Source organism: Nostoc sp. WHI, from assembly GCF_015714725.1.
In the GTDB taxonomy this organism is placed as follows: Bacteria; Cyanobacteriota; Cyanobacteriia; order Cyanobacteriales; family Nostocaceae; genus Nostoc.
On the sequence record NZ_WBKM01000005.1, the window covers coordinates 1 to 57,671 of the forward strand.

The window sequence follows — 57,671 nt, forward strand, 5'->3', positions numbered from 1 at the left end:
CAGGGGAGCAGGGGGGAAACAGAAGACCAATCCTCTAATTCTGAACGGCTTTATAAAACTGGGGATTTAGCCCGTTATTTACCTGATGGCAAAATTGAATACTTGGGACGCATCGATAATCAGGTGAAAATACGCGGTTTCCGCATTGAGTTGGGAGAAATTGAAGCAGTACTAAGCCAAAATGTTGATGTACGGGCATGTTGTGTTATTGCCCGCGAAGATATTCCAGGAGAGAAGCGCTTAGTTGCCTACGTGGTGCCGCAAACAGAAGTGATACCTACAGTAAGCGTTCTGCGTCAATTTCTGAAAGCCAAACTCCCAGACTACATCGTACCCAATGCTTTCGTCATCTTAGAAGCTCTACCGATAACACCAAATGGCAAAGTAGACCGCCGCGCCCTACCTGCACCCGATTTATACAGCGAACAGGAAGACAAATTTGTTGCACCCCGCAACCCCACCGAGGAAACCCTAGCACTCATTTGGAGCCAAGTACTGAGGTTAGAGCAAGTCGGCATTCACGATGATTTCTTTGAACTTGGGGGACATTCCCTGCTCGCTACTCAGGTAATTTCTCGCTTACAAGCAGCCTTTGGGACTTCGTTGCCGTTGCGCTATATCTTTGAATCACCGACAGTTGCCCAGTTAAGTGAAGTGATCTTAGCTCAACTTGAAACTGGTTTGAGCTTGGCGGTGCCGGCGATCGCACCCGTTTCGAGAGACACAGACATACCGCTATCTTGGGCACAGGAACGCTTATGGTTTGTGAATCAGTTGGAAGGCGAAAGTAGTGCCTACACAATAGATTTCACCTTGCGTTTGCTGGGGAATCTCAATGTCAAAGCTTTGGAACAAGCCTTTGGGGAGATAGTGCAGCGCCATGAAGTTCTGCGGACTCGTTTTGAGATCAAAGATAACAAGCCCGTACAAGCGATCGCCCCCCACCTAACCATAACGTTACCAGTAGTGGATCTACAGAATGTGCCAGATCCCTGGAAACAAGTAGAGCAACTGGCGACAGCAGAAGCCTGTAAACCATTCGATTTAGCTAATGGCCCTGTGCTGCGAGTCAAGCTTTGGCAAGTTGCTCAAGACGAGTATGTATTGCTATTAGCAATTCACCATATTGCTGCTGATGGTTGGTCGATGGGCGTTTTGATCGGTGAACTGTCAGCCTATTACCAAAGCTCTTTAACGGGTAGTTCTGCCGTGTTACCAGAGTTACCTGTACAGTATGCCGACTTTGCTGTATGGCAGCGTCAGTGGCTAACAAATCAGGTACTAGAGCGTCAGTTAAGCTACTGGAAGCAACAGTTAACGGGAGCGCCTCCTCTATTAGAACTACCCACAGATCGCCCCCGCCCAGCCATACAGACTTTTCGAGGCGGTACAGAGCGACTTCAATTAGATGGCTTGGTGACACAGCAACTTAAAAAACTCAGCCAAGAGTCTGGAAGCACGCTGTTTATGACGCTGCTGGCAGGTTTTGTGGTGTTACTCTCTCGCTACAGTGGACAAACAGATTTGGTAGTTGGCTCACCGATCGCAAATCGCAACCGCACAGAAATCGAAGGGTTAATTGGATTTTTTGTCAATAGTCTGGCACTGAGATTCGATTTATCTCAAGAACCGACCTTTGAAGCTTTACTAGCGCAGGTGCGAAAAGTTACCCAAAACGCCTACGACCATCAGGATTTACCCTTTGAGATGTTAGTCGAAGAGTTGCAACTTGAGCGGAACCTGGATCGTAACCCACTGGTGCAGGTGATGTTTGCCCTCCAGAATGCTCCCACCTCTCCTTGGGATCTACCTGGTTTAAAGGTCGAGAATATGTCTTCGGGACTTGACTCAGTTCGGCTTGACCTAGAAGTTTACTTGTGGGATGCACCAGAAGGGCTTGGGGGCTTTTGCTCTTACAACAGTGATTTATTTGATGCGGCAACGATCGCCCGGATGATGCAACATTTCCAGACTTTGTTAGGGGCGATCGCAGCAAATCCCCAGCAGTCAGTGGCATTACTCCCCTTACTCACACAGCGCGATCGCCATCAACTGTTGGTGGAGTGGAACGATACTCAGGCGGATTATCCGCAGAATAAGTGTATTCATCAGTTGTTTGAAGAACAAGTAGAGCGAACCCCTGATGCAGTGGCGGTGGTGTTTGAAAACGAACAACTCACCTACCACCAATTAAATTGTCGTGCTAACCAGTTGGCGCACTACTTGCGGTCTTTGGGTGTGGGTGCAGACGTACTGGTTGGGTTGTGTGTGGAGCGATCGCTTTTAACAGTGATCGGACTTTTGGGGATTCTTAAGGCAGGTGGTGCTTACGTGCCCCTTGACCCAGAGTATCCTAGCGATCGTCTCAGCTTTATGCTCGAAGATGCTCAAGTTTGGGTACTGCTAACTCAACAGCGACTCCTTGATAAATTACCCAAGCATCAAGCAAACCTGGTCTTTTTAGATGAGGTCTGGTCAGAAATTGCCCAAAATAACCAGAATAACCTGACTGGGGTCGTGACGGCTTTTGATCTAGCTAATGTGATTTACACTTCCGGCTCCACAGGTAAACCAAAAGGGGTGATGGTTGAGCATAGCGGATTGTGCAACCTAGCTCAAGCTCAGATTCAGGCTTTTGGCTTAGATTCCTCAAATCGAGTTCTCCAGTTTGCCTCCTTCAGTTTTGATGCTTGTATATCAGAAATCTTGATGACTTTGGGATCAGGGGCAACACTTTACCTGGGAACAAAAGACTCTCTAATGCCGGGTACGCCGTTAATTGAGCGATTACGCGATTATGGCATTACCCATATCACCCTACCACCATCGGCACTGGCAGTTTTGCCTGTTGAAGAACTTCCAGCATTGCAAACATTGATTGTTGCCGGAGAAGCTTGTTCTGTTCAACTTATGAGGCAATGGTCTGCTGGGAGAAACTTCTTCAACGCTTATGGGCCAACAGAAGCTAGCGTCTGTGCCACGATCGCAAAATGCACTCCTGATGACGAGAAAATTTCCATTGGTCGTCCAATTAACAACACCCAAATCTACATTTTAGACTCGCGCTTACAGCCAGTACCGATTGGTGTACCAGGAGAGTTGCACATTAGTGGTGTGGGATTGGCAAGAGGCTATCTCAACCGACCTGAGTTAACACAAGAAAAATTCATTCCTAATCCGTTTGAGGAGGCAGGAGGGAGTAGATTATATAAAACTGGCGATAAGGCGCGTTACTTAAGTGACGGCAACATCGAATACTTAGGACGGATAGATAATCAAGTTAAAATTCGCGGTTTTCGGATAGAACTGGGGGAAATTGAAGCAGTTTTGAGCCAACATCCCTTGGTACAGGAGAGTGTTGTTGTCACCAGAGTTGATACCTCTGGAGATCAAAGTACTTCGGCTCCGCTCAGTACAAGTCTGGTGGCTTACTTAGTCCCCGGTTTCAAAAATCAAGTATTACCTGAGCAGCTTGCTAAATGGCAAAGCGAGTACGTTAGTGACTGGCAAAGGCTCTATGAACAAGCTTATGGTCAACCTCAAACATCCACAGATGATCTAACATTTAATATCACTGGTTGGAACAGTAGTTACACCAGGCAACCCATCCCAGATCAGGAAATGCGGGAGTGGGTTGAGAGTACGGTGAGCCGAATTCTGGCCGTTGAACCGCAGCGAGTATTAGAAATTGGTTGTGGAACGGGGTTGCTGCTATCTCGCATTGCCAAGAACTGCCAACAGTATTGGGGAGCCGATTATTCCATAGCAGCCATAAAGCACGTTGAGCAGGTATGTAGCACAGTTGAGGGTCTAGAACATGTGCGGCTGCTGCACCAAATGGCAGATAACTTTGCAGGTATCCCCCAAGGAGAATTCGACACTGTAATTTTGAACTCAGTAGTGCAGTATTTCCCCAGTGTTGAGTATCTTTTGCAGGTTCTAGAAGGAGCGATCGCTACAATCGGCCAAGAGGGCACGATTTTCGTGGGCGATGTCCGCAGCTTGCCGTTATTGGAGCCATACCACGCAGCCGTGCAGTTATTCCAAGCCTCCGAGGAAAGAAGTATTGAGCAATGGCAGCAGCAGGTACACCAGAGTGTAGGCGGGGAAGAAGAATTGGTCATCGACCCCAATTTTTTCATCGCCCTAACACAACGCTTTCCACAGATTGCGTGGGTAGAGATTCAGCCCAAACGCGGGCACTCTCAAAATGAATTAACTCAATTCCGTTATGATGTCACCCTGCATTTGGGTAGTGATGTCCAAACACTTGTACTGAGCGATCGCGCAGCGTCCCATAGCGAAGCCGAAGTAACGGTAATTCCTTGGTTAAACTGGCAACTAGACCAACTTTCGTTCACACAAATTCAAAATCAGTTGCTTTCGGAACAGCCACAACTATTGGGAATCAGGGGCGTGCCTAATCAACGGGTGCAGCAAGCATTACAGATTTGGGAATGGTTGGAACATCCCCCTGGTGTCGAGACAGTCAAACAACTGCGGCAACTGTTAGTACAACAGCCAACAGTTGGGATCAATCCAGAGCAGTTTTGGGAACTGGGGCAGCATCTAGGCTACACAATCCATCTCAGTTGGTGGGGGGGTAGTCAGGATGGTTCCTATGATGTGATATTGTGCCGCAACAGTTTAAATGCTCAGTACAAGTTTTGGGATACGGAGGCAGTCATTGTCAAACCCTGGACTGACTACACTAACAATCCCTTACACGGTAAGCTAGTCCAGAAGCTAGTGCCGCAAGTGCGGGAATTTATTCAACAAAAGCTACCAAATTACATGGTGCCCCAAGCTTTTGTCCTCCTTAATGCGTTGCCCTTGACACCTAATGGCAAGGTGGATCGTCGCTCCCTTCCAACATCAGATACAGCCACCAGAAATCTTTCAACTGGCTTTGTTTTACCTCGAACGCCGATTGAAGCTCAACTAATTCAAATCTGGAGTGAAGTTCTGGGATTGGAACGCATTGGGGTCAAGGACAATTTCTTTGAGCTTGGTGGTCATTCCCTGCTAGCTACTCAAGTGGTGTCGCGGATCAACTCAGCTTTTGGACTTGACTTATCTGTACAAATGATGTTTGAGTCTCCTACAACAGCTGCGATCGCATCCTACATCCAAGCCGTGGATTGGGTAGCACAAGATTTATCAGTTACACAAGTGAGTGCCGAGGTAGTGGAGTTTTAAGCATGACTAACAGCATCGTCGAATTCGTTTGTCAGTTGAGCAACCTAAGTATTAACCTCGAAATCGATGGCGATCGCTTGCGCTGTCATGCACCTGAAGGGGTTTTAACTCCAACGCTGCGTCAGGAAATAGCCGGGCGTAAAACAGAAATTATGTTGTTTTTGCAGCAGGCAAAGCAGGTTAAAGCTGCTCATCAGTTACCCATTCAAAGAGTGCCACGGGACGGTAAGCTACCACTGTCTTTTGCCCAACAACGGCTCTGGTTTGTACACCAGATATCACCCGATAGTACTGCTTACAATATGCTGGAGGCTCTGCGGCTAGATGGCTCGCCCAATATAGTTGCACTGGAGCAGAGCCTCAGTGAACTTATTCGCCGTCACGAGGTCTTAAGAACCACTTTTCCCACAGTAGACGGAAAACCTATCCAGCTAATTGCCCCTCCCACTGCCTTAACTTTGCCAATCCATAACTTGCAGGGGTTGTCTACCGAGGAGCAAACTGAGCAAATTCGAGAAATAGCTAAGTCCGTTGCATCCAAACCCTTCGATCTGGCTGTTGGGCCATTAGTACAATTCACCCTCCTCCAAGTGTGTAACCAGGAGTATGTACTGCTGTTGAAGATGCATCACATTATCTACGATGGCTGGTCTTTGAACATCTTCTTCCGTGAATTATCTCAGTTATATACAGCTTTCACTCAAGGATTGCCCTACCCGTTAGCTGAATTACCCATCCAATACGCCGACTTTGCAGTTGGGCAACGCCAGTGGCTAACTGGTGAAGTCCTCGATCGCCAACTCAATTACTGGCAAAAACAGTTAGCGGGTGCCCCTGGCGTACTAGAACTACCTACTGATCGCCCCCGTCCGCCAGTTCAGACCTTCCAAGGTGGAGTTGAGTGTTTTCAACTGGATCGCGACCTCACGCAACGCCTCAAACAGCTGAGTCAGGAGTCAGACACAACCTTATTTATGACCCTACTGGCAGCTTTTTTGGTCTTGCTCTCTCGTTATAGTGGTCAGTTAGATATTGTTGTTGGCTCCCCGATCGCTAACCGCAACAGCAAGAGCGTCGAGCAGCTAATGGGGTTTTTTGCTAATACCCTAGCATTAAGGGGCGATCTCTCTGGAAACCCCAGCTTTCGAGACTTCCACGCGCAAGTGCGGCAAACAACGTTATCAGCTTATGCTCACCAAGACTTGCCCTTTGAGATGTTGGTTGAAAAGTTACAGCTAGACCGAGATTTGAGCCGTAATCCCCTGGTACAGGTGATGTTTTCCCTCCAGAATACCCCACAGTCGGAGGGCAATTTGTCAGGTTTAACTATCCAGAATATCCCCTTGCCAATTGATGTAAAAGTCAGATTTGACCTGGAAGTGAACTACTGGGAAGTTCCAGGAGGTCTGGAGGGCGTTTGGTGCTACAATATAGATTTATTTGATGCGTCCACAATTGCTCAAATAGCCCAACATTTTCAAACTTTACTAAAAGCAATTGTGGTTAATCAAGAAGTGCGAATTTCGGAATTACCACTATTGAGTCAAGCAGAGCGTCATCAATTGTTGGTGGAGTGGAACGATACTCAAGCGGACTATCCCCAAGATAAGTGTATCCATCAGTTGTTTGAGGAGCAGGTTAGGCGGACTCCCGATGCAGTGGCAGTGGTATTTGAAAATGAACAACTCACCTACCACGAGTTGAATTGTCGTGCTAATCAGTTAGCGCATTACTTACGGTTTTTGGGTGTGGGAGCAGATGTGCTGGTGGGCATTTGTGTGGAGCGATCGCCCTTAATGATTGTGGGACTGTTAGGAATTCTCAAAGCGGGTGGGGCTTATGTGCCCCTTGACCCAGAGTATCCGACTGAGCGCTTGAGCTTTATGTTAGAAGATGCTCAAGTCTCAGTGTTACTGACCCAGCAGCGACTCGTTAACACACTGCCACAGCATCAAGCACAGCTTGTTTGTTTGGATACTGACTGGCACTTGATTGCTCAATCAAGTCAGGATAATGCGTTAGCGCAGCTTACCCTAGATATCGCTGATGTGCAAGCAACTAATTTGGCCTATGTGATTTATACATCAGGATCTACAGGTCAGCCAAAAGGAGTTGAAATTGTTCACCGTGGTGTTAATCGTCTTTTGTTTGGAGTAAATTATGTTCATCTAGATGCAACACAAAGATTTCTTCAGCTAGCCCCAATTTCTTTTGATGCTTCCACATTCGAGATTTGGGGAGCTTTGTTGCATGGTGCTAGATGCGTTCTTTTCCCAGAAACTATTCCGACATCTAAAAATCTGGGCGATGAAATCCATAAACATGGCATTACTATTTTATGGCTGACGGCTGCTTTGTTTAACTCGATAATTGATGATGACTCACAAGCCTTGTCAGGAATTGAACAGCTACTAATTGGTGGAGAAGCGCTCTCGGTTGCTCACGTTAAAAGAGCTTCTGAAACCCTGCCATCTACACAAATCATTAATGGGTATGGGCCGACAGAAAGCACGACTTTTACTTGTTGTCACCCTATCCCTAGACAACTTGAGACAACTATAGAGTCAATCTCCATTGGCCGAGCGATCGCCAATACGAAAATCTACATCTTAGACGAGTATCTGCAACCAGTGCCCGTGAATGTGCCAGGAGAATTGCATATTGGTGGTGCGGGATTGGCACGAGGCTATCTCAACCGCCCAGAATTGACCAATGAGAAATTCATCCCCAATCCCTTTGACAATTCAAAATTCAAAATTCAAAATTCAAAATTATATAAAACTGGGGATTTAGCTCGCTATTTACCTGACGGCAACATTGAATATTTAGGACGCATTGATAATCAGGTTAAAATTCGGGGTTTCCGCATTGAGTTGGGAGAAATCGAAGCTGTATTGAGTCAACATGACGATGTGCAAGTATCTTGCGTCATTGCCCGCGAAGATACCCCAGGTGAAAAGCAGTTAGTCGCCTACATAGTGCCGCAAAAAGAGGTGACACCCACAGTAAGCGTTCTGCGCCAGTTCCTTTCCAGTAAACTCCCTAGATATATGGTGCCAAATGCTTTTGTGATGTTGGAGTCCCTGCCACTCACTCCTAACGGTAAAGTAGACCGCCGCGCCTTGAAAGCACCTTCTGACACCAGTGACTTGGACAAATTTGTTGAACCCCGTAACCAATTAGAACTGCAACTAGTGCAAATCTGGTCAAAGATTCTGAAGGTTGACAAGGTGGGAGTACAAGATAACTTTTTTGATCTTGGTGGTCATTCTCTTTTAGCTCCCTACTTAATGGCTCAAATTAAGCAGCAGTTTGGTAAAGATATCTCCTTAACAACCCTGTTCCAAAATCCCACTATTGAACAGTTGGCAACAATTGTGCAAAAAGACTCGGATTACTCAAATTCGTCCTCTTTGGTAGCAATTCAGCCCAACGGTTCAAACTTACCTTTCTTCTGCGTTCCCGGAGCCGGTGGCAAGCCTTTCTACTTTTATCACTTAGGGCGTTATTTAGGAGCAGACCAACCGTTATACAGTTTTCAAAATGAACTATATCTATATGGAGAATTAGAGCCAGTAACCCGAATTGAGGATATAGCTAGTAATTATATTCAAGCAATGCAAGCTGTTCAACCGCAAGGGCCATACTTTTTAGGAGGGCATTCTTATGGAGGTAACGTAGCTTTTGAAATGGCCCAACAGTTGGTTCATCAGGGACATTTGGTGGCTTTACTTGTGGTGATTGATGCTTCAGCACCGACTTATAAAGATAAACAAATGCTGATTGATTATATTAATTGGGATGATACTAGGTGGCTAGCTGAGGTAATCAAAGGAGTAGAAGTTTTTCTAGAAAAGAATGTGGATCTTTCTTACGATACCCTCCAATCTTTGGCTGTGGAGGAACAACTAAAATACGTTTTACAGCATTTAAAAATGGTTAATATGCTGCCTCCTAATGCTGAAACTACACAGCTTAAAAATATGGTACAAGCTTATAAAGCTAGCTGTTTATGTCTAGTTGATTATGCACCACAACAAATTTATCCAGATCAAATTACGCTTTTACGCGCCAATGAAGACCTTCTAGAAAATCCTGATAGTGAGTTATATTCTGCAAGTTTACAGGATTCAGCGTTGGGCTGGAACGAGTTTTCTACCGAACCAGTGGATATCCATTTTATACTAGGCAACCATGTGACGATTATGGCTGAACCCCATGTCCAGGTTTTAGCTGAACAGTTGAAAGCTTGCATCCAGCAAGCACAAGCAAACATCTAAATGATCCGAATGAAAACCAATATAAAAACGTGAAAGTAAAAATGGATAAAAACGAATACATCAACAAATTTGACAGTTTAATTCTAAATCCTTCGACTAGAGAGTACTACGGACAAAGTGAGTTTTTCAATGTAGGCTATTGGCGCTCAGATACTCAGAATCAGCAGTCAGCCTGTTTTAACTTGATGGAAAAGCTTTTAGAATTTATTCCAGAAAAGCAGGGAACTATCCTTGATGTTGGTTGCGGTTTGGGAGCAACTACCAGTTATCTCCTCAAGTATTACTCGCCTGCTGATGTTGTGGGGATTAATATTTCCACCACACAAATCGAAAGAAGTATAGTTAACGCGCCGGGGTGCAACTTCATTTGTATGGATGCTGTGCAGATGGAATTTGAGGATAATTTCTTTGATAACATCATTTGTGTTGAAGCAGCTTTCTACTTTGATACAAGGGAAAAGTTTTTGAAAGAGGCAACGCGAGTGTTAAAGCCAGGAGGTAATCTGATTCTTGCTGATATCATCTTTGAAACTACACAGTATTTCGGTGATTGGATTGTTCCTCAAAATAATAATGTCAAAGATATTGAGGAGTATAAAAATCTTTACCAACAGGCAGGATTTCAGGATATAGAATTTGTGGATGCCACAGATGAGTGCTGGAAAACACACTTTAGAGATTTGAAATCTTGGATTGAAGAGGAGTTTAAAACAGGAAAAATAGATGAACAAACCTATAATACAAATGTGGTTGCTATAGATGCCTTGCTAGATTCTTCATCTATAGATTATTTGTTGGTTTCAGCAAAGAAGCCAGTAAAGGAAGTGTGATAGATAAGAGTTTAAATAGTCGGCGCTCTGTGATGGATTAAATAGCTTTTACTTTATCAGGAAAAACAATGTTTCAGTCGCTATCAGGCAAGAAAGTGGTGATTATTGGGACAAGCTCAGGGCTTGATCTAGCGATCGCTAAGAAAATGGTAGAAGTAGGGGCAAAAGTTGTCCTTTCCCACTCATCTCAAGAGAAATTGAATCAGGCGATAGAGTTGATTTCTCTGGAGATTGAGGCCAAAACCGTTGATGTGTCGAAGGAGGATTCAGTCAATGCTTTTTTTGAGCAGATTGGAAATTTTGATCATTTAGTTGTAACGGCTATGGGAGACAGAAATATGCCGCGATCGCTTTTAGCAGAGATGACAACAGAAACGGCTCAAGCTGGGATGGAGAAATTCTGGGGAACGTTCTTTGCTGTGCGTGCATCGCTGAAAAATATTGCGACTGACGGCTCCATTACCCTAACATCCAGTGTCACTATCTTTAAATCTTCAAAAATGGGGGGGATTTCGGCGATCGCAGCTGCAAATGGTGCCGTTGCCGTGTTTGGGCGATCGCTGGCGTTAGAACTCGCACCGATTCGAGTCAATGTGATTGCTCCTGGATTGATAGAAGATACAAGTATCTGGAGCCATCAAAGCGAGTCTGAACGCTCAGACTTGACAAAGTGGGCGATGGCAGCCTTGCCTGTCGAGCATCTTGGGCAACCAGAAGAACTAGCGCAAGCAGTCTTAAGTTTGATCACAAATCCCTATCTCACAGGGGTTATTTTGCCTGTGGATGGCGGTGTAACCTTGCTGTAATCACAATCCTAATTAATTTAGCCGGAAGGTTGAAAGCTAGCATCCAGGAACCACAAGCAAACATCTGAATTATTCAGGACTAAAAAGTACTAAATCTGATTATAAAAGATTTCATTTTATTTCTAAAATATGCAAACTCAAGTTGTTCAATCTCAACCCACAACAAATGCTTTTTCAGGTTTTACTCAATTTTGGGAAGGTGTAAGAGCGATCGCAGGGCCTTACTGGTATCCAACAAAGCCAGGGGGAAGAGCCTTTTCAGATGTGATTCGTGCATGGGGAATGCTTATTCTCCTGATATTACTAATAATCGCCCTTGTAAGTGTAACTGCTTTTAATAGTTTCATTAGTCGCTATTTGGTCGATGCGATTATTCAAGACAAAGATTATTCCAAGTTCATTAACAGATTATCGCTTTTGGCTGTTGGGCTTGTCTTGGTAACGCTTTTAGTAGGATTTTCTACATTTATCAGAAAAAAAATCGCTCTTGATTGGTACAAATGGCTAAATAATCAAATTTTAGATAAATATTTGAGCAATCGTGCTTATTATAGAATTAACTTTAGATCCGATGTTGCTAACCCAGATCAACGTTTAGCTCAAGAAATTGAACCTATTACCAGTAATGCTCTGAGTTTTTCAGCTACTTTCCTAGAAAAAGTACTGGAAATGATAACTTTTTTAATAGTTGTCTGGTCAATTTCCCAACAGATCGCTATTGCTATGGTTATTTATACGTTCATAGGCAATTTGATTGCTGTTTACTTAAATCAAGAATTAAATAAGATTAATCAAGAGGAACTTGAAGCTAAAGCCGACTACAATTACTCCTTGACTCATGTTCGGAATCACGCTGAATCGATAGCTTTTTTTATGGGAGAAAAACAGGAATTAAATATAATTGTCCGCCGATTTACTAATTTTCTTAAAAATACTGAACGCAAGATTAATTGGGAGAGAAATAAGGAAATTTTTAACAGAGGATATCAAGCTGTTATCCAATTATTTCCCTTTTTCGTACTCGGCCCTTTATATATTGGAGATGAAATTGATTTTGGACAACTTGGACAAACAGTTTTAGCTTGTAATCTGTTTGCTGGTGCCCTGGGAGAATTAATAAGTGAATTTGGGACTTCTGGAGGATTTTCTAGTTACGTGGAGCGTTTAACTGAGTTTTCAGATGCTTTAGAAGAAGTGACTAAACAACCTGAAAATGTCAGTATTATTAAAACAATAGAAGAAAACCATATCGCTTTTGAGCATGTCACTTTACAAACGCCCAACTATGAGCAGGTGATCGTCGAAGACTTATCACTATCTGTTCAACCTGGGGAAGGTTTATTAATTATTGGGCCAAGTGGTCGGGGTAAAAGTTCTTTATTGAGAGCGATCGCTGGCTTGTGGAATGCCGGATCTGGCCGTCTAGTACGACCTCCTTTAGAAGAAGTTTTATTTTTGCCCCAACGTCCTTATATAATTTTGGGAACTCTGCGCGAACAGTTAATATATCCTAATATAAATCGTCAAATGACCGACGCAGAACTTGAAGACGTTTTACAACAAGTAAACTTGCAAAACTTGCTAAGTCGAGTCGATAGTTTTGATACAGAAGTTGCTTGGGAGAATATACTCTCGTTGGGAGAGCAACAACGTCTTGCATTCGCACGACTATTAGTTACTCATCCTAGCTTTACTATATTAGATGAAGCAACAAGTGCTTTAGATTTGAATAATGAAGGAAATTTATACCAACAGTTACAAGAGACAAAAACAACATTTATCAGTGTTGGACATAGAGAAAGTTTATTTAATTATCATCAATGGGTTTTGGAACTCTCACAAGATTCCAGTTGGCAACTATTGACCGTGCAAGATTATCGGCTTCAAAAAGCAAGAGGAATTACCATTAATCCCTCTAACAATTCTCAAATCACAATAGATAATTTTCCTAATAACGAATCCCAAAATCAACCAGAAATAGGGGTAGTAACAAACACAATTAAAAGGTTTTCTCATAAAGAAATGCAGATATTAACAGACTATTCAATTGCCAGCATTAGAAGCAGAGCAAGCCTTGGTAAGTCTACTACTGGCAAGGACGGTTTTACCTATCGGTACAACAAAGACCCCAAGGTGTTGAAATGGGTGAGAGTTTAGCGGTTGTTCATGTTTTTTAGGTAAAACTTCTGCTGCTTTAGCCTAACAGTAAACTCTTGATCTGTGCTTTTACCCAAACAATGAGCAAGATTTTGGATCATAAACAGGGCAAGAGATAACGCAATTTCGGACTTTCAGTTAATTTCGATATTAGGTATAAAAAAATGATCGCGATCGTTGTAGACGAACAAGAATTAGTCAAACAAATAGTCGAATATATTGAGCAAAATGAAATTGCCATTGCTGTCAAAAAACTGCGTCAACAGGCAGCAAACTCTTGTGAACTTCCTCCAGATTGGCTACTCAATACAGCAGATGCTTTAGAGAATAACGACTGGAGTATCTTGTCTAAAGGCTTTATCAATATGGATTTTATTGGTAAAAATGGCTATTTCTTGATAATCGCACCTTACCAAATAAATCGACAATACCAAAGCCAGGTGACTTTAAGCGCAATTTACGGTAAGATGCACGATAACTCTCAGCCATCTATTGAACAATTAGAAAATCTGAGTCGGGAAAAATTTGGCGTACTGAGCCAACCAATTCCCAGAAACCTTTCCTTTACCGAGATTGCTAGTTGCGGTAATGTCAGTGGTGAAAGTAGTGAAGCTTTCATCGTCCCGAATGGATGGTCTTTTCCTAACAGTGTTTGTGGCCCAGCATTAAACAATACAAGCGAGCAGCAAAGACGTTTTTTAGGTTCCAGCCGTGAATGTATTCAAAAAGTATTTGAATATGAAACAGCTAATTTATTATTAGCTCCCTTAGAAGACGAAATCAATAGTCAACGCTATCGCCATATAGACACTCAAGTTCATGAAGCAGGCCATGCGAGTGGTTTGGGATTTGACTTTAAGGTAAAGCAGAACCTTCTCCAAAACTATGCCTATGGTGGTGTAGAGGAATGGCGATCTGATAGTTTAGGGTTTGAGTTTGCAGCTTGCATTTTACCTGCCGAAGAAGCTGGGAAGTTGGTAGCTGTCAATTTCTGCATTCGCTTTGGCTTAGATGCTCACCGTTTAGGAGGCATAGAAAAAGATGTAGATGTATATGCTAGCCTCATAAGCTTAGAACATCTTTTTCAAAATGATGCCATATATGTTACTAAAAATGGTCAATTAGCTCTACGTAATTTGAGTTATCCAGGTTTACTCCAAGCTGTAGAACTCCATCGAGCGCAAGCATTATGTCTTACCCGAAGAGAGTTAAACCTTAAAAGTCCTACAGGGATTTTCTATCTGTATAAAATAGATATTCACCCATCAACTCAATCAATTTTTCAGGGGCTAATTATGGAACGCTGTCAAGGAATTTGGTCACAGTTGCAATAATAAGTTTCCCTCTCTTTTTGGCGTTGCCAAATCAAGGGATGAAATCTTATGTGTTTAAATCTAAAACTCCTTATACTCTCTGCGCCTGGGCGTCTCTGCGTGATCCCATTTCAATTAATGATTGAAACACATCCTTGGGTAAAGACGCGATGAATCGCGTCTCTACAAAGGGTCAATTTTTTGCCTCAACCAATCACGAAAACTAGCATGATAAAAACTATAATAGATTTCTGCTGCTATTGATTCTAAATGCAAAAACTCTCGCCACTTATCTAAAATTACCTTAATTTCATATTCATCTTCATCTAATCTTTCTGCGATCGCTTCTATTGATATGGATTGCTCTTGAACTAAGATATTTAACACCTGTAAAGCCATTGTTTGCTGTTTACTGGTTGCTAAATTCATTTTTTCTAAGTGATTTTGGTAATAGAGTTGTAAATTTGGGGGGTAAATATCCTCATTAATAGCTGCTAAGATTTCTTTAACATACATAAAATTGGTTTCATCATCATCAAAATCTGGCTCTGTGATGTTGAACGAAACATCTCCGGGATTCTTCTCTTCGCTAACGCTACCCTTTGAATGAGATGATTCATTTAAATAACTTTTAATATATTCTTGGATATCAGCGCGATTTTGCTCCGAGTAGGCTGATAAGTCGAAAGATTGAGCTGGATTTTCAATTAATAAACCTGATTTATCTGTCAAAAAAGGACGACGAGTGAGGATAAAATAAACTTTTTCTGGGAGATAACGGGGTAAATAGAATATATTTGAGCCGCGTGGTTGATTGTTGATATCAATGCGATCGCAGCCATCAATTGTAATAATTAAACGTTGCTCAGGATGTAATCTATCGCTGATTTCTTGCAGTAACAACGATAAAAAACCACTGCCTTCTGTGGTAAAATCAGGAAAGTTAGCGGTGAGATTGTTTCGACTCCGCTCAACATAAGTTTTACTACCTTGATGTTGGGCAATTTCTATTAATTGAGTGCAAATCGTCGTTAGAAATTCCTCAACGCGATTTTTACCTGTAATTTCGATATTGTAATAGACAACTCCGGGATTTTGGCTGACATAATGGGCAAGAATGGCACTTTTACCAATCCCCGGATCACCGATAATAGTAAAGTAGCCCCGGTCAGATTGATTGAGAAAGTCGTTGATAGCAGAAAAGACAAATTCACGACCGACAAAGTTTTGATTTTTGGCGGTAATGATTTGCTCAAATTCTAAGGGATATCTGGGAATATTGATTGGATTTTCAGTGATTATTTTCATTTTCTTAACTCCCTTCCAACCGCAGGAAATGAACACGCCCTGATGTGTCTCCTGCTACAACTGTGAATCCATCTGGGGAAATAGCACAACAATTTATAGGACTGTCACCAGTAAAAGTAGAAATTGCCTTTCCTGTCTGCAAATCCCACAGTTTTAGCGTGTTGTCAGATGAACCAGAAATAACTTTTTGACCATCTAGGGCGTTGGTTCCGCTCACCGCAGGCATTGCTACTGCTTCTACTCGGCTGTTATGACCTGTTAGGGTAGAGATTTCCCTTTCTGTCTGCAAATCCCACAGTTTTAGGGTGTTGTCAGATGAACCAGAAACGGCTTTTTGACCACCTGCGTAGATCGCTACTGCATTTACCGATTCGTTATGACCTGTCAGGGTAGAGATTTCTGCTCCTATCTGCAAATCCCACAGCTTCAGAGTCTTGTCATTTGAAGCAGAAACAGCTGTTTTGCCATCTGAGGATATTGCTACTGCATTTACCGAGTCGTTATGACGTGTCAGGGTAGAGATTTCCCTTTCTATCTGCAAATCCCACACTTTCAGGGTGTTATCATTTGAACCAGAAATCGCTTTTTGACCATCTGGGGCGATTGCTACTGCCATTACCGAGGAGTTATGACCTGTCAGGGTAGAGATTTCCTTTACTGTCTCCAAATCCCATAGTTTCAGGGTCTTGTCATAAGAACCAGAAACCGCTTTTTGACCATCTGGTGTGATCGTTACTGCCATTACCGAGTCGTTATGACCTGTCAGGGTAGAGATTTCCGTTCCTGTCTCCAAATCCCAGAGTTTCAGGGTGTTGTCATAGGAAGAAGAAACGGCTTTTTTGCCATCTGGGGCGATCGCTACTGCTGTTATGGCTTTGTTATGACCTGTCAGGGTAGAGATTTCCTTTCCTGTCTGCAAATCCCACAGTTTCAGGGTGTTGTCATTTGAACCAGAAACGGCTCTTTGACCATCTGGGGCGATCGCTACTGCATATACCGAGGAGTTATGACCTCTCAGGGTCGATATTTCCGTTCCTGTCTCTAAATCCCACAGTTTCAGGGTGTTGTCCCAAGAGCCAGAAACGGCTTTTTTGCCATCTAGGGCGATCGCTACTGCTGTTACCGAGTCGTTATGACCTATTAGGGTAAAGATTTCCGTTCCTGTCTCCAAATCCCACAGTTTCAGCGTGTTGTCACGAGAAGCAGAAACGGCTTTTTTGCCATCTGAGGCGATCGCTACTGCCATTATCAAGCCGTTATGACCTGTTAGGGTAGAGATTTCCTTTCCTGTCTCTAAATCCCACAACTTCAGCGTTTTATCCCAAGAACCAGAAACGGCTTTTTTGCCATCTGGGGCGATCGCTACTGCTCTTACCCAGCTGCTATGACCTGTCAGGGTAAGCAGTAGGTTTCCGCCTGGAGTGGTTAAGCTGGCTGTAATGGGGCGAAATCGAGGAATTTCACTTTTACTTTCTACTGCATCTGCCAATATTTTCTGAATTTCTAACTGTGGAAAACTCTGTAATCTTCCCCATAATTGTCCGACTAATTGATTGGGGTCTTGATTCAAAACATGGGCTGATAACTGTAGCGCACGTTGAATTAATTGGAGTGTTTTTATTTCTTCGGGGTCTAGTTTCTCTTCTGACTCTAAGCTATTTAATATCTCTGGGTCATCAATCAAATAAAAATCCCTAATCAGGGTTTCTATTCCAAATTGAGGATATTGAATTTTTAGAGAAATAAAATCAAAATCTGTGAGAGTTTGATAATACTTTTCCGAGTTACCTGCTTTTAATTGTTGTTCAGGAAATTGACCTAGAAACAAATTTTGAAATTCTACTGACTTTGAAACTAATTTAGTGGCAATTCCACCCATTTTATTCCATCTCCTGGAGAAAAGATGACGGCGATTAGAAATCGCTACTATACAAACGTAGACAGCAAAGCAGCTTCCCGTAGGGTAGTCCATCTGGGTGGACTAATGGAAAATTAAAGTAAATTCTGGTGATATTGATGAGATTTTCAATGATTGTTTAACCACCTTCTAAACGGAGAAAATGTACACGCCCTGATTGCTCTCCTGCTACAATTGTCAACCCATCTGGGGAAACTGCACAACAATTTATAGAACTTTCACCAGTAAAAGTAGAGATTTCCTTTCCTGTCTGCAAATCCCACAGTTTCAGGGTGTTATCACGAGAACCAGAAACGGCTTTTTGACCATCTGGAGTGATCGCTACTGCATTTACCGAGTCTTTATGACCTGTTAGGGTAGAGATTTCCTTTCCTGTCTCCAAATCCCACAGTTTCAGGGTGTTGTCACTAGAAGCAGAAACGGCTGTTTTTCCATCTGGGGCGATCGCTACTGCATTTACCGAGTCTTTATGACCTGTTAGGGTAGAGATTTCCTTTCCTGTCTGCAAATCCCACAGTTTCAGGGTGTTATCACAAGAACCAGAAACGGCTTTTTGATCATCTGAGGCGATCGCTACTGCATTTACTGAGTCGTTATGACCACTCAGGATAGAGATTTGCCATCCCGTCTTCAAATCCCACAGTTTCAGGGTGTTGTCACTAGAAGCAGAAACAGCTGTTTCACCATCTGGCGTAATGGCTACCGCATTTACCGAGTCGTTATGACCAGTGAGGGTAGAGATTTCCTTTCCTGTCTCCAAATCCCACAGTTTCAGGGTGTTGTCACTAGAAGCAGAAACGGCTGTTTTTCCATCTGGGGCGTTGGCTCCGCCCGCCGCAGGCATCGCTACTGCATTTACCGAGTTGTTATGACCTATCAGGGTAGAAATTTGCCATCCCGTCTTCAAATTCCACAGTTTCAGGCTATTAGAAGCAGAAATGGCTTTTTTTCCATCTGGGGTGATGGCTACCGTATTTACTGAACCTCTATGATCTCTGCGGGTAAAGATTTCCCTTCTCGTCTCCACATTCCACAGTTTCAGAGTCCACAGTTTCAGAGTCCACAGTTTCAGAGTGTTGTCACTAGAAGCAGAAACGGCTGTTTTTCCATCTGGGGCGATCGCTACTGCATTTACCGAGTCGTTATGACCTATCAGGGTAGAGATTTCCCCTCCCGTCTCCAAATCCCACAGTTTCAGATTATTAGAAACAGAAACGACTGTTTGACCATCTGGGGTGATGGCTACTGCTGTTACCGAGTTGCTATGACCTCTGAGGGTAGAGATTTCTTTTCCCGTCTTCAAATCCCACAGTTTCAGGGTGTTGTCACTAGAAGCAGAAACAGCTATTTGACCATCTGGGGCGATCGCTACTGCTGTTACCGAGTTGCTATGACCTCTGAGGGTAGAGATTTCTTTTCCCGTCTTCAAATCCCACAGTTTCAGGGTGTTATCAGATGAAGCAGAAACGGCTGTTTGACCATCTGGGGTAATGGCTACTGCATTTACCGAGTTGCTATGACCACTTAGGGTAAAGATTTCCCTCTTCGTCTCCAAATCCCACAATTTTAACAGTTTTGCATGGCCTCTCAGGGAAGAGAAATCTCTTGCAGTCTCCAAATTCCACAGTTTCAGGGTGTTGTCACTAGAAGCAGAAACAGCTGTTTGACCATTTGGGGCGATCGTTACTGCATTTACCGAGTCTTTATGACCTCTGAGGGTAGAGATTTCCTTTCCTGTCTCCAAATCCCACAGTTTCAGAATCCACAGTTCTAGGCTATTAGAAACCGAAACTGCTGTTTGACCATCTGGGGTGATGGCTACTGCATTTACTGAGTTGCTGTGACCTCTGAGGGTAGAGATTTCCTTTCCTGTTTGCAAATTCCACAGTTTGAGAGTGTTGTCACTAGAAGCAGAAACGGCTGTTTGACCATTTGGGGCGATCGCTACTGCATTTACTGAGTCCTTATGACCTCTAAGGGTAGAGATTTCCTTTCCTGTTTGTAAATCCCACAGTTTGAGGGTGTTGTCACTAGAAGCAGAAACGGCTGTTTGACCATTTGGGATAATGGCTACTGCTGTTACTCGGCTGTTATGACCAGTCAGAGTCCGCAGTAGGTTTCCCCCCGGAGTATTTAAGCTGGCTGTGATGGGGTGAAATCGAGGAATTTCACTTTTACTTTGTACTGCATCTGCCAATATTTTCTGAATTTCTGGTTCGGGAAAACTTTGCAACCTTCCCCATAATTGTCCTACTAATTGATTGGGGTCTTGATTCAAAACATGGGCTGATAACTGTAGGGTACGTTGAATTAATTTAAGGGGTTTGACTTGTTCAAGGTCTAGTTTCTCTTCTTTCTCTAAGCTATCTAATATCTCTGGGTCATCAATCAAATAATAATCTCTAATCAGGGTTTCTACTCCAAATCGAGGATCTTGAATTTTCAGAGAAATAAAATCAAAATCTGTGAGAGTTTGATAATACTCTTCCGAGTTACCCACTTTTAATTGTTGTTCTGCAAATTGACCCAGAAACAAGTTCTGGAATTCTACTGATTTTGAGGCTAATTTAATGGCAATTTTCCCCATTTCATGCCATCTCCTTCAGCATGAAATTAGCCATACTCTTATTAACTTCTTTAAACAGTTTTCGACCTTTACCTAGTTTGTCTTGACCTTTAAGAAATTCCAGAAAACTCCGATGATAAATACTATAGTAAGTTTTTTGTTCATCTTCATTTACTTTCGATGTTACATACTCAACCCAATCATTTAAAACTAACTTTACCTCATATTCATCCTCATCAAGAATTTCCGCAATCATGTTTATGGATATTGGCTCACCTCTTTCTACCAATATATACAGTATTTTTACCTTCTTTTCATTGGATTCTTTATCCATCCCCATCCGATTCCAATGAGTCGTATAATAATCATGAAGACCTTGTGGTAATCCCTTTAAATTTAAATCATTGTATTTACCTTCGGAGATGTCGGGTAATAGATAGCGCAAATATATGAAATTATTTTCACTCTTGACAGCTATTTCCTGAGTAAAATTATCCTCAGAAATATTGCGAGTATTAATCCAACTTCTCAGTTTGTGATCATTATTCAAAAATAAGGTGATATACTCTTTTACATCTTCCTGGCTCAAAGCTGTGTAATCACCCTTTGTTAAATCTAATTCATCTACAGGAGTATCTGGAGATAAAGTTAAACGTTTTGTTTCTGGATTATAAAGTCTTCTAGTCAGTAAAAAATAGACTCCATCGGGAAGATTTTGTGGTAAATCTAAAAGATTACTATTTCCTTCTTGTTCTACTTCATCTAGTGCATCAATAACAATTACAAGTTTTTGTCCTTTTAGTTCTTCACTGGCTTTTTGCAGGAAAGTTCTTAAATCAGCGTTGTCTGCATTTTGGAGGGAATGACGCTTAATTAATTGTTGACGAATACTAGCTAAAAACTTTTCTGGTTTGTTGCGTCCTTCTGCAAAAACATTAAAATAACAAGGAAATTTAGTAGCTAAAATGTATTTAGCAGCAATGGAACTTTTACCCATCCCTGCATCCCCGATCACACTAAAATAACCCTTGGGTTGAGTGGTGAAGAATTTTTGAATCGCCTTAAAAACAAAATCACGACCGCAAAATAAGCGAGTTTTTTCAAAAATTAAGGCTTTAAATTCTTTGGGATAAACATCTAAATTCCAATCTGGATAAGGCTGGTATTTTGAGGCTTTCGTTTGTTTAGCAACTGCAATAAAAGCTTCGCCAAATTCTTCTAATTCAGCCAAAAAATTGATTTTAGAATTAATTATCTGCGTTTTTAGTTCGCTATTTTGAGTTAGAAACTTTTTTGTATTCTCTACGAATTTAAAGGGAGCATTAGAACTGTAAGCATCCCAAAAATAATCTTTAATCACTTTCTCTCTAAACAGATTTAAAATTGCTTCCGGCTTAAATACACCATATCTTACCAGACTGTAAGCATAAACCCCATCAACATCATCAGGAATTTGGGTAGGATTGAGTTCTAATTCCTGTAGAATTTTGGTAACAGCTTCGTTTTTTTGAGCTTGTTTGATAAATATTTGAATAGCTTGAGGAGCATATTTACTAATCACTGAAGTAATGGCGGCAAATTCTATCATGGCTTATTAAGAAAATTTACTATCTTATTTAAGAGTTTTATTATACCAATTTATATAGTAAGTACTGTTGAGTAATACTATAGTTGCATAACGTTGTTGTATTTAAACATCTGCCAAAACTTGCTGGTACTGCTAAAGCAATACCTGTGGCTGGCAAAGTCTACGCATGAGATTGCAAATGCGATATTGGCTGTGCCAAGTGCTTAATTCAACATAGTTGCCCTGATGGTAACACTGTTTTATTGAAGAAAATGGGATTAGTGTTATTAGATGCGACACGAACATCATCGTAGACATTGCCACTTGCCTTTTACGCAGTAGCGAAGAGTACCACACCACAGGGTAACTTTGTTTTATGCCGATTCATCGGAAGCGCGATCGCCAATTATACAGATATCTAGATGCAAAAAAGTTACAGTTGGTAATTATTCTTTATTAACTGTTTTAAATATTTTAATTATTTTGCTTAACTGTCTTAACTGTCTTAACTGTCCCCTTGTATTGTCTTATCTGCTATTGCATTTTCTTGATAAAGCTGAGATTATTTGAAGGTCGTCCAACATATTTACCAACAAGCTATAGTTCCTAGTATTTAAAAATAACTTAATATATTTAGTGCGTTTATTAATTACAAATTATCTCATTTGGAGATTAAAATCTCGTGACAAACCAGGTATATAGCCAATCAGTTCTGACATTTGATGGTCAAAATGATTACATAGATTTTGGCAAAAATGATTTTGGTGGTGTTTTCGCTCAGGGAAGTTCAGCCTTTACGATTTCAGGATGGGTAAATCCTCATCAGCTAACAGATAAAGTCACTACCTACGGGACGCACAATGTTTTTTTTGCCCATTCTTCAGATCGATATAGTGATAATTTTGAGTTTGGCATCAATGAATCAGGGAACCTAGATGTATTCATTGATGAAACTGTTGAGAAGAGAATTAAAACTTTTGGTAATGGAGAATTAACTCTCGGACAATGGCACTTCTTTGCCATTGTTTTTAGTAAAGGTCAACTGAGCATATATCTTGATGAGCATGAGTATTTTGGCCATTTTACAGGTGACTCTTTAAACAAAGCAACTAGTCCTGTGACCTTGGGCGCGACTTTACACAACAACATATATTTTACAGGTCAATTAGCTAACATTAGCGTTTGGAATTACCCCTGTCCCCCAGTAGAAATCCAGAGACATCGCTATCAGCCTTTAGTTGGGAATGAACAAGGATTAGTAGCTTACTGGACATTAAACGAAGGACAAGGAACAACTATAAAAGACCAGACTGGAAATGGCCATGATGGAAACTTACGTGGCAGTCCTAATTGGAATTTAGCAGAACTTCCATTTGGAACTACACAATTATCAAACGAGAGTGAGATACAAGATTCCGAGGAGGGAAACCCTGCGGAAACTGTGGTGCTGGAGAAAGAGAGCCAGTTGGTTGCAGAAGTTCTCTCTATCGAAGTAATTGCTGTTAGTGCAACCGAGTTGCAGCAAGTGTCAGTTGAGGTTCCCCCAATTGTAGAAACTGACATCCCGATCCAAGGGACAGATGGGAATCTAAAGGGAAAAAAAGGGATAAAAAGACAGAGCGAAAAATCTGAGAATATTCAAATTCCTCAGACAAAGGGGGAGAAATCCGAAACAGCCCAAACTAGGGAAATTCAAGTTCCAGCCAATATCCAACAACAAACATTAACTCAGGAGCGATCGCAAAAAACTATGAATACACAAGCAAATGCCAAATATAAAATACTCGCTATTGATGGCGGCGGTATTCGGGGCATTATCCCAGCACTAATATTAGCAGAAATTGAAAAGCGGACACAAAAGCAGATTTTTAGTTTGTTCGATTTAATTTCTGGTACTTCCAGTGGAGGAATTCTGGCACTCGGATTAACTAAACCCCGATTAGATTTAGAAGCAATTGATAGTTCGCCCGTCGCCCAATATAGTGCTGAGGATCTTTTGCAAATATATCTGGAGTATGGGGCTGAGATATTTTACGAGCCTTTCTGGGAACAAGTACTCGGTCAGTTAGAGGATATATTCGGACAGCCAAAATATTCTTCTGAAGGCAGAGAGGAAATTATCAGGCAATATTTTGGTGACGCACCTCTAGAAAATAATCTCAAAGAAGTTTTCGTAACTAGCTACGATATAGAGCAGCGAATTCCGATATTCTTTACTAACAAACTGGAAAAACAACAGACAGAATCGAAAAGATTTCGCAAGTTATGTTCAGGTTTTACACTCACAGATGCAGCATTAGCAACTAGTGCAACTCCGACTTATTTTGCTCCCTATCGCGTTGGGAGTTCCCATAATAGTAACGGCTTCTATACTTTAGTCGATGGCGGAGTAGTCGCTAATAATCCAGCTAATTTGGCTATTTTAGAAGCGCAAATTAGTAGACAAGAAAACCAACAATTCCTGAATACAGAGGATGTTTTGGTAGTATCTTTGGGTGCCGGTTCATTGACGAGTATCTACCCTTATGACGAAGTTAAAAAATGGGGACTATTGCAATGGGCAAAACCCCTGTTAAATATTGTGCTTGATGGTGGAAGTGAAGTAGTAGCTGGAGAATTAGAACGGTTGTTTGAGTCCAAAAATAAAGACAATCAAGCTTCTTATTATCGATTTCAAACATTCTTAAAAAGCGAACTCGAAGCAATCGATAATGCCAAGCCAGAAAATCTGCGGCAGTTACAAACTTTAGCTAATACACTGATTCAAGAAAAAAGCAAAGAAATCGATGAGTTGTGTGGTGTTTTATTAACCTAAATCTGAGCTTTGTTAATGAGAATAGAATGGAGCTAGTATTAGCCTCACCAAGAACAGTGGCTATCTCTACTGTAAATGGGAAAATTAGCGATCGCTTTGATTAAAGACTGAACTACTTAGATTGGGGTAAATTAGAGATAAAACTCAAAAAATATTAACCCAATCTGAGCGCGAATGACTCTTCTTTAGCTTAATCTAGGTTTTGAGATAGGTTTCTTTATTTACAAAGACTCCATTCTCGTACCCTTAGTAATGTCTTAACCAAGAAAACAAGGATTTTAGGTAATTACAATGGACGAAATCGTTAAAAAGCTTGCTGGTTTAGGTCTTCCTGGCGTAATTCTCGTGATTCTAACAGTCGCATCAGGCGGTAGTTCCGCCGCCGTTGCAGCTGCTCTCACAGCCTTGGGAGGTCCCTTTGGTATCGTTGGAGGTATAGCAATACTTGGTCTAATAACGGTTGTAGGGGATACTGTCGCAGGATATGGAATTGAAGCTGTTCTCAAAGCCGTCTATAAAGAACGTAGCAAAACCGAATCTGTGAGATTTCTCCTGAAAGAAATTAAAGATTTACCCATCTCAGAGGAGCTAAAACTCAAACTGAAAAATGAACTTAACCCAGAAGTCATTATTGAGACTGATGAGGTTCAGCCCACAAGAATAATTGAAATTGTCGAGGAATAATTTCACTGTTAGAGGTTGTTTGAAAAGTTGCTGGTTGTGATTTTAGGCACTTATTGATCCACCCGAACAAGCTTTAAAAAGCTACGGTGTATACACAAGTCTTCTAGAGTTGCCCCATAGACTTTTTATCCCCCCAACCCCCCTTAAAAAAGGGGGCAGAAAGCTCTCAAAGTCCCCCAATCTATCGGGGGATTTAGGGGGATATAGCAACGTTTTGCTACCGATAAGAGGACTTTTCAAACATCCTCTTACGTTCAGTGAAATTTCAAATCGAATGGCACTAATACGATTTTAGATTTTAGATTTTAGATTTTAGATTGGGGATTGGGGATTATGAAGAGCTGACTGTATTTTGCTTTGAGATATCCATCCTCATTCTATTTTCAGATCAGTTAAGCGATCGCGAGGGTTTAAGATTGCTTCACTCCCCTATCGCTGCGATCGCAATGACAACTATTTAAGCAGACATGATATCACCGAATTAAACCCTCAAAGGTCTATTATTTACCGATATTCGTGCAAGAGGTCTGTTAGCTAGCTAGCACTAGCCGAAAAATCGGTTTAAAGCTTTGTCAAAAGAATAACTATAGAGCCTGCTCAAGGCTATATCAAGACTTATAACTTTAACTGAAATTTTCAATCTTTGTACTAAATTTACTATGGAAGAAATTTTAATTAGCTCTACTCAGTCTGTTGATAATTTTTTGGCTTTAACTGAGCAGGAGCAACATAAAATATTGGTGGAATGGAATGATACAACGGTCGATTATCCCAAGCATCTATGTATACATCAGTTATTTGAAGCACAAGTAGAAAAAAATCCAGACAGTATCGCTGTTGTCTTTAAGGAAGAACAACTAACTTACCAAGAGTTGAACCACCGAGCCAATCAACTAGCACATTATCTGCGTTCGCTTGGTGTAGAGACAGAGGTACTGGTAGGCATTTGCGTTGAGCGCTCCTGGGAAATGGTAGTAGGATTTCTGGGCATTCTCAAGGCGGGTGGAGCTTATGTGCCGCTAGATCCAATGTATCCCAAAGAGCGTTTAAACTTCATGCTCTCAGATTCACAAGTGCAGGTGTTGTTGACACAGCAAAAGTTCGTTGAAGGGTTTACTGGTAGCGGGGCGAAAGTGGTTTGTCTGGATACTGGCTGGGAATCGATTAACCAACACAGCCAAGAGAATGCTACTAGCAACGTCACGGCTGATAACCTGGCTTACGTTATCTACACCTCTGGTTCTACAGGAACACCAAAGGGAGTAGCGGTACCACATCGGGCTGTGAATCGGCTAGTATGCAACACCAACTACGTGAAGTTTGTTTATAGCGATTGCGTTGCTCAAGCCTCAAATACTTCATTTGACGCAGCTACATTTGAAATCTGGGGTTCTTTCCTGCACGGGGCTAGGCTGGTGATAATTCCTCAAGATGTTGTGCTTTCGCCGCAGAAGTTTGCAGCATACATCTGTGAACAAGGGATTAGCGTATTATTTTTGACTACAGCCTTATTTAATCAGTTAGCGAGCATTGTCCCTGAAGCATTTAAAGACTTGCGTCACTTACTAATTGGAGGCGATACTCTTGATCCCAAATCTGTTAAAGCAGTTCTTAAGAATGGGGCACCACAGCGATTACTGAATGCTTATGGGCCAACTGAGAGTACAACATTTGCTTGTTGGTATCTAGTGCAAGATATTCCCGAAGGGGCAACAAATGTGCCGATTGGTCGCCCAATCTCCAATACACAAATCTACATACTGAACTCCAAACTTCAACCAGTTCCGATTGGTACTCCTGGTGAATTGTATATTGGTGGCGACGGATTGGCCAGAGGCTATCTGAACCGCCCAGAGTTAACTATTGAAAAATTTATACCTAATCCCTTTGCTAGCGGGACGAAGTTTTACAAGACTGGTGATTTAGCCCGGTTCTTACCAGATGGCAATATTGAGTTTATTGGGCGAATCGATAATCAGGTGAAGATTCGCGGCTTTCGCATTGAACTAGGAGAAATTGAGGCGCTTTTGAGTCAACATGCGGATGTACAGCAGGCTGTGGTTATCGCTCGTGAAGACATCCCTGGCGATCAGCGTCTTGTTGCATATCTTGTTCCTAAGCAAAAAGTTGATCTGAGCGTCACTACTATAAAACGCTTTCTTCAAGAAAAACTGCCCCACTACATGATGCCAGCAGTTTTTGTGATTCTCGACTCCTTGCCCCTTACTCCCAATGGTAAAGTTGATCGGCGGAATCTTCCAGCCTGCGATCGCACCCGCCCCGATCTTGAAGAAAGCTTTGTTGCACCTCGTAACCCAATTGAGAAAAAGTTAGCTGCGATTTGGACTGAATTACTAGGGCTTGATCTGATTGGAATCAATGATAATTTTTTCTATCTGGGTGGACATTCGCTAATTGCAACTCAGATGCTTTCTCGCGTGCGCGAAGTTTTCCCAGTCGAGTTATCCTTTGGGCAAATCTTTGAAAACCCCACGATCGCAAGTTTAGCTCAACTGCTCACCCAAGGTAATCAAGAACGACAGGGGCAACGTCTGGCCATAAAAAGAATTCCCCATGAAGGACTATTGCCAGTTTCCTTTGCTCAAGAGCGAGTGTACTTCATCCAGCAATTAGCGCCGGAAAATAGTGCTTATCAATTCCAGGCAAAGATGCAATTTCGAGGTCGGCTTGATGTCACAGTCTTAGAACAGTGTCTTGATGAGATTGTGCAGCGTCATGAAATCTTCCGCACGACTTATCCGGCGGTAAATGGTAAGTTATTTCAGGTCATTAACCCGCACCAACCAATCAGTTTTAAAGTAATTGACCTCCAGGCATTCCCGGAATCTGAACAAGAAGCCGAGGCTCAAAAGCTATGTGAGGCAGAAGTGCAGCAGCCCTTCGATATGAATCAGCTACCCCTGGTGAGGTGGGTTTTATTAAAGTTGAGTGAACAAGAACATCAATTGATTCACATTGAGCATCACATGGCTCATGATGGTTGGTCATTCAATGTGTTTTTGGGTGAGTTGCTGGAACTTTATCCAGCCTTCTGTGCGGGTAAACCCTCCCCACTAACTGAACCAAGGTTGCAGTTTGCAGACTTTGCCCATTGGCAGCGTGAATGGGTGAACACCGCAGAAGCTCAAGCCCAATTAACCTATTGGCAGCAAAAGTTATCAGGTAGTTCGCCGTTGTTAGAATTACCCTACGATCGCCCGCGACCGACAGAGCAAACTTATAATGGCGATCAAATTAGGGTGGAACTTCCCATCGACTTGTGTGAATCTCTCAGACTTCTCAGCCGTCGAGAAGGTGTCACCTTATTTATGACGATGCTGGGAGCAATTCTGGTAATATTGCACCGATACACTGGACAGGACGACCTAAGCGTCGGGGCTGCTGTTGCCAATCGGCGGATGCAGGAGGTAGAAAAGTTAATTGGCATGATCGTCAATAACCTGGTTTTACGCACCGATTTGTCTGGCAATCCCACGTTTCGGGAATTACTCGGTCGAGTGCGTCAAGTGACTCTGGAAGCATATAGCAACGAAGACTTACCCTTTGATAAGGTGGTGGAGGTTCTCAAGCCAATACGGAATTTGAGTCACAATCCTCTGTTTCAAGTAATGTTCAGCTTCCACGATTCCCCCATGCCAGACTTGAGTCTCCCAGGCTTGGACATCAGCTTGCATGAACCCATCAGCAATAAATCAGCAAAGTTTGATCTGGATCTCCTGGTTATACCGCGTTCTGAGCAACGTGTGCAGAACGGTTCTAAAACGGGAGCGAAGGGAATCACGCTAGTTTTAGAATACAACAGCGACCTCTTTGATGCTGCCACAATCCAACGAATGCTAGAGCAGTATCAAACTTTACTAGAAGGGATTGTTACTAACCCAGAGCAGCGAGTTTTTGAATTACCACTGTTAACGCAGACTCAGCAGCAATTATTGGTAGAGTGGAATCAGACTCACAAAGAGTATCCGGCTAAAGAGTGTATCCATAAGTTATTTGCGGCTCAAGTAAAGTTAACTCCCGATGCTGTAGCTATTCAGCAAGAAGGTCAACAGCTAACTTACCGCGAATTGAGCGATCGCGCCAATCAAATAGCACATTATTTGCAAAGTTTGGGAGTCAAACCAGAAACCCTGGTTGGTATCTGCGTTGACCGTTCTCTAGAGATGATTGTCGGCTTACTCGGCATTCTCAAAGCGGGGGGTGCATACATTCCCCTTGACCCTGCTTATCCAAAAGAGCGACTGGCCGACATTCTTGCAGATACGCAACTGAGCATTCTGCTGACTCAAGAAAGATTCCAGTCAAAACTACCAGATTATGCTGGAAAAACGATCTGTTTAGATAGAGATTGGTTACAAATTGCTCAACACAGCAGAGCTAACCCGACTACCGAAGTTCAGCCCTATAACCTCGCCTACATTATTTATACCTCTGGTTCCACAGGCAAACCCAAAGGAGTGATGATTGAACATCAGTCATTGACGAATTTTGTCATGAGCGCCACCCATGAATATGGAATTAGTGCAAGCGATCGCATTCTACAATTTGCGTCTATCTGTTTTGATGCATCGATTGAAGAGATATTACCTTGTCTTTCAGTCGGTGCAACATTAGTACTGCGAACCGAACAGATGTTGCACTCCAGCAACGAATTTTGGCGGTATTGCCGAGAATGGCAGTTAACTGTGTTGGATCTTCCCACAGCGTACTGGCATCAGTTAGTAGCGGAACTTACCTCTGAAGACACCCGAATTCCCGAAAGTCTCAGAATAGTGATTATAGGGGGAGAAGAAGCGCAACTGTCAAAAGTGAAGCACTGGCACAATAGTATTGCTCATTTGCCCAATCCACCTGAATTACTTAATAGTTACGGGCCAACAGAAGCAACGATTATAACCACCTTAGATCGCTTAACCCCAGCAGCTACCTCTGTTGCAATTGGACGACCGATCAGCAATGCTCAAGTTTATATTCTGGATCAATATCTGCAACCAGTGCCTATAGGAGTTCCCGGAGAACTGCACATTGGCGGAGCCGGATTAGCCAGAGGGTATTGGCTACGTTCTGAACTCACAGATCAGAAATTTATCCAAACTCTAAAATTTGATCGCCTTTATAAAACAGGGGACATAGCACGATTTCGTGCAGATGGCAAGCTGGAATACCTCGGTCGGGTTGACGAGCAGGTGAAGATTCGGGGCTTCCGCATTGAGTTGGGAGAAATCGAAACGGTTCTGAGACAACACCCACAGGTGTTTCAAGCTGTCGTCATGGCTCGTGAAGACATTGCCGGACAAAAGCGGCTTGTGGCTTATGTTGTTCCGCACCAGCCACAACCAAACGCCAATGAACTGCGACATTTCCTAAAGCAGAAGTTGCCTAATTATATGGTACCTTCAGCGATCGCACTGTTGAAAATGCTGCCGATGACTCCGAATCAGAAGGTAGATTACCGCACCCTACCAGCCCCCGATTTCTCTCAAAGTGCAGAAGATAATTTTGCTGCACCCCAGACCCCTACAGAAGAGAGATTAGCGGCGATCTGGTCGGAAATATTAAGATTAAAACAAGTCGGCATTCATGATAACTTCTTTGAATTGGGCGGCGACTCCATCCTCAGCATTCAGGTAATTTCCCGTGCAAATCAGGCGGGTATTCAAATTGCCCCTAAACAGCTATTTCAGTACCAAACCATTGCTGAGTTAGCTGCCGTGGCAGGAATTATTCGTCAAGTTATAGCCGAACAAGGGTTAGTAACTGGCTCAGTGGCGCTGATACCCATCCAACAGTGGTTTTTCGAGCAGAAATTGCCCAAACCTGATTACTTTAACCAGTCAGCCTTGCTGGAAGTGCCGGCAGATTTGCAACCAGAGCTATTACAGCAAGTCGTGCAACAATTATTAGTGCATCATGATGCTCTGCGATCGCAATTTGTTCAACAAGGAGAAAACTGGCAGCAGATTAATTACGAATTACGAATTACGAATTACGAATTATTTAGCGTCATTAATTTGTCGCACCTGTCGCCAGAAAAACAACAAACAGCAATGAAAGCGGCGGATGCTGAACTCCAAGCTAGTTTGAATTTATCTACTGGGGCGATCGCACGAGTTGCACTGTTTCAATTAGGCAATAATCAATTTGGTCGGTTACTGTTCATCATCCATCACTTAGCAGTAGATGCCATTTCGTGGCGGATTTTGCTCGAAGATTTAGCTACTGGTTATCAGCAAATCAGCCGTGGCCAAGCTATTAAATTACCACCTAAGACAACCTCCTTTCAATATTGGAGCGATCGCCTGAGAGAATACGCGCAATCAAAGGCGATATCAGATGAGTTGAATTACTGGCTAAATGAGTCTATTTTAAAAGTTACCTCGTTGCCAGTAGACAAGCCTTCAGGTAAAGAAAATAACACCATAGCTTCAGCCGCTTCTGTGTCACTTTCTTTAAATGCAGAACATACCCGCGCCCTCTTGCAGGATGTACCCTCTGCCTACAACACTCAAATTAATGATGTGCTGTTGACTGCCCTAGTGCAAAGCTTTGCCCAATGGACGGGAGAACGTTCTTTGCTTGTTGATTTAGAGGGACATGGACGAGAAGACTTGTTTGAAGATGTGGATTTGTCACGAACTGTAGGCTGGTTTACTACCTTATTCCCCGTTCATTTGCAGCTAGAAGAAGTTGAGCATCTAGGAGAGGTTTTAAAGTTAGTTAAAGAACAACTGCGGCGCATCCCCAACCGAGGCATTGGCTATGGTGTATTGCGATATTTGCAGCAGGATGACAGTACACGCAAAAAGCTACAAAGTTTCCCTCAAGCGGAAGTAAGTTTTAACTACCTTGGTCAGTTCGATCAGGTGCTTAGGGCATCTGCTGCGTTGGGTTTGGCTCAAGAATTCAAAGCTGAACAGAGTTTACTTAATCAGCGCAGCCACCTGTTAGGAGTAAGCGGATTTATTCGTGCAGGAAGGCTGGAAATGACTTGGGCTTATAGCGAGAAAGTTCATCAACGAGACACCATTCAGGGTTTAGCCTTTGGGTTTATGGAGGCATTGCGATCGCTTATTGCCCACTGTCAATCAAAAGAGTCTCAAGATTATACACCTTCTGACTTTTCGGCTGCCAAACTCAATCAAAAACAGCTTGACAAATTCATTACCAAAATCAACAAAGACAAGAAGAAGTAGTTTGATGAACAATATCGAAGACCTTTATGAACTTTCGCCCATGCAGCAGGGGATGCTGTTTCATACCCTTTATGCGCCAGAATCGGAAGTTTATTTTGAGCAGTTGCTTTGCATCCTCCAAGGAGAATTAAATTTTCCTGTGTTTGTCCAAGCTTGGCAGCAGGTTGTGTCGCGACACCCAGTTTTACGCAGTTCCTTTTATTGGGAAGAGATAGAAAAGCCCTTGCAAATGGTGAGCAAGCAAGTGGATCTCCCGTGGGAAAAACTGGACTGGCGGCATTTAACAGCCGATGAACAACAACAGTATATAGGGGATTTTTTGTCAGGCGATCGCCAAAAAAAATTTGAACTAGATTTTGCTCCTCTAATGCGCTTCACCGTCATCCAGCTAGAGGAGCAGACTTATCAATTTATTTGGAGTCATCATCATATCCTCTTTGATGGCTGGTCGATGCAGATTATCCTCAAAGAAGTTTTAGCTTTTTATGAAGCACATCAACGAGGCGAACATTTACGCCTGATACCCTCTTGCCCCTATCGAGAATATATTAATTGGTTACAGCAACAGGATATTACTCAAGCAGAGAAATTCTGGCAACAAACCCTCCACGGTTTCGGGCTTCCTACCCCTTTAATAGGCAACAGGGAACAAGAACAAGAAATATATAATGAGCAAACTTTTCAATTATCTCAAACAATAACTGACAAACTGCAATATGCGGCGCGACAACACCATTTAACTTTGAATAATTTGGTGCAAGGAGCATGGGCACTGCTACTTTCTCGCTACAGTGGAGAAAGCGATGTGGTTTTTGGTGCAACTGTATCTGGTCGTCCAGCAACGCTTGTGGGAGTAGATTCGATGGTGGGGTTACTAATCAACACTCTCCCCATTCGGGTACAAATTACAGCAAACACGGAATTATTATCCTGGCTTAAGCAATTACAAACGCAAGCATTTGAACAGGAACAGTATAGTTATTATTCCCTGGCGGAAATTCAGCGTTTGAGTAATGTTCCCCCAGGAATGCCCTTGTTTGAGAGCCTTTTAGTGTTTGAGAATTATCCGCTAGATTCTGCTGAACAGAAAACCAAAAAAACTTTAGAAATTAGTCATCTTCGTTGTTTTGAACGCACGAATTATCCGCTAACGGTTGTACTTAATCCTAAATCACAATTGTCTGGCAGGATTGTCTATGATGCCAGTCGTTTTGAGCAAGAGACAATTGTCCGCATGATTGGACATTTCCAAACATTGCTAACAGGAATGGCAACCAATCTACAACAAAACATTTCCCAATTATCCCTGCTAACTACAGCCGAAGAAGAAGAATTAATTTTACAAGAAAATAATCAAAATATAGATTCTATTTATTACAAATGTATTCATAGTTTATTTGAAGAACAGGTAGAAAAAACCCCTGATGCAGTAGCAGTTGTATATAAAAAACAACACCTAACTTATCGTGAGTTGAATAACCGCGCCAATCAATTAGCTCATTATTTACAAGCGCTGGGAGTTAAACCCGAAGTCCGGGTGGGAATTTGTGTAGAGCGTTCGTCGGAGACGTTGCCGGAGGCATCGCTTTTAATGGTAATAGGAATACTCGCTATTCTTAAAGCGGGCGGGGCTTATGTTCCGCTAGATCCAGCTTATCCTTCAGAAAGACTGGCGTTCATGGTGGAAGATGTACAAACATCGATCTTACTAACACAAAATCATTTCCAAGATAGACTCCCACTCAATAATCAAACCGTGGTAAATCTTGATTCAGATTGGGAAATAATTGCCCAATATAAAGAAGACAATTTACTCAGTGAAGTTAATCCAGAAAACTTAGCTTATATCATTTATACCTCTGGCACGACGGGAACACCAAAGGGAACAGAAGTTCCTCATCGTAGCATTATTGGTTTTATGTTTGGGGTTGATTATATTCACCTTGATGCAGAGCAGATTTGGCTACAACATTCATCGATTTCTTGGGATGCACTAACCCTAGAACTTTGGCCACCCTTGCTTTACGGTGGGCGTTGTGTGCTTTACCCAGGCAAAATTCCCACACCTGGAGACTTAAGTCGCATCATCCAAGAACAAGGGGTTAACATCCTGTTTTTGACTACAGCCCTATTTAATCTCATGATTGACACCATGCCACAAGGATTGTTAGGGGTAAAACAACTGTTATTTGGGGGAGAGTCCGTTTCTGTAGATCATGTTCGTCGCGCCTTAGAACTATTGCCTGGAACGCAATTAATTCATGCTTATGGCCCTTCAGAATGTACAGTTTTTACCTGTTGTTATCCAATTCCTCAACAAATTGATCACAATATCCATTCAATTCCCATTGGAAAACCCATCGGTGACAGAAAAGTTTATCTACTAGATAAAGATTTACACAGAGTTCCGATTGGTGTTCCTGGTGAACTTTATGTGGGTGGGGCGAGTGTTGCTAGAGGTTACTTAAATCAACCAACATTAACCAGTGAAAAATTTCTTCCTAATCCTTTTTTTGAGGGCGATACACTTTACAAAACTGGAGATTTAGTCCGCCGCCTTTCTGATGGGAACCTGGAATTTCTAGGGCGAATTGATACACAAGTGAAAATTCGCGGTTTCCGCATTGAATTAGGAGAAGTTGAGGCAGTTTTAAATCAACACTCTGACATAAAGCAAGTTGTAGTTATTGTGCGGGAAGATGAGCCTGGGAACAAGTATTTAGTTGCCTATCTCATTGCTAAAGATAATCCACTAACTCCTAGCAGTCTGCGAAACTTCCTCAAGACAAAGCTGCCTGACTACATGATTCCCGCCGCTTTCGTATTTCTAGAAGCATTTATCCTAACGCCTAATGGTAAAATCAATCGCCGTGTTTTGCCTGCTCCAGATGCTGACCAAAGAAATCTAGAGGTTGATTTTGTTGCTCCCCGCACGCCTACCGAACAAGAATTAGCCACAATTTGGGCTGAAGTTCTCAAATTAAAACAGGTGGGAATTCACGATAATTTTTTCGAGTTGGGGGGTCATTCTTTACTGGCTACTCAAGTTATTTCTCGGTTAAGAGAAGCCTTTTCTCTAGATTTTTCTCTACGTTATTTGTTTGAAAATCCGACCATTGCCGAACTCGCCCAAAAAGCGATCGCTCAACAGATTGAACAAGCTGAAAATGATGCCATATCACAGATTTTAAGGGAAGTTGATCAGTTATCAGAAGAAGAAGTGGCGCAGCAATTGCTTTTTTAAAGAATTTTATCACGCAGAGGCGCAGAGGCGCAGAGAGTCAGGAGAAGTGTTATTATGAGCGATATATTAAAACGTCTAGAAGCTCTTTCACCAGACAAGCGAGAATTAGTTTTACAAAAACTGAAAAAGCAGCAATCTGCACAAAATAATAACAGGCTAATTCCACCCATAACACTCGTATCAAGAAAGCAACCCCTTCCTCTGTCTTTTGCTCAACAAAGACTCTGGTTTCTCGATCAATTAGAGGGGGGAAATTGCGTTTACAACGTGCCGTTTTTCTGGGAAATTAGCGGATTTCTGAATATAGCTGCTTTAGAACAAGCTATTAAAGAAATTGTTCAACGTCATGAAGTTTTACGCACTAGCTTTTGTGTTGTAGATGAGTCGCCGATACAGGTGATTCACGCTCATCCTCAACTGACAATGCAAGTGCTAGATTGGCAACAATTGACTGAAGAAAACCAGTTAAGCAAAGCTACGCAATTAGCGACAGAAGAATTGCAACAGCCCTTTAATTTATTAAACTCACCTTTGCTGCGAGTAAAGTTGTTGCAACTGAATAACCAATCGCATCTGTTATTGCTCGTCATTCATCATATTGTTTGTGATGGCTGGTCAATGGACATATTCCGCCGTGAATTGTTCAGCCTTTATACCGCCTTCTGCGCTGGAGAACCTTCTCCCTTACCCGAATTATCACTACAATATGCCGATTTCGCCCACTGGCAAAGACAATGGCTACAGGGAAAGGTACTCCAAACCCAACTCAATTACTGGCAAAAACAATTAGCTGAAATCTCGCCTCTGTTAGAATTACCCACAGATAGACCCCGCCCATCAACTCAAACCTATCGGGGACGTAGCGAGTTTTTAGAACTCAATCACGATTTAACAAAGAAGTTGAAACGTTTAAGTCAAGAGTCAGGAACAACTTTGTTTATGACTTTACTTGCAGCATTTACCCTGTTACTTTCGCGCTACAGTGGACAAGAGGATATTGTAGTTGGTTCTGCGATCGCTAATCGTAATCGTCGTGAAATAGAACCCCTAATTGGCTTTTTTGTCAACACCCTAGCATTGCGTACTAATCTGCAAGGAAATCCAACTTTTTTAGAATTACTTGAACGAGTAAAGCAAGTAACCCTAGATGCTTATGACCATCAAGATTTACCCTTTGAGAAATTAGTCGATGAACTGGGTTTAGAGCGATCGCTTTCTCATCATCCCCTATTTCAAGTGGCTTTTAGCTTACAAAATGAAACCCAGCAGCAACTAGAAACCAATGGATTAACCGTTACTCGTTTCACCTGGGAAAACACCACAACTCTGTTTGATTTGTCGCTGATTTTCCGCGAAACTCCTCAAGGCTTGACAGGAGAATGGGAATATGCAAGCGATTTGTTTGAGGCTAAAACTATCCAAAGGATGACGGGACATTTTGCAGTTTTACTTCTCTCAATTGTCGATAATCCTCAGCAACCGATTAATATCCTACCGTTGATTACAGAAGTTGAACGTCAGCAACTCCAAGTCTGGAATCAAACAGAAGTGGTTTATCCTCTCAATCAAACTTTGGTTGAACTGTTTGAAGCTCAAGTTGCCAAAAACCCTAATAATCTCGCTTTGGTGTTTGAATCCGAAAGCCTAACTTACCAACAACTTAATCAAAAAGCGAATCAACTAGCTGATTATTTAATTCAAAACTACCAAATTCAGCCAGAAAGCTTAATTGGTATTTGTGTTGAACGGTCTTTAGAAATGATTATTGGTGTACTCGGTATCTTGAAAGCGGGTGCGGCATACCTGCCAATTGACCCCAATTATCCTAAAGAACGGATTGGGTTTATGTTAGAAGATTCTGGAACATCGGTATTACTAACCCAAAGTTTCCTCCAAGACCAATTACCCCTAGCTGAACTAGAAAACTCTCCTCAAGTAATTTGTTTGGATGACGAAACTTTTGCCGAAGAGTTCACAAAAAATCCCAGTCCAAAAACTACACCTAATAATTTAGCTTATGTAATTTATACTTCTGGTTCGACGGGACGACCCAAAGGAGTGATGATTGAACATCGAGGGTTGACCAATTTGACTTTAGCACTGGTTAACAGTTTTCAAATTCAACCCCAAAGCCGTTTTCTTCAGTTTGCTTCTTTTAGTTTTGATAGTTCTGTTGCTGAAATTGCTCCCACTCTAGCCACGGGTGCTTGTTTACATTTGGCTAAAAAAGAGACTTTGTTACCCGGTCAAGGCTTGGTCAATTTCTTGAACGATCGCAAAATTTCCCATATCATTGTACCCCCTTCGGCATTATCGGTGTTACCTCCAGCGACTTTACCAGATTTGCAAACCATAGTTGTTGGTGGTGAAGTTTGCCCAGCCGAATTAGTTACAAAATGGGCAACAGGACGACATTTCTTTAATGGCTATGGGCCTACAGAATCTACAGTTGGTGCAGCGATCGCAATTTGTCAACCCAATGGCAAAAAACCACCAATTGGTCAACCATTAGCCAATATACATATCTATATTTTAGATGCTCATAATCAACCATTACCTCCAGGAATACCTGGAGAATTGTGCATCGCTGGCGTTAGTTTGGCACGAGGCTATTTGAATCGTCCCAATTTAACCGCCGAAAAATTTATTGAAGTTGAGTTATTCGGCAAAACTGAGCGAATTTACAAAACTGGCGACTTAGCCAGATGGACAGATAATGGCAACCTTGAGTATTTGGGTCGGATTGACGATCAAGTTAAATTACGCGGCTTCCGCATTGAATTAGGTGAAATTGAATCGCTATTATTGCAACACTCTTTAGTTAAAGAAGGAGTTGTTATTTTATATGAAACTGATAATAATCCCAGGTTAGTAGCTTATATCACGGCAAAAGAAAAATCATTCAATTTAGGGGGACAACTTAAAGACTACCTGAAAGTTCGCTTGCCAAATTATATGGTTCCTAGCCAAATTATCGTATTGAATCAGTTGCCCTTTACCCCCAACGGTAAGCTAGATCGGAGAGGATTACCAGCACCAGATATAGCTACTTCCCCAGACTTTGCAATGCCAGTAACCCCAACTGAAGAACTGCTGGCTACCTTATGGCAAACTCTTCTGAAAGCTCAGTCTGTTGGTCGCCGAGATAACTTCTTTGAACTGGGGGGACATTCGCTCTTAGCAACTCAATTGGTTGCCCGGATTCGTGACATTTTTGGGGTAGAAGTGCCTGTCCGCAAGATATTTGAGCAGAGCATTTTGTCTGAGTTGGCAATAGAAATTGACAAAGCAGCTTCGGGTGTTACTTTACCTCTAATCACACCACAGCCTGAAAATGCTCCTAAAACTCTGTCCTTTGCTCAATCAAGACTTTGGTTTTTAGCCCAACTTGAAGGAATAGGAACGTCGGCCACCTATAATATGTCAACGGCGTTAGAACTTGACGGCAAGTTGAATATAGAGGCGTTGCGTACAAGTTTTGATTATCTCCTCGATCGCCATACCATTTTACGCACCTATTTTCCTGCACGGTCGGGAGAGGCGCAAGTGATCGTCCAAAATCCAAAGGATATAGAAGTGCTGGCGATTGCAGACTTACGGTTACTCGATCCCCAGACTCAAGCAGAAACCGGACAACGGTTAGCCAATAATCATGCCCAAGAACCCTTTGACTTAAATACCGGCCCTTTGTTCAAAGCAAAACTGCTGCAACTTAGCGAACAAAAAAATGTGCTGCTCATTAATATGCACCACATTATTAGTGATGGCTGGTCAATGGGAGTATTTAAACGCGAATGGCAACAAGCTTATTCTGCTTTTGCTGCGGGGTATGCTCCGAATTTGTCACCGTTGCCAATTCAGTATAGTGATTATGCAGCTTGGCAGCGCAGTTGGTTACAAGGGGAGATTTTAGAAAGTCAGGAAAATTACTGGAAACAACAATTAGGCGATGCTCCCCGATTGCTGGATTTGCCTACTGATCATCCCCGTCCAGCACAACAAAGTTATCAAGGTGGGCGTGAGGAATATCTTTTAAGCAATGAACTGACTCAGAGACTTAAAGCTATTAGTCAACAACATGGGGTTAGTTTATTTATGACCCTGTTAGCGGCTTTTAGTATTTTACTTTCTCGTTACAGTCGTCAAGAAGACTTATGTATTGGTTCTGCGATCGCTAACCGCACCCATAGCCACACAGAAGGGTTGATCGGCTTTTTTGTCAATACCTTAGTATTACGTAGCAAAGTCAAGCCAGAGCAAAGTTTTAGCGAGTTACTTCAACAAACCCGCCAAATTTGCTTAGATGCATACTCTCATCAAGATATTCCCTTTGAGTATTTAGTAGAACAGTTACAACCAGAACGTAGTCTGAGCCATAACCCCTTATTCCAGGTGATGCTCGTGTTGCAAAACACCGAAGGGGCGGGGACGAATGTTAGTTTACCAGAGCTTGAGATTAAATTGTTGGATCAAAATTATCCTTTTGCCAAGTTTGACTTAACACTCGATCTTTGCGAAAGAGATGGTCAACTACGCTGTATGTGGGAATATGCCACCGATCTATTTGAGTCAAAGACAATTAGGCGGATGGCAGGACAGTTTGAAGTCTTGCTCAAAGCGATATGCTTACAGCAGGCTGGCGCGAACGCCCAAAATGCCCAACAGCCGATCAGTAAGCTGCCTTTAATCACAACAGCAGAAATCCAACAACTGCAACTTTGGAATAAAACTAACACCGATTACCCTAAAAACCAGACTCTAGTTACTCTGTTTGAACAACAAGCAGCACAAACCCCTGATAACATTGCGGTGGTGTTTGAAGACCACAGCCTGAGTTATCAAGAACTAAACCAGAAAGCTAATCAGTTGGCGTATTCTCTATTAGAACTCAAAACAGAGCAACAATTGCCTGATAATCCATTGATTGCGATTTGCGTGGAGCGATCGCCAGAAATGGTTATTGGCTTGTTTGGCATTCTGAAAGCGGGTGGGGCGTATGTGCCAATTGACCCCAATTATCCATTAGAACGCATTCGTTTCATGCTCGAAGACTGTGAGGCAAAAGTTCTGCTCACTCATAGTCAACTCAAAGATAAATTAGCGATCGCAAATAAAGAAACTCTTCCTCACTCCCAGAAAATACTATGTTTGGATGAGGATAACTTTGCCAAGCAATCTACAGATAATCCAAGTTCCCAAAGTAAACCCGATGATTTAGCTTATGTCATTTACACATCAGGCTCTACTGGGCGACCCAAAGGCGTACAACTACTACACCGTGCTTTAAGTAACTATTTGCAGTGGGCAAAGGACTTTTATGCAGTAGTGCAAGGGCAAGGTACACCTGTGCAGTCTTCCCTTAGCTTTGATGCAACAATTACCTCGCTCTATCTACCTCTAGTTTGTGGGCTTACCACTACCTTGGTAAGAGAAAAACAAGAGATTGAAGCATTAGCAAACATCATTAAGAATTGCAGACATCTCTCCCTGGTCAAAATCACACCTTCGCATCTAGAAATACTCAATCACCAACTTGATCTTGATTCCATGCCGAATCGAGTTAATGCTTTTGTTTTAGGTGGTGAGACATTACACGCTAACCAGATAATTCCGTGGCTGACTCATGCCCCCGATACCCGCCTGATTAATGAATATGGGCCGACAGAAGCGGTTGTGGGGTGTTGTGTCTACGAAGCGACTGGGAAAATGGATTTAGTTGGCGATTTATTAATCGGACAGCCAATTGCTAATGCACGTATCTACATCTTAGACAACCAAAACCAACCCCTACCTCCTGGCATTCCTGGGGAACTTTGTATTGCGGGTGCTGGTTTAGCGCGTGGCTATCTCAACCATCCCGAACTCACAGCAGAAAAATTTATCGAACTCGACTTATTTGGCCAACAAGAGCGAGTTTATAAAACCGGAGATTTAGCAAAATGGTTGCAAGATGGTAACTTAAAATACCTGGGACGGATTGACAACCAAGTAAAACTGCGTGGATTTCGGATTGAATTGGGTGAAATTGAAGCCTTGTTAGTTCAACATTCTAAAATTCAGCAAGCAGTTGTAATTTTGCAAGGCGAAGATGCAATTGATCAGCGCTTGCTGGCTTATATTGTACCCACGCCAATAGATAACAACCTCGAAGATAAAAATCTTCAGGCTGAACAAATAGATTTGTGGCAGCAAGTTTTCAATGATAGCTACTCTCAGCAACAAGCCCTAACCGATGATCCAACTCTGAATCTAGCAGGTTGGAATGATAGCTACACAGGAGAACCCATTCCCAAAGCGGCGATGCAGGAATGGCGAGATACAACAGTTGCCCAAATTCTGGAACTTGAACCCAAACGGATCTGGGAAATTGGTTGTGGGACAGGGATGTTATTGTTTAAAATTGCGCCCCATTGCCAGCATTATCTGGGTACAGATTTTTCACCTGAAGCGTTGCAGTATATTGAACAACATCTAAAAGAGCAGTCTCTCAAAGAGATAGTTACTTTAAAAACCAGTGCAGCTAACCAGTTTGATGGTGTTGAAACAAATGCTTATGATTTGGTAATCATAAATTCTGTTATCCAATATTTTCCTTCCCTAGATTACTTTTTGTCAGTATTGGAGGAAGTTGTTAAAGCTGTGACGACTCAGGGATCAATCTTTATAGGAGATGTGCGAAATCTCCATCTACTAGAAGCTTTCCACACCGCAATCGAATTTTATCGCGCTCCCGATGATTTGTCAATTAAGGACTTGGGTCAACATATTAAAAAAAGCATTGATACTGAAGGCGAATTACTAATTGATCCTGATTTATTTATCGCTTTAAAACAAAGATTTCCTCGGATTAGTCATGTGCAAATCCAATTGAAACAGGGTTATGCTCAGACGGAAATGAGCCGTTTTCGTTATGACGTTGTTTTACATTTGGATCAGATAAATACTCCAGTCGTCGAACCACAATGCTTAGATTGGCAAACTGAGCAACTGAATCTGGAAACAATAGAGAGAATTTTAACAACTCAGCAACCGGATTTATTACGCATTAACAATATTCCGAATTCTCGTCTAACTTCAGAGATGCTGCTGTTAGAAGAAATTGCTAAATTAGATGGTACTGTTACAAACTTAAAAGCGGCAATTGCCCAAGCTAAACCAGGTATAGAACCCGAAGCGTTCCGAACTTTAGTGCGAGATTTACCCTATACACCTTTTATCCAATGTAGCCCCACAGGATTTTCTAATTACGATGTTGTTTTTCAAAGGAATATCCCTGGACAGGCGATATTGCCAAGATTTACTGAGGGTAAAAATTTGCAGGTGAAACCTTGGCAAAATTATGCAAACCAGCCGTTACAATATCACACTAATCAAATTGAACCCGCAATATTCGCCGAATGGCGGAATTTTCTGGGACAAAATTTGCCTGATTATATGATTCCTAGCCATTTCACTATCTTAGAAAAACTGCCACTGACACCAAATGGAAAAGTAGACCATAAAGCTTTGCTTGCACCAAATGTAACTGTTTTATCAACAGACATTGAATTGCCTGTAACCCCGACAGAAAAATTGCTTGCCGAATTGTGGGCGAAACTGCTTAAATATGAAGCGATCGCCCGCCATGATAACTTCTTTAACTTGGGGGGTCATTCTTTATTAGCAACTCAACTAATTGCCCGCATCCGTGATAAATTCAAAGTGGAATTACCCCTGCGGAAAGTATTTGAATTCCCCACCGTCACTGAATTAGCAAATTATCTCGATACCTGTATTTGGGTTAATTCCACCGCCGAAAGTATGCGATCGCTCAACTCAGACGAAGAGGAAATCGAACTTTAAACTACTACGGCTGAAAACACATTCTCAAGCAAAATTTATCTTTTAATGAGAAACTTAATCTATGATTGCCCTATCTGATTCCATTTTTATCACTCCCGAAGCATACCTTCAACTAGAAGAAAAAAGCAACATCAAACACGAATATATTGATGGTCAAGTTTACGCAATGGCAGGAACAACTGACACCCACAACACTATTGTTGGAAACCTATTTATTCTGATTCGTAACCACTTCCGAGGGTCAGACTGTCGAGTTTACTTTGCCGATATTAAAGCCAGGATTGAAAAACGTAACCGCTTTTATTACCCCGATCTTATCGTAACCTGCGACCCTAAAGACCGAGAAACCTCCACCTATAAACGCTTTCCTAAACTTATTATCGAAGTCCTATCGGATTCTACCGAAGCCTTTGACCGAGGTGATAAATTCAACGACTATCAAACCCTTGACAGCCTAGAGGAATACGTTTTAGTTAATAGCAAACACCAACGAATTGAAACATTCCGCCGTAATGATCAAGGCTTATGGGTGCTACAAACTTATATTCCTACCGACCAAACCTTTGAACTGCAAAGTATTAACCTAACCGCCTCATTTGCTGACCTTTACCAGGATGTAGAATTGGAAGCGATTTCTCCGACGGGCTACGCCCAGGAACCAGAACTGAGTTAAAAATTGTAAAACCTCTCAAACTTTTAGTTGTTAAGCAAGTTCGTAGCAAGGACTTTAGTCCTTATTTTCTAAGTACTAAAATGCTTACTACAAACCCTAATAACTAACTTGACAAAGTACTATTTACTGTTAAAAATTAATTCCTAATATTGACAGTCAACTTTGGTTGTGTCCAACTAAATTATGACAAAAAATGAGCAATTGATTTCTTTAATGCTTCGTTTGCAGAACATAGGCTGCCGAATTTGGGCTGAAGATGACAAATTACGAATTCGTACTAGTAAAAACGCCTTAACTACTGAACTAAAGCAGGAAATTCAAACCAATAAAGCGGATATATTAGCATTCTTAAATTCTGCTAGAGCCATATCCGTCATGGCAGAAGAAATTCCAAGCTTGCCAGGTGATGTTCCCAAGCCTCTTTCCTTTGCTCAACAACGCCTGTGGCTGTTAGCGCAACTTCAAGGCCCATCAGCTAGTTACAATATGCCGATCGCTTTACAACTGGATGGAAACCTCAATATTGATGCTCTGCATTCTAGTTTTGCTTATCTGCTTAATCGGCATGACAGTCTCAGGATGTATTTCCCTACAGTGGCAGGACATCCCCAGGTTGCGCTCCAAAATTTAGACAACATCGAAGTTTTAACGATACAAGACTGGCGAAACTTTGATGAACATCCCCAATTTCCAACTGTTCAGCGTTTTATTGATGCTCATGTTCAAGAACCCTTTGACTTAAATACTGGGCCTTTGTTTAAAGCGAAACTGCTGCAATTGAGTGATTGCAAATATGTGTTACTCATCAATATGCACCACATTATCAGTGATGGGTGGTCAATGGGGGTATTTGTCCGTGAGTTACGACAAGTTTATACCACCTTTGCCCAAGGTCAAACCCCAAACCTTTTACCATTGCCTATTCAATACAGCGACTACGCAAACTGGCAACGAAACTGGTTACAAGGAGAGGTGTTAGAAACCCAGATCAACTACTGGAAAAATCAACTCAAAGATGCTGCCCCATTACTGGAGTTGCCTACCGAGTATCCCCGTCCAGCATTGCAAACTTACCGAGGCGATCGCGATCGCTATTCCTTACCATCTGACTTAACTCTTGCCATTAAAACTTTAAGTCAACAGCAAGGGGTAAGTTTGTTTATGACTTTGTTGGCAACTTTCAGTATTCTGCTTTCTCGTTACAGTCGCCAAGAAGATTTATGTATTGGTTCTCCCATTGCTAACCGCACCCATAGCCACACGGAAGGATTAATTGGCTTTTTTGTCAATACCTTGATCCTGCGTAACCGAATCAAGCCTGAGCAAAGTTTTATCGAGTTCTTACAACAAACTTGCCAAATTTGTCTAGATGCCTACTCTCATCAAGACATTCCCTTTGAGTATCTGGTAGAACAGTTGCAACCAGAACGCAGTATGAGTTATAACCCCTTATTCCAAGTCATGTTAGCACTGGAAAATAATGAAAGTCCTGACCTAAGTTTGCCAGGACTAGAGATTGAATGGCTTCCATTAAACTACCCGTTTGCTAAATTTGATCTAGCACTTTTGGTCATAGAATCTGATAACCAGTTAAATTTAACTTGGGAATATGCCACCGATCTCTTTGAGAAAATTACTATACAAAGGATGGCGGCGCAGTTTGAAGTTTTACTTAAGGGAATTGTTGCTTGCCCTCAACAACCTATCAATACTCTGCCTTTGATGACAGCGCCCGAACTTCTGCAACTACAACGCTGGAATCAAACTCAAAGCGATTATCCTAATGATAAAACTCTAGTTGAGATATTTGAACAACAAGTTGCTAAAAACTCTCATAATCTCGCTTTAGTGTTTGAATCCCAAAGCCTAACTTATCAGCAACTCAATCAAAAAGCGAACCAATTAGCTCATTATTTAATTCAAAACCACCAAATTAAGCCAGACACTTTAATTGGTATCTGTGTCGAACGATCTTTGGAAATGATTATTGGTGTACTCGGTATCCTGAAAGCAGGTGCGGCTTATGTGCCAATTGATTCCAATTATCCTAAAGAACGGATTGGGTTTATGTTAGAAGATTCTGGGACATTGCTGTTACTAACTCAGAGTTTCTTATTAGACCAATTACCCCTAGCTAACCTCAAAAAAACTTGTCAGATCATTTGTTTAGATCAGGAAAATTTTAGTGAGGCGTTAACAGATAATCCTAGCCCTCAAAGTACGCCTAATGATTTAGCTTATGTGATCTATACTTCTGGTTCGACGGGACGACCTAAGGGAGTGATGATTGAGCATAGAGGACTGGTGAATTTGGCTTTGGCGATCAATAAAACTTTGCAAATTCTACCTCAAAGCCGATTGCTTCAGTTTGCTTCTTTCAGCTTCGATGCCTCAATTTGGGAAATGGCTACTGCTCTTACCGCAGGCGCTTGTTTGTATCTGGCAAAGAAAGAAACTTTATTGCCTAGTCAAGTTTTGGTTAACTTCTTAGCAAATCATAAAATTTCCCATATCACGTTACCCCCTTCGGTCTTATCCCTATTACCTAAAGCTGCTTTATCCGATTGCCAAACCATAGTGGTTGCTGGTGAAGCTTGCCCAACAGAATTAGTTACCCAATGGGCAAGAGGACGAAGTTTCTTCAATGCCTACGGGCCTACAGAATCTACGGTTTGTGTGAGTATTGCTCTCTGTTATCCTAATGGAAAAAAACCGCCCATTGGTCAACCATTATCTAATATCCGCATTTACATTTTAGATGCTCACAATCAACCATTACCGCCTGGTATACCTGGAGAATTGTGCATCGCTGGAGTGGGTTTGGCACGAGGCTATCTCAACCATCCCGATTTAACCGCCGAAAAATTTATCAACATTGACTTGTTCGGTAAAATTGAGCGAATTTACAAAACTGGCGACTTAGCAAGATGGAGGTTTGATGGCAACCTTGAATATTTAGGTCGCATTGACGATCAGATTAAATTACGGGGCTTTCGGATTGAACTCGGTGAAATTGAATCAATTTTGTTACAACATCCATCAGTTAAAGAAGCAATTGTTACCTTATATAAAACTGAGAGTAACCAAAGTTTAATTGCTTATGTAACGGGAATCAACAATGATTTGTCTACACTTCGGCAAGGCTCAGTGACCACCCAATTGAAAAATCATCTTAAATCCCGTCTACCCGATTATATGTTACCCGCTCAAATCATCATATTGGATGAGTTGCCTTTAACTCCTAATGGTAAAGTTGACCGGAAAGCTTTACCTGTTCCAAATGATGTAATTGAGGGCTTATATGAAGCCCCGCGTAACGAAGTTGAACAACAACTAGCGCTAGTTTGGTCTGCTGTACTCGAACGTCAAGAGATTGGGATTCATGATAACTTTTTCGACTTGGGCGGTCATTCTTTATTAGCAATCAAACTGCTCAATAATATTCAACAAGTGTTTGATCAACAACTTTCTTTAAGTAGTTTATTTCAGAATCCTACTATTGCTCAACTAGCAGAAAAACTTTATAATATTGAGGTTCAACAGTCAAATACCGATTTACTTTCACTCCAACCTCAAGGAGATGCAACCCCTCTATTTTTTCTTCCTGGCGCAAACGGATACGGCTTCTATTTTCGAGATTTGGCAATCAATTTAGGAACTAAGCGGCCAGTATATGGACTTGAAACTCCAGGACGAGACGGCTTTAGCGCCCTCCCTGAATCAGTAGCAGCCCATGCAAGTCAACTGATTGATTTATTACGTCAACAGCAAGCCCAAAGTCCATACATATTAGCAGGATACTCTTCAGGTTGTGCCGTTGCTTTTGAAATGGCTTCCCAACTCGAACAGCAAGGTGAAACGGTGAGTTTATTAGCTATCTTAGACGCTGGACTAGTTTCTTATCCTGAGTATTTTACTGATAGAGCAGAGCTTGATTGGATTTGGCAATTGATTCGACGAATTGAAGTCTTAAAGAAAGTTTCTTTAGGACTGCAATACGACGATTTAGCGGCTCAACCAAATGACCAATCTAGGTGGGATTTAGCAGCAGACTATCTATACCGAAATAATGTTTTACCGGAACACTCCACCCTTTCTTTACTCAAAACCAATATGAAAGTGATGAAAGTGTTAACGCTCAATTACGCGAATTATCAGCCGACTCATCCAATTTCTGCCCCCATTGCTTTATTCCGCGCTCAAGAAGTTCAGGAGATTATTTTGCAAGAACTCCAAGCTTTTTCTGATTACGATCTGCCAGATTGGGGATGGCAAGCTTATACTCAAAAGTTTGCCAAGGTGATTTCTGTACCTGGAAACCACGGTCAAATGCTTTATGAACCAAATGTCAAACTATTAGCCACACAATTACAAGCTTTGATGGTAGATGGAGCAGAGTAGAGTATTTTGACTTTTTCTTTATCTCACCCTAAAATAATTTTACCATTAAAGACTATTCATACTTTTAAAAATCAAGGTTATGCTAACTAAACAGCAAAGACAACTAATTACTTACGAAGCTATTTCAATTTACGAACGAACCTATCAATTACCCGTCCTCAAAAATAACGGTGTAAAAACAGTTCAGAAAAAAATTAGAGAACGTCAAAAATTAATTAAAGAAGGTATTCGATATCACCCTCAGCTTGGTGGGATAATTAAGCGAAAAGAAGAAATTAGCCAGGGAGAAATTTTTGATGAAATCCAATTATTTATTAAGGACTACAGTCATCTTATTGATTTCCTAGAAAATTATCAGGATAGTTATCATAATTTTTTGTTGAACCTTACTGATGAATTGAAGAAGTTATTCAAACAAAAATATTTGGAAATAAAAAGTTTAGAAGATGAAAGAATAAAATTAGAGCTAAAAAATCATACAAATCCGAAAATACTTGATGAGCTAAGATGGGAGAAGCAAGAAAACTTTAAAGCAGTTTTACTGTTGAGCAATGCTTATTTTTTAATGTTAGAAAAAATAAGATCCCTTGGTGAAGGAATTAAAAACCTTGCGGAAGATACCAAAACTCAAAAAGAAATTATTCAGCGAATAGTTAAAGATTTAGAAGTATATCAAGAGATTTACGAATATCAAAAAAAAGCCTATAAAATTCGTCAAGAGATAGCAAAAATTGCCCAGACTGCAATCAATTTTGAAAATTCTTTACAAGATTATTTTAGTCCCTTTCAATCTTTAATAGATGAAGTCGTAAAAGTAGATGAATATTTTTACGCAACTGTTGGAGATATTAAAAATCTAGGGGATAACATTTTAAAGTATCAGTCAAATTTATTTAACCTGGAAGAAAACGAGGCAATTTCTGAAACTTTTCTCGATTTTATGGTGACAAGTTATGAGAAAAAAACCAGATTAAAAGATGCTTTTATTCAATCTCAATTATTAGATTGGCAAATCCATAATTTTGATTTGAGCGAAAATGGTGTCTTTCTAGACAAGGGTATTGATTTAATATCTAACTATATATCCAAGCAACTCACTGATCAAATAAAAGTGCTAGGCATAGCAGAAATAAGTTTTGTCCCTACAGCACCTCTATCTGCTGTTGAAGAAATAGGATTGATGAAATTGACTAATAATGTGACGTTGACAAAAGAATTTCCTAGCAATAAAAATATTGATTATACCCAATTACGGGATTTCCTCGAACAGCATAAGTGGAAAGAAGCTGACATTGAAACCACTAAATTAATGCTAAAAGTCATGATAAAGAGTTATTGGAATGAAGTCTATAAGGAAGATATTGATAACTTTTCTTGTCAAGATATCCATACCATTGATCAACTTTGGGAACAATATAGTTATGGTTATTTCGGCTTTAGTATTCAGCAAACTATCTGGAGTGAAATGGGAGGTAAAGTAGATTATGAAACAGAAAAGAGACTTGGCGATCGCCTTGGTTGGCGAAAAGAGGGAAAATGGTTAGAGTATGAGCAACTAACTTTTAAATTGTCACCCATGACACCGATGGGACACTTACCAGCCAAATGGTTACACTATGACCAACAGAGCTTTGATTTATCCCCAAAATCATCTACAGAACACCTTTCAATGGGAGCTTGGCGGGTAAAGTCTTGGTTAGTTTGGCAGATGCACTTATTCTTTTCTCGTGTCAAAAGTTGCAAACTAAACTTTCCTCTGACTTAATCGTACATTTGTTAAAAATTAGAGCTAAACCTAACTTTGAAGAGAAACATGAGTAATAGTAAGCATTCTGATATAGAAATAGAAATTTTACTTTTGGGAAAATGGCGTTTTGATACGGATTCGGAAAAAATCACTATTGAATTTAGAGATGATATGACTTATGAGCAAACCAGGATTCAAACACTTCTTTTCTCTAAACCTAAAGAACTTGTAACAGGTAATAAATTTACTGGCGTATGGTACATAAGTCAAAAGAAATTGTATTTAAATCTTAGAGCTATGCCAAAATCATTTTTTAATTTAAGGATACCACTAGTTTTTAAGATTTCTCTTGCAGATATGATAGCTACTTTTGGTTCTGTGTTTATAACAGAAAACTATGAAGTTACTAGAATTAATAGTTCAAAATTTCTCATAAAGGACAAGGAACAATCAATTATTGGGACAAAAATAAATAATACTAGGAAGTACCAAAGCTTTTAAAATCACTCTGGTATCAAGTTTCTCGCACTTCATAATCTAGCAAGGTTTTTGGCTTTTTCTAACCGTTGAATTTACGTTTAATTAGATAAAGATAACGGCTCTGGGCTGTCAGTTAACTGCTCTCCATCATTACGTAATAGACTCATCACTTGATCTTTGTATTTCTGAAATATGGGACAACGCTTGACTTGGGGATCAGATTTGTTTAGCAATTGGATTTGCAATTCTTGCTTAATTGTGCCTGGTCGGGCGCTTAATACGTAGATGCGTTGAGATAGAAAAATTGCTTCTTCAACATCGTGAGTAATCATCAAAATTGTAGTGTTTGTGCTACGCCAAATTTCTAAAAGAAATTGCTGCATTACTTCTTTTGTCTGCACATCCAATGCACCAAAGGGTTCATCCATGAGTAAAATTTTGGGTCTTGATGCTAAAGCACGAGCGATCGCTACTCGTTGCTTCATTCCACCAGAAAGTTCCTGTGGTAGCGCTTTCGCAAATTCCGACAATCCCACTATTTCTAAATAATAAGCGGCTTGTTGTCTTCTTAGTACTTGAGACACACCTTGCAACTTTAAGCCAAATGCAACATTTTCCATGACACTCATCCAGGGATAAAGAGTGTAGCTTTGAAATACCATCCCGCGATCGCACCCTGGCCCTGTAACACGTACCCCATCAACCAAGATATTCCCCCCCGTCGGAGTATCTAACCCCGCAATTAACCGCAGCAAAGTTGATTTACCACAACCACTTGCTCCCACTGCACAGATAAACTCGCCCTCTTCTACATACAAATTGATATTTTTTAATGCAGTCAACAAACCGCGTTTAGTTTGAAATTGTTTGTGGAGTTGATTAACTTCTAAATGCATAAAGAGCCAATTTTAGATATGAATTATTTTTTTGATCCTCTAATCTTTAGCCCATTTACAAGATACACGCAGTAACAACCGAAACAACAGGTCAATTGCTAAACCAATCAAGCCAATTACAATCAACCCGGCAAAAATTTCATCTGTTTTAAGGTATCTTTGGGCAACACTAATCCTCCGACCTAAACCTTCTGTCGCCGCTACTAATTCCGAAACAATCACTAAGTTCCAAGATGCTGCCATGTTAACCCGACAAGCATCAATAATATTAGGCAGAATAAATGGGAAAATAACTTGCAATAAAACTTGTTTTCTTTGACCTCCTAAAGTATAAGTAGTTTCTAATAAATGCTGAGGAACAAATTTAACTGCATCCATCACCATTAAAGTATTAAAAAATAGTGTGCCGATAAAAATCAGCATAATTTTGGGAATTTCTCCCAGTCCCAGATATAAAATTAGTAAGGGAATAAAAGCTGGGGCTGGCATATAGCGCACAATCCCAATAATCGGTTCTAGCAATGCCCGGATACTGGCAAAAGCCCCCATTAAAGTACCTAAAGGAATAGAAACAATTGCCGCTAATGAAAAACCAGCTAGAACCCGAAACAAGCTAAAAGCAATATCTTTTTGTAAATCCCCGCTTGCTAAAAGTCTTTGAAATGCATTCCATACTTGACTGGGAGTAGGAAGAAATAAAGACGGAATTAATCCAGTATTAGAAATAACCCACCACAGAAGCATAGGGATAGTGATGGACAAGAACATTAAAGTCCAAGCTAAATTTTTAGGTATCTCCTCAGCAATGCGCCAAAAAATAGTTTGTGGTAACATTTTCTGAGAATGCTTCTGCAAATCGTCAGCAGATTGATTCATGATTTTTGCTTTGCAGCGTAGGCTTTGACGAAGCGATCGTCAAACATTTGGTTAAGATTAGGTGCTTGTTTTGTCAAACCAGCTTCAATAAGAAATTTACTAATTTTATCAGCAGCGAAACTCATGGATTTCATATCTTTACCAGCACTAAAAGCTTGCAAATTCTCTTCTATTGAAAAGATTTTAGTGCCTGCGTCGTATGCCTTATATTCTGAAACTGACACCCCGGCGCGTCTCGCCATAATTTCGTAAGCTTTATCTGGGTTAGCTTTGATAAAATCTAAAGTAGCAAACCAAGTATTTACCAAAGCTTGTACATCTTGCGGACGTTCATTAATGAGTTTGCGGCTGACAACTAAATGGTCAGGAATCGCACCAGGAAAGTCTTTAGAACTAAATAATTCTTTGCTGCCAGAACGTAAAAAAGCCTTGGTAGTGAAAGGTGCAAAAACTCCGACTGCATCAACTTGTCCGGCAACAAAAGCTGCTGCTGCTGCACCTGTTTCTATTGGCTGAAACTGAATATCAGCTTGAGTTAAACCTGCTTTTTGCAAACCTAACAATAACAGAAAATGATCAACTGTTCCTTCTTCAGCAGCTACTTTTTTACCTTTGAGATCAGCAATGCTATTAATTCCTTCTCGGACAATAATTTTGTCGTTACCTATGGAATTATCGTTTACTAAAACAATTACTTGATCTGAACCTGCTGCTACTGAGCTAATGGTATCGTTCAAGGTTTGGGTATTGGCATTGAGTTGACCTGCTCGTAAGGCATTGATAGAGTCTAAATAGCCGTCAAACCACTTTAAATCTACATTAACTTTGTTCGTCTGAAATAACTTTTGTTCTTGAGAAACTTGCCAAGGGAACCAACCTGGCCAAGCACTAAAACCAACAGAAATTGGTGCAGTGTTGGCTGAAATATTAGAATTTTGCGGTGTAGAACTCTGCTGGTTGGGAGTACAACTGATGGCGAAAACAAGAGTCAGTAAAAAGACTGTTAATAGAGATGATACTTTGCGAATATTCATTACATTTAACTCTGACTCACGCTTCGTTATTGTGAAACAAGATTAATAATTGCTGCTGTAGATGTAGAATTTTAATGTTGTTGGAAAACTTGCTATGTCTCTTGACTCGCCTTTGCGCGTCTACGCACCCAATTAAACCAAACTTCTAATCCCTCACCTGTTTTAGTAGAAACAGCAATAATCTCAACATTGGGATTCATTTGACGGATGTTTGCTTCAATGCGGCTAATATCAATATCTAGATAGGGAGCCAAATCTATTTTTGTAATCAGCAAACAATCTGCTTCTTGAAACATAATCGGGTACTTCAGTGGTTTATCTTCACCTTCAGTAATACTTAACAAAGCAACTTTGGCGTGTTCTCCCACTTCAAATTCAGCCGGACAAACTAAATTACCAACATTTTCCACCAGTACTAAATCAAAGTCGGAAGGATTATATTCGTGTTCCAATTGATGAATGCCACCTGCTACCATTTTGGAATCCAAATGACAGGAACGACCTGTATTAATTGCAATTACAGGAACACCATATTTCCGCAGGCGCTCTGCATCTAAATCTGTTGTCATATCTCCTTCAATGACAGCGATTTTTAATTCATTACTTAAAGCTACAAGGGTGCGTTCTAATAGTGCTGTTTTCCCAGCACCGGGACTACTCATAATGTTAAAACAAATAATTCCCCATTGATCAAAATGTGCTCGGTTGTGGTCAGCACCTTGTTGATTAACATGGAGTAAGTTAATTCCTAATACCGCGTCAAATGTTTGATGCATAAGCGTACTCAATCCGATCAATTTTCAACTCTCTACCTGAGCGAATATCCTCCATTGGAGAATTACACTCAGGACAGCTATACTGTAAACCAATTTGCGGGAAATATTCTTGTTGACAGCGATCGCAAAAAGCAATGAGTGGTGTTTCTTGAATATTCAGTTTGACTTTTTCTAAAAAGGTATTGCGCGTTTGCACTTCAAAGGCAAATTGCAAACTTGCAGGTTCAACACAAGTAAACTTACCGACAATTAAGTGAACTTGAGAAATTTCTGGGCGTTCAGGTTGGGATTCCCACCAATCTTTTACGCTTAAAATTAGTGCCTTTGTCATGTCAGTTTCATGCAAAATTTACCTCCATTCCTCAATTAATTCTGGTTCGGCTGCGGGATGAATATATGCAGCTTTTTCTTTACGCGGTAATTGACCGGATACAACTAAGTGCGCCATCGTATCGCAAATTACCCGCGCTGCCATTAATGATGTCATATCGCTAACATCATAAGGCGGTGAAACTTCCACAACTTCCAGTCCACAAACTGGCGCTTTTTGAACAATTTTACCCAACAAAGACAGCGCCTCACGCGGTAATAATCCACCGGGTTCAGGCCAGCCAGTTCCAGGGACAAATCCAGCATCAATGCAGTCAATATCGAAACTGATATAAACGCAATCTGTACCGTCTAATGCTCTTTCTAAAGCATAGTTGACAGCTGCGTCTATCCCCATCTCTGTAATGTCTGTTACTGTTAGGATATTCGTGGCTCTTTCTCGACAAACTTTTACACCTTGACGCGGTACTTGCCAGCCACCAATTCCCAATTGCACTAGGTTTTTTGCTGGTGCATTTTTAATATTTGTCGCATGAAACCAAGGACAAGTATGCATTCTTTCATCTAAGTCTGTTTCCTGGGTATCTACATGGCGATCAAAGTGTATAATCCCGACTTTTTTATCGCCTAAGTGCCGACAAATACCACGAACTGTAGGAAAACCAATTGAATGATCACCTCCCATAATTATTGGAAATGCACCAGAACTAAAGATATGGGCAATGCCTTTGGAAATCTGGTCAAAGGATTTTTCATTATTAGCTGGAATGGTGAAAATATCACCTACATCACATAGAGTAATCTGCTCGCGTAAGTCTACACCCAATTCAAAGTTATAAGGTGTGTATAATGCAGAGATTCGGCGGATTCCTTGGGGGCCAAAACGTGTGCCTGGTCGATAAGTGGTTCCAGAATCGTGTGGTACGCCGACAACAGCAACATCATATTCTCCAACTTTCCGCACATCTTCTAAGTATGGTGCTTTCAAGAAAGTATTAATTCCGGCAAAGTGGGGCAGTTCCCCGCGCGAAAAGGTAGGAATTGAGCGATCAATTATACTTTCGGCTGCTTCTAATCCAAATTCTAGCCCTTTAGAAACCTCCTGCTGCCAGCCTGTTAGCGGTAAATTGGCTTCTTTTTCTAGCGCCCGTCCCGCTTCCGTGGAAGGTGGTTGGAAATGAGAATTGGAATCAGTAGAAGATTGTTCAGTCATGTTTCGGTAAATGAAATTTTCAGATTTGCAACGCAAAACTATAGCCCAGGTTAGCCATAACAGTTAATGTTCTGCTATGTATCTCCCAGGCTTTTTTCCCGCCGTGTGGCCAGTTTTTCCCAAACTGGGTGCTTCTCTTGTACCAGTTATTTAACTTTCAAACTGTTAAAGCGGAACCCTAGAAGCTATTAATTTTTACCCAATTGCTAGTAGTCGTTTTTGTTTTTGGTTTTTTATACTCAAGTTTATAAATATCAAAAGGTTTTGAGATAAAAAGTATCATAAGTTACAAAAATCTCCAAATTTTCTAAATTGACAAGGCGATCGCTTTGGTCAATAATGAAGTATTTTTGTCCTTCAACCTGCTACACAGGTAGTAAGATTACATCATCTTGATGAATTTTACATAGTTTTACCTCAAGGGGATAAGTACAAACCCCACTTTGCTTTTAATCTTAAGTTTGGTTTAATTTTGGTACAACCTTTGGCAGAGTAGGACATTGGGAATTGGCTAAACAGGGCATGGGGCATTAAGAAAACTTTTTTCTAGTCCTCATTTCCCACTCCCCTAATTGACAAAAGATATCGTCATATTAAATTTACGGGGTATTTTGAAAACTTTACTCGCCAATTATGCGCTAGATAAGTTAAAGATTGAAATAGCTGGAAATTCACACTCAGCGTTCCCCTAACTTATCCTTTAGAAAGGACTGCACCCTAAGTTAAGCGGATTTTCGCCCTAACGGGCAGTTTGTGTGAGGATTAAATCACCGCTCTAAGCGTGACGTTTTATCTTGACAATTTGCAAAAATTACCTCAATTTGACTGTTTAGCTTAGCAGCTATTCTTTTTTTGAAATTTCCATGTCAACTCTTGTCATCGTCGAATCTCCAACCAAAGCTCGTACCATTCGCAACTACCTGCCATCAGGCTATCGGGTGGAGGCATCTATGGGTCATGTACGTGACCTACCCCAGTCGGCTAGTGAAATTCCCGCCGCTATCAAAGGGGAAACATGGGCGCAGTTAGGGGTAAATGTGGACGCCGACTTTGAACCGGTATATGTTGTCCCGAAAGACAAAAAGAAAATTGTCACCCTGCTCAAAGAAGCCCTCAAAGATGTAGATGAACTGATTCTGGCAACTGACGAAGACCGGGAAGGTGAAAGCATTAGTTGGCATTTATACCAACTGCTGAAGCCGAAAGTTCCGACTAAGCGGATGGTGTTTCACGAAATTACCCAAGAGGCGATCAAAAAATCTCTGAAAAACTGCCGCGACATCGATGAGCAGTTGGTTCGCGCCCAAGAAACGCGGCGGATTTTAGATCGACTGGTGGGCTATACTCTGTCTCCTCTGCTATGGAAAAAAATCGCCTGGGGATTATCTGCTGGGCGGGTGCAATCTGTAGCCGTGCGACTCTTAGTTATTAAGGAACGCCAACGCCGCGCTTTCCATGAGGGTACATATTGGGATTTGAAAGCTAGTTTGTCAAAGGAAAAA

At 41.3% G+C, this 57,671-nt stretch carries 26 protein-coding genes and 1 riboswitch (1 of these 27 running past the window's edge); of the genes, 16 read left to right on the top strand and 10 right to left on the bottom strand.

Annotated elements, in window-relative coordinates; translation table 11 throughout:
- The 6 genes from F8S12_RS00305 to F8S12_RS00330 all read left to right on the top strand — a co-directional run.
- Positions 1 to 5,199, top strand: a 5,199-nt coding sequence (locus F8S12_RS00305) for a non-ribosomal peptide synthetase (RefSeq protein WP_196514240.1), incomplete at its 5' end; no start/stop codon positions are given.
- A gap of 2 nt (positions 5,200 to 5,201) precedes the next feature.
- Positions 5,202 to 9,479 (top strand): non-ribosomal peptide synthetase, encoded by a 4,278-nt coding sequence (locus F8S12_RS00310; protein ID WP_196514241.1) that lies wholly within the window; start codon positions 5,202 to 5,204, stop codon positions 9,477 to 9,479.
- A 41-nt stretch (positions 9,480 to 9,520) separates the two neighbouring features.
- Positions 9,521 to 10,309 (top strand): class I SAM-dependent methyltransferase, encoded by a 789-nt coding sequence (locus tag F8S12_RS00315; protein WP_196514242.1) that lies wholly within the window; start codon positions 9,521 to 9,523, stop codon positions 10,307 to 10,309.
- 68 nt (positions 10,310 to 10,377) lie between these two features.
- Positions 10,378 to 11,115 carry an SDR family oxidoreductase gene (locus tag F8S12_RS00320; RefSeq protein ID WP_196514243.1) on the top strand — a complete coding sequence of 246 codons (738 nt, stop codon included), beginning with the start codon at positions 10,378 to 10,380 and terminating at the stop codon, positions 11,113 to 11,115.
- A gap of 129 nt (positions 11,116 to 11,244) precedes the next feature.
- On the top strand, positions 11,245 to 13,272 hold the full coding sequence (locus F8S12_RS00325; protein ID WP_196514244.1) for an ABC transporter ATP-binding protein/permease: 2,028 nt from the start codon (positions 11,245 to 11,247) through the stop codon (positions 13,270 to 13,272).
- A gap of 164 nt (positions 13,273 to 13,436) precedes the next feature.
- Positions 13,437 to 14,606 (top strand): DUF6014 family protein, encoded by a 1,170-nt coding sequence (locus F8S12_RS00330; protein WP_196514245.1) that lies wholly within the window; start codon positions 13,437 to 13,439, stop codon positions 14,604 to 14,606.
- Positions 14,607 to 14,768: 162 nt separating this feature from the next.
- On the opposite strand, the gene F8S12_RS00335 is transcribed toward F8S12_RS00330, so the two are convergent.
- The 4 genes from F8S12_RS00335 to F8S12_RS00350 all read right to left on the bottom strand — a co-directional run bounded on the left by F8S12_RS00335 (position 14,769) and on the right by F8S12_RS00350 (position 21,965).
- Complete coding sequence (locus F8S12_RS00335; RefSeq protein ID WP_196514246.1) at positions 14,769 to 15,893, bottom strand: ATP-binding protein; 1,125 nt, start codon at positions 15,891 to 15,893, stop codon at positions 14,769 to 14,771.
- Between the two features lie 4 nt (positions 15,894 to 15,897).
- Positions 15,898 to 17,772, bottom strand: a complete 1,875-nt coding sequence (locus F8S12_RS00340; RefSeq protein ID WP_196514247.1) for a WD40 repeat domain-containing protein — start codon at positions 17,770 to 17,772, stop codon at positions 15,898 to 15,900.
- A 157-nt stretch (positions 17,773 to 17,929) separates the two neighbouring features.
- A complete protein-coding gene (locus F8S12_RS00345; protein ID WP_196514248.1) occupies positions 17,930 to 20,398 on the bottom strand; it encodes a WD40 repeat domain-containing protein in 2,469 nt (822 codons plus the stop codon).
- 1 nt (position 20,399) lies between these two features.
- The gene (locus F8S12_RS00350) at positions 20,400 to 21,965 is read right to left on the bottom strand and encodes an AAA family ATPase (RefSeq protein ID WP_196514249.1); all 1,566 of its coding nucleotides are present in this window, start codon (positions 21,963 to 21,965) and stop codon (positions 20,400 to 20,402) included.
- A gap of 661 nt (positions 21,966 to 22,626) precedes the next feature.
- Here F8S12_RS00350 and F8S12_RS00355 point away from each other — a divergent pair.
- From F8S12_RS00355 to F8S12_RS00395, 9 genes are all read left to right on the top strand, one after another.
- Positions 22,627 to 24,759 carry a patatin-like phospholipase family protein gene (locus tag F8S12_RS00355; RefSeq protein ID WP_196514250.1) on the top strand — a complete coding sequence of 711 codons (2,133 nt, stop codon included), beginning with the start codon at positions 22,627 to 22,629 and terminating at the stop codon, positions 24,757 to 24,759.
- A 291-nt stretch (positions 24,760 to 25,050) separates the two neighbouring features.
- Positions 25,051 to 25,443: a hypothetical protein gene (locus F8S12_RS00360; protein WP_196514251.1), complete on the top strand. Its 393-nt coding sequence runs from the start codon at positions 25,051 to 25,053 to the stop codon at positions 25,441 to 25,443.
- Between the two features lie 659 nt (positions 25,444 to 26,102).
- Entirely contained in the window at positions 26,103 to 32,657 is a 6,555-nt protein-coding gene (locus F8S12_RS00365) for a non-ribosomal peptide synthetase (RefSeq protein WP_196514252.1), read from the top strand.
- 4 nt (positions 32,658 to 32,661) lie between these two features.
- Complete coding sequence (locus F8S12_RS00370; protein ID WP_196514253.1) at positions 32,662 to 35,901, top strand: non-ribosomal peptide synthetase; 3,240 nt, start codon at positions 32,662 to 32,664, stop codon at positions 35,899 to 35,901.
- Between the two features lie 54 nt (positions 35,902 to 35,955).
- Positions 35,956 to 43,743, top strand: coding sequence for a non-ribosomal peptide synthetase (locus F8S12_RS00375; RefSeq protein WP_196514254.1), 7,788 nt, complete (start codon positions 35,956 to 35,958; stop codon positions 43,741 to 43,743).
- A 61-nt stretch (positions 43,744 to 43,804) separates the two neighbouring features.
- Complete coding sequence (locus tag F8S12_RS00380) at positions 43,805 to 44,416, top strand: Uma2 family endonuclease (RefSeq protein WP_196514255.1); 612 nt, start codon at positions 43,805 to 43,807, stop codon at positions 44,414 to 44,416.
- A gap of 183 nt (positions 44,417 to 44,599) precedes the next feature.
- Positions 44,600 to 48,817, top strand: coding sequence for a non-ribosomal peptide synthetase (locus tag F8S12_RS00385; protein ID WP_196514256.1), 4,218 nt, complete (start codon positions 44,600 to 44,602; stop codon positions 48,815 to 48,817).
- Positions 48,818 to 48,896: 79 nt separating this feature from the next.
- Positions 48,897 to 50,582, top strand: coding sequence for a GUN4 domain-containing protein (locus F8S12_RS00390; RefSeq protein WP_196514257.1), 1,686 nt, complete (start codon positions 48,897 to 48,899; stop codon positions 50,580 to 50,582).
- Between the two features lie 48 nt (positions 50,583 to 50,630).
- Positions 50,631 to 51,065: a hypothetical protein gene (locus tag F8S12_RS00395; protein WP_196514258.1), complete on the top strand. Its 435-nt coding sequence runs from the start codon at positions 50,631 to 50,633 to the stop codon at positions 51,063 to 51,065.
- Between the two features lie 77 nt (positions 51,066 to 51,142).
- Here the strand turns inward: F8S12_RS00395 and F8S12_RS00400 are convergent, their stop codons facing one another.
- The 6 genes from F8S12_RS00400 to speB form a co-directional block, all read right to left on the bottom strand.
- Entirely contained in the window at positions 51,143 to 51,940 is a 798-nt protein-coding gene (locus F8S12_RS00400; RefSeq protein ID WP_196514259.1) for an ABC transporter ATP-binding protein, read from the bottom strand.
- Between the two features lie 39 nt (positions 51,941 to 51,979).
- A complete protein-coding gene (locus F8S12_RS00405) occupies positions 51,980 to 52,816 on the bottom strand; it encodes an ABC transporter permease (protein ID WP_196514260.1) in 837 nt (278 codons plus the stop codon).
- On the bottom strand, positions 52,813 to 53,850 hold the full coding sequence (locus F8S12_RS00410; RefSeq protein WP_196514261.1) for an ABC transporter substrate-binding protein: 1,038 nt from the start codon (positions 53,848 to 53,850) through the stop codon (positions 52,813 to 52,815). The genes F8S12_RS00405 and F8S12_RS00410 overlap by 4 nt, the downstream gene beginning before the upstream one ends.
- 92 nt (positions 53,851 to 53,942) lie before the next feature.
- Positions 53,943 to 54,626, bottom strand: a complete 684-nt coding sequence (gene hypB / locus F8S12_RS00415) for a hydrogenase nickel incorporation protein HypB (RefSeq protein WP_196514262.1) — start codon at positions 54,624 to 54,626, stop codon at positions 53,943 to 53,945.
- Positions 54,610 to 54,972 (bottom strand): hydrogenase maturation nickel metallochaperone HypA, encoded by a 363-nt coding sequence (gene hypA / locus F8S12_RS00420; RefSeq protein ID WP_269144756.1) that lies wholly within the window; start codon positions 54,970 to 54,972, stop codon positions 54,610 to 54,612. Before hypA ends, hypB begins: the two co-directional genes overlap by 17 nt.
- Positions 54,973 to 54,975: 3 nt before the next feature.
- Complete coding sequence (speB, locus tag F8S12_RS00425) at positions 54,976 to 56,169, bottom strand: agmatinase (RefSeq protein ID WP_196514263.1); 1,194 nt, start codon at positions 56,167 to 56,169, stop codon at positions 54,976 to 54,978.
- Positions 56,170 to 56,249: 80 nt separating this feature from the next.
- Positions 56,250 to 56,362, bottom strand: a riboswitch (guanidine-I (ykkC/yxkD leader).
- Positions 56,363 to 57,032: 670 nt separating this feature from the next.
- On the opposite strand from speB, the gene topA reads away from it, so the two are divergent.
- Positions 57,033 to 57,671, top strand: the beginning of a protein-coding gene (gene topA, locus F8S12_RS00430; RefSeq protein ID WP_196514264.1) for a type I DNA topoisomerase. 2,013 nt of this gene lie beyond the right edge of the window; only the first 639 of its 2,652 coding nucleotides appear in the window; its start codon is at positions 57,033 to 57,035; the stop codon falls past the right edge of the window.

Coding starts and splice junctions, on each gene's coding strand:
- F8S12_RS00310 (WP_196514241.1), top strand. CDS start 5,202: ATGACTAACAGCATCGTCGAATTCGTTTGTCAGTTGAGCAACCTAAGT.
- F8S12_RS00315 (WP_196514242.1), top strand. CDS start 9,521: ATGGATAAAAACGAATACATCAACAAATTTGACAGTTTAATTCTAAAT.
- F8S12_RS00320 (WP_196514243.1), top strand. CDS start 10,378: ATGTTTCAGTCGCTATCAGGCAAGAAAGTGGTGATTATTGGGACAAGC.
- F8S12_RS00325 (WP_196514244.1), top strand. CDS start 11,245: ATGCAAACTCAAGTTGTTCAATCTCAACCCACAACAAATGCTTTTTCA.
- F8S12_RS00330 (WP_196514245.1), top strand. CDS start 13,437: ATGATCGCGATCGTTGTAGACGAACAAGAATTAGTCAAACAAATAGTC.
- F8S12_RS00335 (WP_196514246.1), bottom strand. CDS start 15,893: ATGAAAATAATCACTGAAAATCCAATCAATATTCCCAGATATCCCTTA.
- F8S12_RS00340 (WP_196514247.1), bottom strand. CDS start 17,772: ATGGGTGGAATTGCCACTAAATTAGTTTCAAAGTCAGTAGAATTTCAA.
- F8S12_RS00345 (WP_196514248.1), bottom strand. CDS start 20,398: ATGGGGAAAATTGCCATTAAATTAGCCTCAAAATCAGTAGAATTCCAG.
- F8S12_RS00350 (WP_196514249.1), bottom strand. CDS start 21,965: ATGATAGAATTTGCCGCCATTACTTCAGTGATTAGTAAATATGCTCCT.
- F8S12_RS00360 (WP_196514251.1), top strand. CDS start 25,051: ATGGACGAAATCGTTAAAAAGCTTGCTGGTTTAGGTCTTCCTGGCGTA.
- F8S12_RS00365 (WP_196514252.1), top strand. CDS start 26,103: ATGGAAGAAATTTTAATTAGCTCTACTCAGTCTGTTGATAATTTTTTG.
- F8S12_RS00370 (WP_196514253.1), top strand. CDS start 32,662: ATGAACAATATCGAAGACCTTTATGAACTTTCGCCCATGCAGCAGGGG.
- F8S12_RS00375 (WP_196514254.1), top strand. CDS start 35,956: ATGAGCGATATATTAAAACGTCTAGAAGCTCTTTCACCAGACAAGCGA.
- F8S12_RS00380 (WP_196514255.1), top strand. CDS start 43,805: ATGATTGCCCTATCTGATTCCATTTTTATCACTCCCGAAGCATACCTT.
- F8S12_RS00385 (WP_196514256.1), top strand. CDS start 44,600: ATGACAAAAAATGAGCAATTGATTTCTTTAATGCTTCGTTTGCAGAAC.
- F8S12_RS00390 (WP_196514257.1), top strand. CDS start 48,897: ATGCTAACTAAACAGCAAAGACAACTAATTACTTACGAAGCTATTTCA.
- F8S12_RS00395 (WP_196514258.1), top strand. CDS start 50,631: ATGAGTAATAGTAAGCATTCTGATATAGAAATAGAAATTTTACTTTTG.
- F8S12_RS00400 (WP_196514259.1), bottom strand. CDS start 51,940: ATGCATTTAGAAGTTAATCAACTCCACAAACAATTTCAAACTAAACGC.
- F8S12_RS00405 (WP_196514260.1), bottom strand. CDS start 52,816: ATGAATCAATCTGCTGACGATTTGCAGAAGCATTCTCAGAAAATGTTA.
- F8S12_RS00410 (WP_196514261.1), bottom strand. CDS start 53,850: ATGAATATTCGCAAAGTATCATCTCTATTAACAGTCTTTTTACTGACT.
- hypB (WP_196514262.1), bottom strand. CDS start 54,626: ATGCATCAAACATTTGACGCGGTATTAGGAATTAACTTACTCCATGTT.
- speB (WP_196514263.1), bottom strand. CDS start 56,169: ATGACTGAACAATCTTCTACTGATTCCAATTCTCATTTCCAACCACCT.